This is a genomic window from Fenollaria massiliensis, assembly GCF_000312505.2.
GTDB lineage: Bacteria > Bacillota > Clostridia > Tissierellales > Peptoniphilaceae > Fenollaria > Fenollaria massiliensis.
This window is the reverse complement of the sequence record NZ_HG326229.1, coordinates 1-51,274: the sequence shown is the minus strand read 5'-3', so window position 1 is coordinate 51,274 and position 51,274 is coordinate 1. Positions and strand designations below refer to the sequence as shown.

Below are 51,274 nucleotides of genomic sequence, written 5' to 3'. Positions count from 1 at the left end.
TTTCTCTTAAATATTCCTTAAGAATTCTTAAGGAATATTTAAGCTTTCTTGCTAAAATGCGCCCTTGAGCTCGTTCCTTCCTCAGCAATGCTCACGTACGCTTAGTACGCTGCGCTTGCCTCGTCGGTCCACTTCGCCCAATCATCACATTTTATCTAAGAAAAATGGTGTTAGTGAATAAAAACTTGAATAATATATATAAAAGAGTTTTGACATAAAAATACATTAGTGGTAATATTATTACAAGAGGTGATATATATAATGGAAGGCTTTTATCCAATCTACATGTACACGCCGATGCCCGAGATGCACAATGTGATGGTGCCCGTGACATCTGGCTGTTCCTACCAAAAGTGCCTCTACTGCGATCTGAATTTTAGGCAAAAATTTCACATTTTTAAGCTGGACGAAATCGAGGACTACCTTAGGAATGAAAAAATTAAATACGATAAAATGAAGCGCAGCCCCAAAAAATTTACACTGCTTGAGGGTAATCCTTTATGCGTAAAAACTTCTTACCTTGAAAATGTTTTTTCTCTTATACATAAATACTTTGAAGTCCAGTACATATCGATGTTTGCGCGCGCAAGTGACGTTCTGTGCAAGACTGATGAGGAGCTGCTTAGGCTTAAAGCTATGGGTATGGATAGGCTATGCTTGGGTCTTGAGAGCGGCTCGGATGAAGTTTTGAACTTTCACAAAAAAGGACATAGCGTGAATGATAGCCTAAGGGCCTGCAAAAAGCTTGAAAGGCTTGGTATCAGCTACTCCGTCTACATAATGCTCGGCCTCGGCGGTAAAGAGCTGACTATGCCTCATAGAATTGAAACTGCAAAACTTTTAAACGAGATAAAGCCATTCGAAATAGTTTTCGTAACGACTGTAATATTCAAGCGCGCGCCTCTTAAGGACCTCGTTCGTGCGAAAGAATTTACAAGACTTTCTATAAAAGAAGTTTTAAACGAAGAAATATATATACTTGAAAATCTTGAGATAAATACGGTCATCAAGGCAACGCACAAAACCAATCCCTTGCCACTACTTTCGAAATTCCCTGAGGGCAAAGCGGATTTGATAAGAAAACTAAAGGAGTATAGAGATAATAATACTGAGAAAGAATTACGCAGAAATGAGATGAGAAAATGGCAGGTGTGGTCCAAAGAATAAAATTTTTCGTTCACTTAGCGATCTTGGCTAGTTTCGAATTCTTTTAGTGAGAAAAGTGATTTTCACGAGCGCAGCCTTCGGAATAAATTGCATTAATTTCTTAACGAAGATGTCTGCCCGAAAATTCATCTAGTGGAGCGCAGCGCAACGAATATGAATTTTCAAGACAGCGAGTTTAGAAATTAACAATTTATGTAGACGCAGCAAGCGACGAAAACACTTTTCGATGTACAACGCCAATCTCAGCATAGCGCAAAGGTTCTCGTCCATATGGACGAGAACCTTGATGCTTCGCATAATCAAGAAATTATTCATACTTCTCTTGATTCTCGCGACTTAATCTTCTATAGAAATAATATGCAAATATTAGTGTCACGCCCTCTGACAGTGCTGATGCGAACCATATTAGCGTTGGCTCGAGCATGGTCAAGACGAAAAGCGCCAAATATATGGTCACGAAGCTTCTCAAGATATTGATCGTAACTGAGTACTTTGGCTTTAAGAATGAGACGCAAACCGCTGCTATGAGTACATTGAAGCCTGTTATCATGAAAGATATCGAGAATTTACGAAGCGACTCGACCGAGTAGCTAAGTGTCTCTTTGTCCACGTCCAAAAATATTCTAAATATCCTCTCTGGAAATAGCTGTGATGCCGCCAAGAACACGACTCCCGTTACAAATATCGCCGCCGTTGCTAGACGAAATAGCTTTTTGAGACTATCGTAGTCTTTTTTACCATAGTAATAGCTTAGAAGCGGCTGAGTGCCTTGTGTTATGCCCGCAAAACAAGTGAGGGCAAGGTTATTGACATAGCTTATGACAGAGAATGTCGCAATGGATTTTTCGCCCAAAAATTTGATTATGAATATATTATAAAATAAAACTATCATCGCGATGCCAACCTCTGAAACGAAATCGCCAACACCTAAGGAAAATATGGATTTGAGCGTATCAAAAGAGAATTTTACCTCTACGAACTCAAGATTGGATTTACCAACTGTGAAGTGAATTAAGTAGACCACTGTCGAGATTACTTGCGATATACCCGTTGCAACTGCTGCACCTGCAAGGCCATGACCCATGAGACCAACAAAGACGTAGTCCAAAATTACGTTACTTAAACCGCATGTGATGACCGTTGCGACCGCCAAGCGCGGAAAACCATCGACCTTGACCATAACTTCGAAATTATATGAAATCATTAAGAATGGCACAAAATACACGATGTGACCTAGGTATTCTATGACCAAAGGCCCCAGTTCTTCGGTTGCGCCCAAAAGTCTCGCAATCGTGTCCATATTAAAATAAAAAAGCACTGTCAATATTATTGAAAAAATCGTTACAGTTTTTATGTTGAAGCTAAAAATTTTATTAGCCTTCATGTAATTTTTTCTGCCGATAAAAACGCCGCACATAGTCTGCGAGCCGACTGCAGCGATTATCCCAAGCGCAAAAACGATGTTGATGAAAGGCATTGAAAGATTAACCGCGCTTAGAGCCTCGACGCCGACGTACTTGCTCACGAAAAAGCCATCAACCATTGAATATAGGCTAAAGATGATCATGGCTGAGAGCGACGGAATTATATAGGAGAAAAATTTTTTATTGATTGATACCGTGGTAATAGTAAAACCTCCTTATATATATAAATTATAGCACAATCACAGCCTATTGGCAAGTTCTTTTGCGTTCATTTTGCGATCTTGGCGAGTTTCGAATTCTTTTGTCGCTGCGGAGTGCATTTGCACACCTCACTCCAAAAAATTCTCTACTACGCCAATCTCATCAAAATGCTCTGCAAAATTATAATAAATGAATATTGCTGTTATAGTTTTTTCAAAATTGTGCTATAATATAGATGATAATAAAAAATAAATAATATATATAGAGGAGTTTATATATGATATTCTTTGACCTAGACGACACTATTTTAAATACAAAAACTACAAATCTATTAATTTTTGAGCGTGCTCAAATGGATTTGCACATCGACATGGACGCGGACGAGTTTAGAGGCCGCATAAGAACTGCGCTTCGCTCGCGCATGATTAGGCACATGGACTTTGCCTACAACGAAACCATTGGCATAGACCCACTTGACTACCTACTCATGGAAGAGCCTTACGAGGAAGAAAGGCTTGAACTTTTCAAGAATGGTGTTTATGACGATGTGAAAGACATTTTGGGCGAAACTACAAAAGAAGAATTTTTCACGGCATTTTTGAAAAGGCGTTTCGACTACACAGAAGCAATTGACGGCATGCTAGAACTTATAAAAGACTTAAAATCAGCCGGTCACAAGCTTGGTGTGATTACTGATGGCATCAGCGAAATTCAGCACAGAAAGGCCCAAACACTTGGTCTTGACACGCTTATGGACCACGTATTCGCTTCAGGCGACTTTGGTTATGGTAAACCCGATACAAAGTTTTTCTTCGGCGCTATGAAAATGGCTGGCGTTAGACCAGAAGACTCAATTATGATAGGCAACAACATCGACTCAGATGTTTTCGGCGCACTTGCAAGCGGCATGAGAGCCATCTACTTCGGCGCAAAACCAAAAAATTATGAAGTTTTATACGCACCTGACGCAAAAGCACTTAGAGAAGTTTTAAAGAAAGCGCTTTGCTAATGGGTCTAGGCACATTAATTAACTGTGCAGCCATCATCGCCGCTGGCATCTTGGGAAGGATATTCTCAAAAATACTAAATAAAAAAGTGCAAAAAGCGCTCGTACTATCATCCGGCGTTAGCATATTCTTCATAGGACTTGCAGGCTCAATGCAAGGCATGCTCAGCATCTCAGAGGGTACACTTAAAAGCGGCAGAACCATGCTCCTAGTGATATCACTTGCGATAGGCGCGCTAATCGGCGAAATCATCGGCATAGAAGAGGGCTTCGAGCGTTTCGGTGCCTATCTTAAGAAAAAGACAAAAAGCGATTCAGATCAAGGCTTTATCGCCGCCTTCGTCACAACGTCACTAACCGTCTCAATCGGCGCCATGGCAATAGTCGGATCCATGCAAGAAGGCATCGCAGGCGACTACTCAACTTTGGCTCTAAAAGCAGTTTTGGACTTCATCGTCGTCTTCGTCATGTCCGCGTCAATGGGTAAGGGAGCGACATTTTCCTTCGTTCCAGTCTTCATTTTGCAGATGAGTATCACTTATCTATCTAAACTCATCGCCCCATACATGACAGACCTTGCAATTGACTACCTTTCACTCGTTGGCTCCGTACTAATCGCGTGCATCGGCATCAATTTAGTTTTTGATAAAAGAGTTAGCGTCGCCAACATGCTTCCAGCCCTCATCGTAGCGATGGCTTGGGCATATTTGCCATTATAATAAAAAAATTCATACACATAAAGAAGTTCGAGTACACCTTGAACTTCTTTTTTAGTCAAAAAAGAGAGCCAAACGCCCTCTTACTTATTTAATATTCAATTCCTTCTTCAAGCCTTCAGTCAAGACCTTTGAAAAATTAACGCCATATTCTTTAGCCATCTCATTTAAGTAGCTCGGAATGGTAACCGTCTTTTTAATGGTTTTAGCACTCGTTCTTCTGATGTAGTCATCCATATCGATATCAATCATGGTCTTAAAACTCAAATCCATGTCAGAGAATTCATATTGCAACTTGCTGCAACTTAAATTTTCTATTTTGACTTCATAAAAATCCGTATTTCACTGGGTTTACATCGTAAATCTATCCAAATAATCGCACATATGCAACTTGCTGCAAGTTAAATCAAGCCCAAAAAGGAATATACTTCATATATCTCGGTGCTGTATTTTTATCAACAGGCTTAATAAGTTTTGCTTCCAAAGTATCTTTAATAATTCTCGACGCTTTATACCTATCTTTATCATTTATATCAAATAAATCTCTAAGAGCATTATTTGTTACACACTCTCCATTAACATATAGAAAACAGGCTTGCATATAACAAGTTCTTATTCTATCTTCTTTACTTATCAAATCAAATGGAGCCTTCAGATATAAAGTTACTTTTGTAAATCTATCACTTTGATTTTCAATCTTAGGAGCAAGCATAGAATTTTTACTTGTAGCATATATTACTTTATCAAAGCCACTGCCTCTTTCTTCACAAATCCCACACTTATGCATGAATCCAGCAAGATTTTCATTCCTTGAAATCGGAACCGTATCTACAATACGATCTATTGAAACTAGCGGAGAACCAGCATTTGAAAATTCTATTCTATCCTTAAATAATTCAACCATCGGATTTGTACCTTTTTGTTCTATAGCTTGATGAATCATAATGTTAGCAATCAGCTCACGTATAGCTATCTCTGGATAAGCAAACTTTGTTTTTCTTATAGATTTTTCAATTATTTCTTCCTGTGGAATGATAGTCAACACATATTCTACAATTTTATCATATGCTATTGCATATCCTTCACTAAATACTTTTTCTCTTATCGTGTCAAGTCTATTGTTCTCTTTGTACCAAATTACTCTTATAGACTTGTGCGATAGACCCTCAAAGCTATTCAAGTCTTTAGAAATAAGTAATGCTCCCAAGTTAGTAATATCATAGTTCCCTGCATCATTTTTTCTTATAAATTTTTCATTAGTAAAATCATCCAATATCTTATTTTTATTTTCTGGTAGTGCAAATCCCACCTTGTCATAATATCCTGACACATTAAATAAGTTTAATACTTCATTAAACGAAATATTATCTTTTGCATTTCTTAATTCAAATGGAGTTGCATCAAATGCTTTCCATAAAGCTCTCTCTTTATCAGGAAACTCTTTCAAGTTCTTTTTGTTTGTTCCAATTCTAATATACTCTTCATTAGAAAACTTAATAGGTTGTTTTTCTGCACATGGAATCTCAAGCAAGGTTACATTTTTATCATCAATTTCTGTTTCATAAAATCTGAAATCTATTCTTGGACTTGTCATTCGAGATAGCCATGCTTCTAGTTCTTCTGAACCTTTTTTACTATTCCTATAATCAAATGTAGTTCCTAAAATTTTATGTGTGCTATCATCAACACCCCAAATCAAATAGGCTTTAGGTCTTCCACATAAAGTCGCAGCATTTCCAAGAGCGGAAATATACTCTCCTATCATCTGAGGTTCATAATTATTATGTTTAAATTCAACCCATTCTGTTTCATATGGTAAAGAAATCAACTCTCTGATTAAATTTTTAATATAATCTTGATTTTTTATTGCCATCTTAATTCTCCTAACAATTACAAATAAATTACTTATATTATAACATTTTTAAGGCATTTTTTCCACTCTACAATTACTTTCCTATTACTTACTATATATCAGAACAAGCCCTTTTTTATTTTTTTCAGTCACTTGCATTTCCTACACAATAAAAAAGAGAGCCTCTCAGCTCTCAATTAAATAATTCTTCATTAAATTCTACAGTTTCGCCAGTTTTATACTCATTCAAAACATCGCGTTTTAATTTTTTCACGGCCATTGGCATGCTCTTTTTAATTTCTTTAAACTCATTAAGCAGCTCTTCCCCCTCAAAGCCACTATTTATAAGGTCTTCCAAGATTAAATCATCAAACATTTCATCTACACTTTCATAAGTCTTGCCAATGCTCTTATCCTTCTTCATAGCTTCGACTTCTTTTATAGCCTTGATGGTTTCGGCATTTGGAGCTTCATAATTAGTTTTATCATTTTTATTCATAATGATACACCTCTTTTGAATATCAGAATATTATAATATTGCTAGTCTATTCTATTTAATATTCAATTCCCTTTTTAATCCCTCTTGCAGAATTTGTGAAAAATTCACATTTTCTTTCATACCAAGATCATTTAGCCACTTTGGTATACTCAAAGTCTTTTTTATAGATTTTTTATTCAGCCTTTCCTCAATACCTGCAATAGGCGCTTCAACTAAGAGTACAAATTCACCCTTCTTTAGATTAATACTTTTACCGTCACTTGTCTTTGGAAGAGCAAGACCATTATCAAGCATAGTGAATAAAACTCCATTCAAAACTTCCTTTGTATTAACAAATAATTCTCCAAGACTATCTGCATCAGTGAAACAGGCATCAAAATCGGGAAAATCAGCATAATAAGTATTGTCCTCATATCTAACAACACATGGATAAGCATCTGTCTTTTTCATCTTAATACCTCCTATTATAGAGGTGGGGCTAAAATTTAAGCCCCGTAATCCTCTCAATACTTGTTAAAATTCCAGAAGGAATATCCTTCTTATTGCATTTGACAGGACAGATACGGCCATCCTTATAATAAATCTCATGAGATCCTTCAGTATGGTCTAGACGCCATCCTGCCTTTCGCATTGCTTTAACAACTGTTCTGTAAGGCTTTGTGCGGGCCATAGTATGTCCTCCTCCTTACACTTATATTATACACGTATTATTAGTACGTGTCAATAGTTTTTTATATTTCACGTTGGCAAATTATTTGTTTCATGACAATCCTTTTGCAGAGCACTTGGATGAGATTGGCGTAGTACAGAATTTTTTGGAGCGAATCGTATAAAAATACGTCGCAGCGACAAAATAATTCGAAACTAGCCAAGATCGCCCGTGCGAAGAACCAAGGTTCTCGGGACCCATCCAAAACGTAGTTTTGATGATGGGTGAGGTTCTTCAGTGAATGCGAAAGGCAAAAAAAGACAAAAAAATCCCTTAGTTCCGGCGCACCTCGTATCGTGAGGGTCCTACTCCCAAGGAATATCATACATATATTATATTACAGATTTAAAATTTTTTCAAATCCTAAAGATAAAAAAAGACGAGAGGGAACACTTCTTAATAAAGCATCCCCTCTCGTTGGCTAATAACACTGCCTCTATCAATATTATAATAACAGAATATTATAATTTTGTCAATCTTAATTCTATTGAATATTTAATTCTCTTTTTAGTCCCTCTTGTAATACTTGAGAAAAATTAATGTCCTCTTCCCTCGCCTTTATGTCCAGCCACTGAGGTATACTTAAAGTTTTCTTTATAGACTTATTCATTATCGCCTTTCTAACAAGAGGCATCCATACATCAATCAGTACTGCTCTTTGATTATCTTCAAGCTTTATATCAAGTAAAGAGCTTGCCTTTGGTATATCTTCATTGTCAATTTCAACATTCTCCATCCATAAGCCTAAAACTTCCTTAGCCATCAACAAAGCCTCTTCCTCAGTGTCTCCAAAAGTTAAGCAACCTTGCAAATCTGGGAACTCTACAGATATTCCATCATCAGCATAATCAAATATCGCTGGATAGATATACTTATCCTTATACTCTTTCATAAAGTACCTCCCACATATATTATACGTATTATTATACATATTGTCAATAGTTTTTTAAAATTCTTTCAGTTACTTACAAAATGTAAACATCTCACTTTTAAGTCACGGACAAAATGTCTGCAACTCAAAACCCAAACAAAAATCTCATATCAAATTAATATGCGATATAGTTATGAATTCTGTGTATTGCAACTTGCTGCAACTTAAATTTTCTATTTTGACTTCATAAAAATCCGTATTTCACTGGGTTTACAACGTAAATCTATCCAAATAATCACAGATGTGCAACTTGCTGCAACTTAAATCAAGCCCAAAAAGGAATATACCTCATATATCTTGGTACAATTTCTCCCACAAAAAAAGAGAGCCACATCTCTCGATACAGCTCCCTTCATTACCTATACTATTGAATTATCTTCCTAATAAGAAGTGACACATCATGTCTAGGCACTTAGCATCCATAAGTATGCCCATGTGGTTGCCATTAACAACTTTGAACTTTGATCTAAGCTCTTCTGGCATCTCGTCAAGCTCCATACCCATAGTTGCTGAGTATAGCGGAACTAGGCCATCGCCTTCCTTAGTCATAAGCTTTTTAACCTTGCTAAGACCACTTACGTTTTCTGTGTAGTAGCCGCTAACTTGAGTATCCATGCCCTCTCCAACTATGAACATGGAATTTGGTCTATGAAGCATGTAAACGCTTTCGTCCATGCTGCCCATTGCTCTGTAAGCTTGTGCACGTCTTAAGAACTCAGTGAATCTTTCGTGTCCTAAGTAGGCTTGCATTTGCTCTTGAACGTCATCTGATCCAAGGCTTTTTGATGCAAATGTTAGGTGAAGCTTGTTCACAAGTGAGTCGTATGTCACAAAATTGTTCTTTAAAAGCTCGCTATCAAGCTGCTTTTGGTTCATCACAACTTGGTATGGATACTTATCAAGCATCTTCTTTGTTGGATATAGCTCAAGAAGTCCGTCGTAGTCTTGAACAACCTTGCTGTCTATGTTAAGGAAGTTGTTTAGGAAAAAGTCCGCGATACCTCCTAAGATGTTGCCGTTAGTCATTTCGTTGTAAGCGTGCGGCGCGCCCTCGTATGGTGTACCGAAGGAGATGTATTTATCTACCTTGTCATCGTGCTTAGCTAGGTAGTGGCTTGATACAAGGCCGCCCATGCTGTGCGCGATAAGGTCAACCTTTAATTTTCCACCTTCGTTAATGCTGTCGATGAAGGCATCAAGTTTTTCGCTTGTAATTTCGTTAGACTTTCTCCAATCGTATGAGAATAGATATACCGGTCTATCTGGGAAGTGCTTGATAAGCGCATCTATAAGCAAAGTGTATGATGCCGCAGGTCCAGTGTGTCTTGTTATTAACTTAGCATATCTAAGGTCGCCTTCTTGTAAACCATAAGCATTGTTTTTGATATTAAGAAGCTCACTTAGCTCAGACTTTCCGTATCCAAGTGGGATCCATATTCTCTTGCCGATAAATTCTTTATCAGATGAGATCATGCCAGTTTTGCGTTCTTCATCGCTTACATATTTTTCATCAATTGAGTATAGTTCACTTCCTGAAATACCAGGTATGAAGACTATAGGTTTCTTCTCTTCACTTACTTTGTCTATAGCAGCGCCGCCATGAACATAGTCAAGGATGCCCTTTGCTTCATCGTTAAGATAAGTCTTCTTCGATAAGTCATTATAAAGTTTCTTAGTGAAAGCGTAGTCTTTGTTGTTCAAACGAGCCATGTCAAGAACTGTGATTAAGTCGTAATCACTTCCTAGCTCATCGGCTGTGTTTTTAAGCGCGTTCGCGTTTCTGAAGTAGAAGTGGTCGCGACTTGTGTATGGACCGTCTGCTCTGATTGGGCCAATTGCTGGGTAGCTCGATGTGTAAAGCACAAGGTAGTTTTTATCAGCCTTTTCGATGGCTCTCGCCTTTTCGATGGCTGCGATCGGATTTGAAAAACCTAGTGCAAACTCTGGAGTCTTCGCGTTTTTGATAAGCGCTGCATCCTTTACCTTCTCTACTAGAGTTTCTGCTCTACCGTTGAAGTAGATTAGTGAAACACTTAGATTAGAGTCGCTCTCAATAAGCTTCTCGCTAAGCTCATTGATTTCGTTTTTTATCTCGGCAAGTCTTTCCTTGCCAGTTGCCATGCTTCTGTCAACCATGAAGATGACCTCTTTTGTCTTAGTGCCAAAGTCTATGGATGGGCCAGCTTTTACTACAGCTTGGCCGAAACTCATGAATATACTTAGGCACATGATTAGTGCTAGTATTATAGCTTTCTTATTACTTCTCATGTAATCCTCTCCTTTATAATATACGTTGCTATTATACCACAAAGTCCTAAAGCGTGCAAGATATTTATTAGCTATTCTAAATGTTTTACGCGAAGTATGTTTTTTCACCTAAACCGTTCTTGAAGAACCTCGTCAATGAATTGACGTGAACCTTTGCGCTATGCAGAGCACTTGGTACAGATGACTTTAGTGAGAAAATTGATTTTCACGAGCGCAGCATTCGGAGAAAACTGCCTTAATTTCTTAGCGCAACGAACCGGCCGTGGGCTCATCTAGCTGAGCGAAGCGAACGAATATGAGACCACAGGTGAGTAAGCTTAGAAATTATCAGTTTTCGTAGACGAGCAAGCGAAGGAAAACAATTTTCGATGTGCAAATCGAACGCGAAATAAAAAAGAGAGCCATAGCTCCCTCAATTATGTTTTTAACTATTATTTTTTATTCGGCTTGAGTCTTTTATCCCAAATGCTTTCATTGCTACCTTTCTATAGTATCCTTCATCAACTAATATCGCAGTTTTCATAATTACCTCCTAAAAAACAAAAATCCCTTGGTTCCGGCGCACCTCGTATGGTGAGGGTCCTACTCCCAAGGAATATCATACATCTATATTATACTACAGATTTAAAATTTTTTCAAGCACTAAAGATAAAAAAGACTAGAGGGAACAATTCTTAATAAAACATTCCCCCTAGTTGGCTATTAACACTGCCTCTATCTGTAAGATAATAATAACAGATTTATAGCTCTTTGTCAATCTTAATACTATTTAATATTCAATTCCTTCTTCAAGCCTTCAGTCAAAACCCTTGAAAAATTAATATTCTTATTTTTTGCAAGCGCTTCAAGCCAAGTTGGTAGTGTCACCATCTTGTTCTTGTATACTTCCTTCACCAAAGAGAATTGATATGGCAAATAAACATTGATATATACTGCTAAGTCACCTTCTTCAAGATTAATATCATCCATGTCAATATCATTTGGATACTCAATTTTTTCGTTTTCTTCATCGTATAGACAAAGACCTATAACCTCTTGTGCATTAGCTATGCCCTCTTCAAATGTGTCCGAGCATGTATATGCTCCCTCAATCGCAGGCACGTCAATAGAGTAGCCCCCATCACTTTCTTTGCTAAAAATAGCTAAATAAGTTACACTATCTTGTTTTTTCATTTAAACACTCCTTTAACAAGTGGGGGAGCAAAGGGGATTTACATCCCCAAAGTTTTCAAAATGCTCTTTAAAGTTCCGGCTTTGAACCCATCTCTTGGATGAGGTATATTAAGAATGGCTCCAGTATCATAATTTTTGAAAATATGATGACTACCACTCACTCTAATTAACACAAAGCCTCGCTTCTTAGCCTCTTTGATTAGCTCCCTTGAGTTATAACTCTTCATAAGGAATCCTCCTTACAAGACTATTATAACATATGTTAAACATTTGTCAATAGTTTTTTTATTTTTTTCAGTCGCTTACAAAATTTAAGCAACTCATTGCTTCCTCCGCATCGTTAGTTTGCAGAGCACTTGGATGAGATTGGCGTAGTACAGAATTTTTTGGAGCGAGGTGTGCATAGAAGCACTCCGCAGCGACAAAACAATTCGAAACTAGCCAAGATCGCAAATCGAACGCGAAATAAAAAAGAGAGCCCATATCATCGATATGAACCCCCTTAATTACCTGCACTATTTTATTTTATCGACATGAGTTTTCAATTAAAATAAAACTTCTGTTGAAGTAGTTATTACCTTCGCTCCTTCTAACGCGTTAACTTCACTTCCATCCTTATTCACGATAAGTTTCTTTTCAAGAATAGTATTGAAAGCGTCCTTAACATCCTTAGCAAGGATGCCGTCCTTAGGATTTTGTAGAGACATGTTATATGCCTTACCGTCCTCACATTTGAACTTCATTTGTAATCTTTTCATCATTTCACCCCCTTTCTAAAAACATAGCTTAGACCTATAATTCCTCAACAGAGATCTTAACAGCCCTTTTAACCTCTTTACCTAAAAGCGCAGAAAATGCACCCTTAAAAGCGCCAAGATCATCATTCGAAGCAGTACTATTAACATAGTTAACAGTTCTAGAAAGATTTCTCTTAACACCGTTAAGCTCATTAGTAAAGAAAACCTTTACACTTACCTTACTCACAATATTCACCCCCTTTCATCCAGAGCTTTTCGCCCTACACTTAATATATACAAAAACAGAGTAATATTTCCCGCGCATATAAACACCATAATAATGGAAAGTGCGCGCACAAACGTCCAATTTATATGCGAAATGTCTAAAAATTGCAGAGAGTTCCAATATTTGTGCGAGAGGTAGAGTTTGCCAAACACATGCACAAGTCGCTACAATAATCTTAAGAAAATGAAAAGGAGGACAGAAGATGAAAATTAATTTTGACAAAATCGCTCAAATTTATCAAGAAAATGGAAGCGTAGGCACAGACGCCATAGAAGCACTCAAACCACTCATGCTCGCGCAAATCAGGCGCTACTACCCAAACTACAAAGAAGTGGAAGACCTAATCCAAGAACTCAGAGTCGTCGCCCTCGAAGCACTCAAAGACTTCGACATCAAAAAAGGCGCACACGCACTCGCACACATCAAATCCAGGATGAAATACCATTTGCTAGGTAAATACAAAAAAGGCATAGACACACAGCCACTAGACGACGCCTTCCTCGTAGAAGACGAGACCAGCATGGACGACTTCGAAAAACTATTCTACAACGACACACTAGGAAAAGTTTTTAAACAGCTCACATACGAAGAAGAAAAACTCATCTATTTACGTTATTACACCGAGATGAACTACGAAGACATAGGGCGCGCACTTGGATACTCAAAAAGCACAGCCGCTAAGAAAATAACGGGGCTACTCAAAAAACTCAGAAAATTATACAAAGAACAAGAACATAATACTAAAGTATGAAAATTAGAATAATAGACAAGCATTGACATAAAATAAGAAAAAGCTATTGACAAAAGAAATATAAAAGACTATAATAGACTTATAAATAAGGAGGAAAAATTATGAAAGAAAAGATGTTGGCGGCATTAATCCCAGCTTACGATAGTGAAGGAATAAACACGACAGTCGCCATATACCAAGACATGAGCGCTGAAAACCTACACGTTTCCATAAGGACAGCAATCACCAGGCTATTTAGAGACCACATGGCAGACGAAAAACAGTACAAAAAGTGGGCGAAAAACATCGCCGAGAAAAAAACCGGTCTCGCAATCGTACTTAGAGACACAAGACTAGTAGGCATCAGAGTTAGAGAAGTTCGCTCCAAAGGAGACGGCAGCATGATCTACCTAAACAGATCCCTAATCAGCGACTTCGAAGACGGATACGTAAAGATCCAAGGCCTAACAAAAATACCAGTACTGGCAAAGAAAAGAACAATCAGAGAGAGAATCAAAGACTGCGACAGAATCAGCAAAGCTTATGACGAGAAATTCGGGGATTGAGTACCTAAGTACCCAATCCTTTTTTTATGCCTTGAGATGATGATAATGGTAATGTTAATGTCTTTGCACAAATAAACTTGAGGTATAAAAACTCACCACAAGATAAATTGAAAGAAGAAAAGAAAAATAGCCTTGTTTCAAAAAAAGATGAGTTTCTGAAATAAAAGACGGGGAAATGGATTTTAGTTTCAAAAACAAATACATAAAAATAGATAAATCCCCTAATTAAAAATAAATCGCCTAAAATAGTGTAAAAATTAGGCGAATAGCTTAGACAAAAGAAGACTTTTAACAAAAAAGTCTTCTTGCGATCTAAAATACTTACGTATTTTAAATCTAAAGAAAAGACCCATAGTACATTAAGGGGTACTGTAGGTCCTAATTTAAAAATAAAACGCGTATAATGGGTTTTGAGAGGTGAGTTAATCATCAGTCGTATCATTATCTTCAATTATATGATCAGCGTTTCGTATAGCTTCTTCGTCCAAATTTTTATACTTATTAGACAAATATCTAATTCTATTTTCAAAATCTGGAAACATGTCTTCTTTAGTATAACAATACTCTTTTAATTTATTTTCTAAATCTATATTCAAAGCGATGAATGAGTTTATATCAAATAATTTAGAAAGATATAGTAAATTGAACAATTCTTTTGATTCCGTTTCAAAAATATCATTATCTCTATCTATTAATTGTGTAGTTTTTTCTTTTATATGCTCATGATTAATTTTACCTTTCTTTCTTATAGACTTATACAACTTATCATCAAGCGTTAAGACTAATTTTACATAAGGAATTTTCTCTTTTATTTTCTTATCTAGTACTTTTTCAAAATTTAAAAAAGCACCTTTTTGAGCAATAATACGTTCATTCGTATGGCTTTTTCTGACCTCAGAAAATAAAGAGGATTTGCCAGCAACACCATCATCAATCTTAAAAAAATACAAAGTCGGATTATTTACATTCCATACGTTATCATTTAGCATAAATAACATAGCTATATATGGATTTTTTGTAATATCTAAAAGAGCTGTTTTTAAGCCATAGTGCTGTAAAATAGATAGGTTTGGTTCTCTTTCAACAATCTTTGAAATAGGATTTAGAGAAACATAATCAATAGTATCAGGAAATTCAAGAGCTAGTTTTCGATATATACTTTCAAAGTCATTAATATAGTCTGAGTCCTTTTCATACCTTAAAGCACCAGGTAACAGTGTGTAGTCATGAGACTGACCTCTAAAATAATTAAATTTCAGTCCTTCGTCGCACAAGCCTTGAATGAGATCTTTATAAACATAAAATAATTTACAAGTACCAGTATCAAGTTTACCGTGCTCATATTCAAATTTAGGACTTGATTTAATGTCATTTTTTATGAATTTATCACACTTATTTACTACCTTTAAAATCTTATCTATATTAGCAATGTCATTTGACTCGATAAGTTTTACACCAGTTATAATATATCTTTGTCCTCTATTTTTTATAAAAGATATATTAGGAATGTAATTGATCTGAATAGTACTCTTTATAAAAAATATTTCTTCTTTGTAGTACTCAATAATGTCTGAGTAAGGTTTATCAGTATTAATAGACATAAAATCACCTCTTAATATAATTTTGAAAACTAAATAATATAAATTAAATTTAAACTCATTATACCACAAAACTAATAATTTTATATAAATTGAGACTTAATAAATAAGCCTCTAAAATGTATTAAAGTTAATATTTACCCACTTTTTTACAGGCATCCTTAAGCTTGTTTAGCTTATCTTCATTCTTTTCAAGCCAGTATTCTTTATATGCACAAGATAAAGCGCCAATAGCTGTCATAACAAAAATAGGAAATAGTACTTTATTTATTGCAAGTTCGTTGACTTTATATAAGGCAAGATTTTCTTCTCTAGTCATTGAACCAACATTGATTTTAAGCAATGCTAGCTCTTTTTCAGACCATATAAAAGAATTAGCTTGTAAACTTATTCCTACGAGAACTGCAAGAATCGCATTTGAAAGCGTCCCAATTTTATTTTCACTAAAAGTACTTAAAAAAGTCCAGATTGTAGTAAATATGACTATTAATAGAAAATAAGAGATATTACTTACTTCTAAAAGATAGCACAAAATAAAATATATAAAAATTCCGAAGATAAAAGTTGAAAATAATGCTATTTTTAAAAAATAAGATATACTTGTACACATAGCCTTTATACATGATACAAATCCAGATACTATGTTTATAATACATAATACAATAATTATCAAGTTATTTAAACTAACACTTTCTATTCGTTTCATTAAAAATAATACATAAGCGAAAAATATTAATAAACTAATACCATAAACTTTCCTAAATTTTTTAAGCATAGTAGAATTATTTATTATTTTTTCCCTATACATCTCCTGAAAAATAAAAATGCTGGATATAAGCTTAGACATATTTACCTCCGTATTGTATATAGTTATTTTAACTGAATTTTTTCTCTTTTCTTTTACCCATATATCCTTTTATCTAAACAAATTATTCTATGTACAAAAAAGGAAGGTCATAAGACCCTCCTCTTTTTATTTTAGTTAAGTTTTAACTATTTAACGAATTCGAATACTACTGGATTAGTTCCTGCAGTTCCATCATAATTGAATGTTACATTGTAAAGTTTCTTTGATGCATCCTTAACCATTACGCCAGCAACAGTTATTTTTTCAATTTCTTTCATGCTAGCTATTTCAGGATATTTTTCTTGTAATGTGCCAGCTTTTAGTTCTGCAACTAATCTTTGTTTAACAGCTGCTAATACGTCAGTTGCGTCAACAACGCCGTCTTGTAATTCTACAACTTTTCCACCAACTAAGCTATGAGTATCAGCTATTGGATAGTTAGGTTTTAATTCGTCGATAGCTGCTACTACTTGATTAGCAATGTCTTGAGCTGTTGATTGTTTGTATTCAATCTTGTTTGATTTTCTTGTAGCTTTAGTGCTGTCAGATTTTGTTTTTACTGATTCAACATTAGCTACTACGTTAGCTAGAGCTGGAGCTGCTGCTGTATCTGTAAATGTAACATTTACTAATTTATCTAATTTTGCATCAGCAATTGCTTTTTCAACTAACTTCTTAACATAAGCATTAGCATCAGCAACACCTGTAGGTAAAGTCATAGGAACTTGTACAGGGTTAGGTGTAATTCTGTTTATAACAGAAACTGCATCAGCAACAGTCTTATCTATAGCTTCATCAGATAAATTAGTTGTAGTTTTTGTAATTGTTAATGTTCTTACAAAACCGTCTTTTAATGTGAATGCTACTTCGCTTCCTACGAAAGGAGCAACCTTAGCAAATCCTCTTCTACCAAAGTCAAGGAATGTATTTCCATTGTAGTACATTGTTCTTTCATCTGCTAAATATTTAACTCCGCCAAGAACTAATTCATCAAATGTGCTTTCTACATCTAATGTTGCAATCTTATTGCCTTTTATATCTTTTCTGTAGTTAACAACCTTAACGTATCTTGGATCCTTTGGATCAAGGTAAACTTGTGCGTAATCAGAAAGTGGTTGACCAAATTCTTGAGTCTTGTTATCAAAGAATACTCTGTCGCTTGAAATTACTCTACCATTAGCGTCAAATTTAGTTAATTGATAAGTGTTAGTATCTCTAATCTTTTCTAATTTATCAATAGAAGTTGAACCGTCGATTATAGCTGGTACTGTTACATAACCCTTAAGTTGTGTACCTTCTTTTTCCATAGTAGCTTTATCTATGTGTAGATATACTATGTCATTAATTCTGAAGTCGCCTACCTTATTGTCAGCTAGTGCTACGTCATATTTCTTGCCTTGAGCGTCAACGAATAATGCGCCAGTTAGGTAGTTATCTGTTGCAAGAACTTTTGCGTATATGTGTTCATACTTAGTTCCATCAGCAACTTTATTGAATACAACTACGTTAGCGATGTCATCTGCAGCGCTTAGGAAGTTGTAGTACTTAACGTTTAGACGATCCTTATGGAATTTGTCTTTTAATGCAGCTTCGCTGATAACGAATGCTTCTAGTTCTTTGTTGTCTTTGTTGTTTTCAACGAACTTAGCTAAGTCTCTAACTTGTTCTACATGACCGTTATCAATGTAGTATGCGTTTAATCCGTCAAAGTATCTGTAATCTTTAAGACCAGCTCTGATGTATCTAGGTGTTAACTTAGTTACAGATTGGAATCTTCTCATGTAATCATCAGCTTTAGCGATGATACCCATTCTACCGATTTCTTGTTTATCGTTTCCTGAGTAGTAAACGATATCGTCTTGATCGAATTCTAATAATCTTGAATTGTTTGTTGAACCAAAGATATTGTAGTTAATGTATGAAGTATCTCTAGTTTCTGTAGCCCAGAATGCATCTCCCTTAGGAGGAAGTAATTGAGCTTCTCCGTTTGAACGAATTCTCTTAACAACGTTGATACCATCTTTCCATTCTTTAGATGATTCAACTAATTGTGCGTTTCCGAAAATGTCAACTAATATCTTAACTTTGTCTTTTACGATTGGATCTAAGTATCCTCTGTTTCCTACAACATCGTAGTATTTTGCTTCAATGCTGTATATAGCTCTGAAGTAGTCAGCATTATATAGATAGTATTCACCATCTTTACCTACTGCCCATTCTCCTCTTCTGTCTATATAAGTTTTTACTAATTCAGTATCAACTTTTGCATCTTTTCTAACGATAGCGTTCTTGTAGTTGTTGTAGAAATGAATAACGTCATCTTTAACGATTTCTTTCTTGTCAGCTACTGTATAGCCAGCTTTATCACGGAATATAACTCTGTCTTTTAAATCTGCAGCTTTATATTCTCTAGCTTGTTTCATATCGTCTCTGTAGTAAACTGCTCCGTCTTTAACTTGAGTTACTGGAGCGATGTCGTTGAATCTGTAAGCATCGATGAAGATAACTTTACCGTTCTTAACTGTGATTCTTGCAAAGCTGTAACCATCGTTAGCGTATTTAGCAACAAAATCAAGGTAGCTGTATTCTTTGTTGTCTAGATATGTTCTGAAGATTCTTTCGTCTCTTTCGTTATATCTTTCATCAAATCCTACGCTGTAAGCTACGTCGTCTAAAACTAACTTTCTGTTGTTTAAGTTATCGATGCAGCCTTCTAGATAATCATAAGATTTATCTTCTGTAAGTTCAACGATCTTGTCGTCTTTGTCAACTGTTACGTTAACAACTCTACCAAGTAATTGTTCAGGGTCTAACATTAAATCTTTGTCAAGTGTATAAGTGTGTTGATCACCTTTTTTGTCTCTGCTTGCGTTAGCCCAGTCAGCTTTTTGAACTACGTCAATAACTTCAACAGTGATTTGTCTTTCGCCTAGGTTTTCAACTCTGTCATTTTCAAGAACGATTGCTTTAAGAACTTTTCTTTGAGCAAATTCTTTGCTTGTAATCATGTTGTAAACCATCTTGAAAACGTCTCCTCTAGTAGCCATATCTGTGTAAGCTAGAGGTTTAACGTTGTTGAATAATCCTAATTGTTGAGCTTTTACGATGTAGCCTGCTGGATATACTGTACCAACTTCTGCTTTACCTAGAGCGATAGTTAGCATTGTAGCCATGTCTTGGTAAGAGATTTGTCTGTTTGGTTGGAATGTTCCGTTAGGGTAACCGTTGATGAATCCTTGTTGTTTAGCAACAGCGATGTATCCGTTAGCCCAAAGGTTTGTAGGAACGTCCTTGAATCCAGTTGGAACTGTAGCTAAAGCTTTAGCTGAGTCTTCAAGACCTTTAACTCTAACGATCATAGAAGCAAATTCTGCTCTAGTTACGTTCTTTTCAGCTTTGAAGTCTTCTGAATCTTTTGAATAACCAGAAATGAATCCAGCTTTCTTAAGAACATCGATAGCTCTTACAAGAGCTTCGTCTTTAACTTCTTCCTTCTTTTCTTCTGTTTTTTCTTCGGATTTTTCGTCTTTCTTTTCTTCAGACTTTTCATCCTTCTTTTCTTCAGTCTTAGCTGGTTCTTCTTTCTTTTCTTCAGCTGGTTTTTCTGTCTTAACAGGATCAGCTGGCTTAGCTTCATCAGCTAGAACTGAAGTAAATGAGCCTACTATCATGACTAATGCAAGTAGTAGTGCAAGTAATTTTTTACTCATGTCTAATGACCTCCTTTTAAATTTGTGTAGGATAAGCCTACACTCTTAATGTATTATACCATCTAAAAAAGAATATTGCAAGAATTTTGCGATATATTTAACACAATTGTAACAAACGGTTAAATTATTTAATCTTGAAATAATAGCTTATGTGTTCTTTCTTTAGAAAAATTCATAAGTTACTAAGCCGTTTGTTGCGAGCTTGTCAGCGAGTGCCTTGGGCAAGGCCGCTAAAAGAAACGTTTAAATCACTTATTAATGACTTAATAGAAATTATCTTCTTCCTTTAGCTTTACTTCCTCGAGCTGATTTCGTTTCTTGCGAACAAGTGGGCTTGTTCTTTGGGTTAGTCAGTTCTAAAATCAAACCTGTAACTCGTTTCTTGCTCCAAACAATTTAGTGGTACTTTATTTACAATTACATTATACCACAGAAAATGTGTTTTGTTTGTTAAGAGTGTGTTACAAAACTCGATTTGCATGCGTTTTAATTTTTACTAAACTCGTTTCGTGCGTGTTTCGACTTTTGCAAATCACTATTTGCGTATAATAAAAAATTTTCTTTTGCATATATTTGAATATTTAGTATAAAAAATTTCAATCTTTCACATATACGTGTATTTGTCTATGTTTTACGAAGTGGCAGAGCCATGTGCATGGTATTGAAGCATAAATTTCTTGACTTTATCTTCCTTTTATAATATAATACGCAATGTAGTTTACTTTAGTAGGCTACATGGGAAGCAAGGGGATTCTCCTTCGTAGGTCCGTCTGTGGGCGGGCTACCCAAGTCTCGTATCACGAATTATTTACTTATATCGAGGTCTTAGACGCGGGCTATGTCTAAGCTTGGGTTAAATAAAGAAATCCTCCTTCATTATTGATTTCTTTTACCCCTGGCTTTCCTTTAATATACCATCCCCAAAGGCAGTACGTGTGTACTGCTTTTTTGTTTGGATTATGGCAATGGTTTTGCGTGGGACGTTTTACGAAGTGGCAAGACCATTCTCATAAAAAAAGACGCCTCGTGTGAAGCGTCTATGATCTGTATTATTTAGTTTAAGCGATATTACTCAGATAATCTCTTATAAACTATCGCAAGTGTTTCTTCTTTATACTTTTTGGAAGACTCTAGCATGTCTTGGACTTTCTTTCTTGTTTCTTCTCTGAAGGCTTCGTCTTTAAGTGATTTTAGGTTGATTGTAACGTTTAGTAGTGCGCCTTCAACGCCTGTTTGTAATAGTAGGCAGCCTACGCCAACGTCTGTGATTGCGTTGATGTTGCCGTTTTGCGCGAATATCTTTTGCATTGCCATGGCTTCTAGGCCTAATTCTGCGCATCTGAATGGTATTTCTAGCGCGATTTTGTAGCCTTCTTGTATTTTTTCTGATCTGATTTTCTTTTCTTCGTCTGTTTCTTTTGGCATCTTAAGTGCTTTGATTACATCGTTGAATGCTGTTGAGTCTGTGTCTACGATGTCTTCAAGCTCTGTGCATACTGCTACTAGTTTTTTGGAGTAGTCTTTCATTGTGTTTTGCTCGGACTCTGGTAGTTCCGCGAAGGCTTTTTTGCTCTCTGTAAGCGCCATGACCATGTTTGTAAGGGATGCGCCTAGTGCTGATGAATAGGCTGCAACTGAGCCACCGCCTGGTGCTGGTGAGTCTGATCTAACTTCTTTTAAATAATCTCTTAGTGTTTTTTCGATTAACATAATTTTCCTCCTTGATTTTTTGTTTTTGGAATGGCTGGGCCGTGATTATGGCTGAGCCACTGTGTATGTTTTTTGTTTTTGTAAATTGTTTTCCTTTTAGAATGAAAATAATTTTATTTTCATTCGCAAGAAAATTTACGTAAATAAATTTTCTTTTGTTTTTATTTTTGTATAAAAATTTTTTCCCCATATATATACTCTATATAATAGGAAGATAATATATATCTAAATTTCGCAGAGCAAATTTTTAGTATGGGACGAAGTGGAGATTTTTTTCAAGCGGAATGTACATATGGTACATGAGCATTGAAAAAAATCGAACGAGTTCCAGACGAAATTTGAATGCGAAATCATATATTCAATATGCCGTCTAGCGAGATGCGTGCCATCCCCATAACCGTAATAAACGCTGAATCCTTATCCTCTAAATAGCGCGTTTGTACTCTTGACGGTCTGTTCATGGTCTCGCCTTGTAGCATCTTGGCTTTGAGCTTTGTGGTTAATTTATTTTTTATCAAATAATAGTGCAGCGCCGCATTAGCGTATGCGGAGGAGCTATCTTCTTCGAAGGCAAGGTCTTTTGTGTAATTCCTTACGTAGTAGAAGCCGTCTTCCGCTTGGTAGAAGAGGTGTACGTTTTCGACGCCTATGCTCTTAGCTGCGTCTCTGAATTTGAATTCGTCTATTGTATAACCATAAAGTGCTTGTCTCGTCCTAACTGGTACGATGAGTGTATTCTCCTCTGCTTTCACGACCATTGCTCTGGCATCTTTTGCGCCATCGATACCGATATCTGCTGTTGAAAGGCTCATGGAGCTAAGCATATTCGAAATGTCGGGCGAGGTATTTAATATCTCTGGACGAGAGACTTCTATCTCTAAATTCTCTATCTTGTAGTCTTTGTAATAGATGTAGACTTTTTTCTTTGAATTTCTGTTCACTTCGTAGACGAGCTTGACACCATTCTCAATGGCTTTGATATAGCCAAGGCTTGTAAGCACGTAAAATAGTGCAAGTGAGCCTTGTCCGGAGCCTTCGAGTTCGGTTTTGCTTGTGAAGTATCTAGTTCTGAAAACGTCTTGGTCTACTGGCTCTGCAAATGCTGTGAGGCTTGCTCTGAGCTCGTTTGCGATGATTTGGTACTCTTCTTCTTTAAGGCCTTCTGCGTCGGCAACTACGCCGATGGGTGTTCCGCCGAAGCGGCATGTTGCGAAGGCATCGACGATGTATACGTGTAGATCCATACTAATCCTCCGTGATCAAGTCTGTAAGCCTTGTTAGGTCGTCATCTGTGTAATAATCGATCGTGATGGAGCCGCCGCGTTTTGTGTGCTTGATCGAAACTTTTGTTGATAAAAAGTCTTCAAGTCTTTCGCGGATGTCTTTGATGTAGATATCTTCTGGCTTTGCCTTCTTTGGCTTACGTGTATTTTCTTCTGTCTTTTTAACTGTTAGGCCTGCGTCTTTTATTTTATGAGCAAGTTTTAATCGCTCTTCTTTTGTATCTAGTGACAAGATAAGTTTTGCGTGTGATACTGTAATCTCGCCCTTCTTAAGCATTTCAAGTATCTCATTTTCAAGGGATAATATCCTTGTCATATTTGAAATATATGGACGGGATTTGCCAACTGCTTTGGCGATGTCCTCTTGCTTTAGTCCGTACTTTTCTTTTAATTTTAAATAAGCAATGGCCTCGTCATAAGGGTTTAAGTCCTCTCTTTGAACATTTTCAACGAGTTGAAGCTTATCAACTTCTTCGTCCTTATAGTCTCTGACGATGGCTGGGATGACTTTTCTATCTAGCTTTTTAAAGGCTCTGTAACGTCTTTCGCCGGCTATAATCTGATATTTGCCACTCGCCATTGGTCTAAGTACTATTGGCTGAAGTAAGCCGTTTTTCTCTATGGACTCTGCCAATTCTTTGATTGTATCGTCGTTAAATAGCTGACGCGGCTGTGCCTCTGTTGGCACTACCAATGCCATATCCATATCAACTAGCTCGGTTTTGGACTTTTCTGTGATTTCTGTGATGCTTTCAACGCCTAGGAGGCTGCCTAGGCCCTTGCCAAGTTTTTTCGCCATATAATCACCTTCCTTGCTTTTGTAAAAATTCTTCGGCTAGATTCATGTAATTTTCGGCTCCCTTTGAAGCTTTGTCGTACTCGAAAATGCTCATGGAGTAGCTTGGCGCCTCTGCAAGACGGATGTTGCGGTTAATGACCGCTGTGTAGAGCTTCGTGCCAAAGAAGTTTTGAACTTCGGAGAAGACTTCGGTGTGAAGATTATTTCTCGCGTCAAACATGGTGATCAGAACGCCTTCGATTGTAAGTGCCTGATTATAATTTTCTTTGACTAGCTCTATGGTCTTAATGAGCTTTGAAACGCCTTCAAGTGCGTAGTACTCGGCCTGTATCGGGATGATGACTGAGTTTGCGGCTGCGAGGCTCATGATTGAAAGGATGCCAAGTGACGGCGGCGAGTCTATAAAAATGAAATCGTAATCACTTTTAATCTCGTCCAAACGGCGCTTTAAGATCTCTTTCCAATCGCCTTTTTGTGCAAGCTCGATCTCAAGTCCCGCGATGTCTGTCGATGAATCGATGACATGGAGCTTATCTAGCTTAGTCGGCTTTATTAGTGATCTGATGTCTTTTTTATCGTCTGTAAGAAGCGTGTATGTGGACGAAGCCGCCTCGCTATAGTCTTCAAGAAGACCGCTCGATAGGTTTGACTGAGCATCCATGTCGACGCACAAGACCCTCTGGCCAAGCTTTGCAAGCGCATAGCTTAGGTTGATGGCTGTCGTTGTTTTGCCGACGCCTCCTTTTTGATTAAATATGACAATAGTTTTGGACATGAAATCACCTCTAAGTTAATAATAGCATATTTGTGAATAAATTTCAATAGTGGTTTTTGACAAGCCAATTCTGTAAAAATTTCGCCTAGAACTCGAACGATTGTAATGGCTGTGTCGATAGGCTTGTTTACTGAGTTTTAAGGAATGTTCCACGTGGAACATTTTATGGAAATGGAGTTGTGTCGATAGATGTTCCACGTGGAACATTTTTATTGAGCTGATATAATGAATTTAATTGGTGATGATATTCGAAAAGTGATTAGTTTGATGATAATAACGAAAAGTGTATTACTCGTGACTTAGGCTTCCCAAATTGGAAATTTCTAAAAGCTCGTTCGCTTGAAAATTCATATTCGTTACGCTGCGCTCCACTAGATGTCCTCCTCGGCCAGCTCATCAAATTTGCATTAAATCAAGCCCTTTTGCTAGTTTCGAATTATTTTGTCGCTGCGGAGTGCGATTGCACACCTCACTCCAAAAAATTCTGTACAACGCAAAATCATCTTGATTTCTCTGCAAATTTAAAATTAATTTAATATATTTGATCTTTATTAATGAAAATCACTTTTCTTATTATATAGTGGCGAGCATAAAAAAAGCGACGCTAAATAAATAGCATCGCTAAACAAAAGGTATTCTTATTATATTAAAGGAGAGCTTTTAGCTAAGTTCTTGCCGCGTGGGTATTTCTTTGGCATAGGTTTTATTTTTTTAATAACCACAATCGATCTATCAAATTCGTCAAACAATCTATATTTATGAATGTTAACTATTTCACCGCCAAGAACCTCAATAGCTTTTTTCGCTTCGGCTGCTTCTTCATCTATATCGCCGCTTTTCATCGACAGCATATATCCGCCGACTTTCACGAAGCCGAGCATATACTCTGTAAGTGTGGCTAGGCGAGCGACTGCTCTTGAGATGGCGACGTCGTAGGCCTCTCTATGCGCTGCGACGTGAGCAAGGTCTTCGCTCCTTGCGTGAACTGTCTCTATATCCTTTAAGTCCAAATCCAAGATGACTTCGTCCAAAAATTTTAATCTTTTTAATAAACTATCGTTGAGTAAAATTTCTTTTTCTGGAGCGAGTATTTTCAGAACAACGCCAGGGAAGCCGGCGCCAGTACCTACGTCTATTATTTTCTTCGCATTTTTTAATTCAGGCAGAGTAAGAGGGTAGGCGCTGTCGGTGAAGTGAAGCCTGTCGACCTCGTCTGACTCGGTGATGCCAGTTAGGTTCATGACCTTGTTTTTCTCCACGAGCAAGTCCTTGAAACGTTCTAGCTCAGAGAGCTGCTTATCCGTAGCGTTTATATTAATCTCATTAAAATAATCTTTTAGCATATATATCCTTTCAAATGTTCCACGTGGAACATTATTTTCTTAAGTGTAGTAAAACTATCTCAGGCGGATTGTTTAGCCGCGGCACGAGCTTTAGTCCGCGCGCGAGGCCTCTCGAAACGACTTCGTATCTGCCGTTCGCCTCATATACGCCGCCAGCATACTTTGGAAATATTCCTTGGTTCGGCGCGAAAACTCCGTTATTTATAGGAGGTAGGCGCCATTGACCACCATGTGCGTGGCCTGCGATAATCAAGTCTGCGTTTAAGTCCTTAAACTCATCCTTCGTAAGTGGCTTATGCGAGAGAACTATGCGATAATCATGGCCATCTGTGTCGGAAGCAAGAGTGCGAGCCACATGCGCCGCATAATCTTTCATTCGCCAAGGGTGCCTGTCTCTAAAGCCCCAAATTTCTACATCTTTTTCATCTGCTTTGATAATGGCCTTGCCATCGTCCAAAACTTTGATGCCCATGGACGCGAGCTTATTCATGTGCAGCTCGGCCTTTCCGGAGATGATCTCGTTATTGCCTAAAATGTAGTAGCACTTGTATTTTTTAATGCCTTCTATAAATTCATATCCCTTTTTGTCGTCGATCTTGTCATCAAATATATCACCAGGCATTAGTATCGCGTCAAAGGGAATGCTATCGACTATATCAAGCAGCTCTCTTTGATTTTCTCCGAAGTCCATCGAGTGCAAATCCGATAAAATAAGTAGATCCATATCCACCGGTGCTTTTACTGTGTATTCAGAAACAACTAATTTTTTCTTCCACATGATGAAGAAGGCGAGTACCATTAGCGCGGCGAGTGCTATAATCACATAAATCATTTGCGTTTATTTACTTCCATATATATGATGATGTTGTTGATGTCGGCTGGCGAAACTCCGCTGATTCTCGATGCTTGACCAAGGTTTGACGGTCTAAACTTTTCGAGCTTTTCTTTTGCTTCGGTCTTTAGTCCCTTAACTAAGCTATAATCAAAGTCCTTAAGTGAACGCTCTTCCATCTTCAAAAAGTTCTCTATCTCTTTATTTTGCTTCTTGATGTAGCCATCGTACTTGACGATTGTCTCGAGCTCAAGTATTTCGTCCGGCTTATCTAGTGCGAGCTCCATAAACTTAGCGAGATTATTATAATGAATTTCTGGTCGGCGAAGCAGTTCTTCAAGTGTTACAGCCGTCTTAAGCGCTGTCGTTCCAAGGCTTTCAAGGTAAGCATTTGTCTCTTCCTTTGGGCCAATGGATTTCGATTTCAATTTTTCAAGCTCGTCATCGATGCGTTTCTTTTTAGCAAGCATGCGATTGTAACGCTCTTCGCTCGCAAGACCTATCTTATAAGCGTACTCTGTAAGACGCATGTCAGCGTTGTCCTGTCTTAGACTTAGTCTATATTCACAGCGGCTCGTCATCATACGATACGGCTCGTTTGTGCCTTTCGTAACGAGGTCGTCGATTAGAACGCCTATGTAGCCCTCGCTACGCTTGATAATAAAGGGATCCTTGCCCTCAAGCTTTAAGTAGCAGTTGATGCCTGCCATGATGCCTTGGGCGGCGGCCTCTTCATAGCCCGATGAACCATTGATTTGGCCCGCGAAAAATAGATTATCATGACTTTTGGACTCAAGATTAAGCTTTAGGGAAGTTGGGTCGATTGAGTCATATTCAATAGCGTAGGCGCTTCTCATAATCTCGGAGTGCTCAAGCCCCTCTATCATCCTATACATCTCGACTTGCATCTCCTCAGGAAGGGCAGTCGAAACGCCTTGGATGTACATTTCATCAGTATCCGTGCCCTCTGGCTCGATGAAAACTTGGTGCTGATCCTTGTCCTTAAAACGAAGAACCTTATCCTCTATACTTGGGCAATAGCGTGGTCCTTCGCCAGTTATGTCGCCAAGCGTCCTCGCCGAGCGATCCATGTGCGCCAAAATGTATTCGTGCATTGGCTTAGTAGTGTATGTTAGGTAGCAAACTGCTTGATCCTTGCGGATGGCGTCCGCCTCATTCATAAATGAGAAGGGGACTATGGTCTTGTCGCCCTCTTGTATAGCCATCTTTGACGTGTCGATGCTGCGCCTATGGACTCTAGCTGGTGTTCCAGTCTTCATTCTACGTAAATCAATGCCATTCTCATTTAAAGACGCTGATAGATAGCGAGCAGGGAAGCGGCCATCGGGCCCCGACTCGTAATTTAGCTCGCCCTCAAATATTCTTCCTTTAAGGTAGGTGCCTGTCGCCAAAATTACAGCCTTCGCCTCAAGTACAGCGCCTGTAGTCATGCGAACGCCAGTCGCTGTGCCATTATCAAAAAGAACTTCGTCCACTTCACCTTGGATTATGGTAAGGTTTGGCTCGTTTTCAAGCGTCTTTTTCATCGCGCGGTGGTAGGCCTGCTTATCTGCCTGAACGCGCAAAGAGTGCACGGCTGGGCCTTTTGAGGTGTTTAGCATACGCGACTGAGTGTAAGTTTTGTCGATGTTTTTCGCCATCTCGCCGCCAAGCGCGTCAATCTCACGAACGAGATGACCCTTGCCAGTGCCGCCAATGTTAGGATTGCAGCTCATCGCAGCGATTGCATCGAGGCTGATGGTGATGACCGCGGTTTTTTTGCCAAGGCGGGCAAGTGCAAGCGCCGCCTCGCAGCCAGCGTGTCCAGCGCCGACTACGACTGCATCAAACGTGCCTCTAATATATGTTTTTTCTCTTCTTTGCATAAAATCACTTCCTTTAGTCTATTTGCCGATGCAAAAGTTTTGAAAAATCTTATCAAGTATCTCGCTGTCGAGCTTCTCGCCAAGTATTTCAAGAAGGCTATCGAGCGCGCCTCTGATGTTGACTATGAGTAGATCGTAGACTTGTTTGTGCTCAGCATCATTTAATGCCTCGCTTATGGCTGAGTGCGCCTTATTTAAGAGATCCATCTCTCTGATATTGGCGTAAACTAGGTCATCTTGAGTAATTTCGCCACCTAAGAACATTTCTTTAATCATGTCCTTAAGCGCTTCGAAGCCTTCGCCAGTCTTTAGGCTCGTTAAAATGTATTTTGCATTTTGCTCGAAATGGTCTAGATACTCGCCGTTCTCGCCTTCGTCTACCTTATTTAATATATATATGTGTTTTTTTCCTTGAACCATGTCAATGATCTCTTTATCGCCGTCTGTCATAGGCTTTGAGTAATCAAAAACTGCTAGAACTAAGTCTGCGTCCTTGATTGCCTTCTTCGATATGGCGACACCCATGCGCTCAATTTCGTCCGATGCCTCACGAATGCCAGCCGTATCCATAAGTTTAAGGCTGATGCCCTCAAGGTCGATGTACTCGGTGATCATGTCACGTGTAGTGCCCTCGATATTTGAGACTATGGCAGTTTCTTCGCGGGTAAATGTGTTTAGAAGCGAGGATTTACCTACGTTTGGCACGCCGACTATGGACGTTTTGATGCCGTCCTTAATTAGAGTCGATGTAGATGCACGCTTGATGTGCTCTGCTAAGCTATTTTTAACGCTTTCCAAGGTATTAGTGATGCGCTCATAGCTAATTTCCTCTATGTCTTCTTCTGGATAATCGATAGCGACCTCGATGTTTGCAATGAGCATCTTAAGGCTATCTGCAAGGCCATTAATAAAGTCACGAACTGAGCCATCAAAAGCTTTTAAAGACAAATTATAGCTCATGTCGGTCTTGGCGTTGATCATATCAGCGACAGCCTCAGCCTGTGTGATATCGATTCTGCCGCCAATAAAGGCCTTCTTCGTAAATTCGCCGCGCTCAGCAAGTTCTGCGCCATTTTTTAGTAAGAGATTAAGTATCCTTCTTTGACTAATTACACTACCGTGCGAATAAATTTCGACCATATCCTCTGTAGTGTAGGTATTTGGCGCCTTCATAAACGTGATTAGAACTTCGTCCACGAATTCGTCCCCGTCGTAGATCCTGCCGAAATACATGTATTTATTTTTAAAATCATCTTTGCCGCTTGCCGAGCGAAAAATTTTATTCGCAATAGCAAAACTACCCGACCCGCTCATCCTGATGATGGCAATGGCGCCCGGCTGCATAGCAGTTGATATTGCACAAATCGTTCTCATTTCTTCTCCTTTTTTATTCTTTTTGTCTTCTTTTATCATATTAGTGCGTGATGCGTACACGCTATGTATTTTTTAATATAGATTTTAAATATCATTATTTAAAATAGCAAGAAAATTTATCAAAGTAAATTTTCTTTTTTATTCATCGTGGCAAATCCATTCACATAAACATTGTCATTAAGATAAATAAAAAAGAGGCTATATAAGCCTCCTAATTACTTCGCTATGATACAAACTCTTCTGTGAGGCTCGTTGCCCTCAGAAAATGTTTTTACGCCTTCAATACCTGCTAAGGTTTCGTGAACGATACGTCTGTCATAGCTAGTCATGTACTCTAATGAAACCTTAGTACCATACTTTCTAGCCCTTTCACAACCTTGTATAGCAAGCTCTCTAACTTTTTCTTGTCTTTTTTTTCTGTAATCTCCGATGTCGATGTAAAGCCTCTTAAACTCAGTCAAACTCTTGTTTAGCTGGATTTGCGCTATCGTGTTCATAGAGTCCAGTACAGAACCCTTTTTGCCGATAAGTTTCGATGTATCATCAGATGTTTCGCCATCGATAAAAACGCTTATCATCTCGTCAGACTCATTAATCTTGTACGAAGCCTTTACCTCAAATAGTCTTAAGAACTCGTCCAAGAAATTTTTTAATATCTTTATGTGCTCTTCATCAGCACTCACATGATTATCTTCATGGTGCTCATGATTTTCATCTTCTTCATGATTATGGTAGTGGTCATGTCCATGTTCATGCTCATGTCCATCTCCATGTTCATGGTCATGGCATCCGCAGTGAGATTCACTCACTTCTTCGTAAATAACCTCAATCACAGCGTCCTTTGCGCCGATACCTAAAAAGCCCTTAGTATCCTCATTTATAACATCAACAGTGAAATGCTCTCTACTCATACCAAGCTGAGTTTCAGCCTTCTTTATAGCGTCTTCAACAGTCTTTGCTTCAAATCTACTTTTCACTTACAATTACCTCCTCTTTCTTAATGATCCTATTTTGTACAAATTGTTGAATTGCAGCAAATAGGCTTGACACAGCCCAGTATAAAGCTAGGCCAGCAGGATATTTAATTGTAAAGAAAAATGTCATTAGTGGCATAAAATACTGCATTATGTTCATGGACTTCGCTTGCTGCTGGTCAGTCATGCCGACCTTTGGAGTAGTCACACTCATTAACAGAGTTACAAGCGTTGCAATTAGTGGAAGACCGTACCAATACGGATCAACTAAAGATAAATCCTTGATCCAGAAGAAAGTCTTTTGCATCGCAGCATACTTTGCTTCGCCAAACGCGTTAACAGCAGGATTTTGGCACACTTGGAAGAACGCAATCAAGATAGGGAACTGAACAAGTAGTGGAAGACAACCGCCAGTTATTGACGCGCCCTCTTTTCTGTAAAGCTCCATAACCTTTTGAGAAGCGATCTGTTGATCATATCCATATTTCTCTTGAATCTCCTTAACCTTAGGCTGCAAATCCGCAGTCTTCTTCATCTTCTTAGTAGAAGAAATTTGTAAGGGTAGAACCAATAATTTCACGACAACAGTCGAGATTATGATAGTCATCGCTAAAAACGAGAAGTTTGCAGGCTCCGCGCCCATGCTAGCAAGCTGATCATATATGAAATTAAAAAGGTAACCTAAAATTTTACCTAACATATAAATCCTCCTAACGATAAATAAAGCCTAAAGGAAAACTATACAAGCGGGTCATAGCCGCCCTTCGACCATGGATTGCATCTTAAAACCCTTTTTACAGACAAATACAAGCCTTTGAAAAAACCATATTTTTCAAAAGCTTCCATCGCATACTCAGAGCAAGTTGGAGTGAAAATACAGCTGGGCCTCTTGTGAAAAATCTTATGTGCCACAAAGCGGTAAAATTTCACCAATAAAACCATAATCCTACTCATAAGCTTTATCCTTTAAAACATTTATTTTTCTTAACAAAGAAAGAAATCTTTTTCTAATCTTGTAGAAATCGTAGTCACAAACAGAGGGTTTAACCGAAATAACGATGTCATAAGACTTTTCAAAATCATTTTGATTAGCTTCGATAATCGCCTTTAGCCTTCTTTTTAATAAATTCCTCTTATTCGCCTTGCCGTACTTTTTACTTATAGCAAAACAAAACCTAGGGTGATCTAGATTGTTATTGCGGTAATATATTGTAAACGACTCGTTAAAGGCCTTCTTTTTAGACAAGAAAACCCTGTTAATATCTACTTTCTTTCTTAAACTCAAATATCTTTGCATAGCTAATTATGCAGATAATTTCTTTCTTCCTTTTAATCTTCTTCTTCTTAAGACATTTCTACCAGACTTAGTTGCCATTCTTTTTCTAAAACCATGTTCAACTTTTCTTTGTCTTTTCTTAGGTTGATAAGTTCTCTTCATTTATATACACCTCCTATAGTACATAAACTCCTATAGTAATTATAATTAATTAGATGCGCTTTGTCAAGAGAAAATTTTGAAAATATTAATATAATAGATAAATTATGCGTATGGCAGAGCCATTTTATAAAAAAAAGAAGCCTTAAAAAAGACTTCTATGTAAACTAATTCTTTAATGATGCTTTATAAATTGCGTCGAAAATTTGAGAAATAGTTAGAATTGAAAATATTAAAGACGCAGCCTTGCAGTAAATAACAGCATCAGGCATGACATTTTCTTCAAGGCAAAAAACACCCGGATTAAAATACAATAGCAAGAATAGTCCCGCAACGATCAGCTTGAGTATGGTGTACTCAAAAAAAGTAATTTTCTTGTTCATGATAAACCTCCCTTGATTATAACTTTATTATAACACAGTATGGGACGTGGTGCAAGATGATTTTAAAGGGGATTATGGTAGGGCGCTTTTAGTTGATCGAGTAACTTTATAAAATTTTCCGCTTAGTATGATCAAAATATTGATTACACTTAAAATTTTTACATCGAGCAAATTTAGAAAAGTGATTTTTATTTTCTATGTACATTTAAGATCAAAATTTTCTTTTCACAATTAAATAAAAGAAAAGTGCTTTTACAGAGCGAAGCCTTCGGAGAAAACTGCCCTAATTTCTTAGCGAAACGAACCGCCCGTGGGCTCATCTAGTGAAACGAATATGAGACCACAGGTGAGTAAGCTTAGAAATTATCAGTTTTCGTAGACGTAGCGAGCTATGAAAAGCCGTAAGTTTAATCAAATCGACGTTCGCTATGCTCCGTCTCTTTGTAAACTCTGGCATAAGGCATGCATAGCCAATCGAACATCGCTAACACTCGTTCTCTTGGTGCATGGACTTAACGCTTTTCGTTAGCAATTGCAATTTTAATCACTTTTCTATATAAAAAGAAATTTTCAATGCAAATTTTATATTTCATCCAAAAACTGAGTATAATACACCGGCAAATACTCTATATCTCCCTCTTTAAGATAATCTTTTGTGTATATAACAAAACTTTTTCCTATCCTTGACCTATATTTATCTATAAATACATCCAAGGATTTATGCGCCTTGTAGCCTGATGACTTCACTTCTATAGGGTAGATTTTATTGCCACTTGAGATAAGAAAGTCTAGTTCATAAGTCTTTTTAATATCTTCGTCGTAGCAAGTATTGAAGTAAAGCTCGTAGCCTAGAGACTTAAGCGACGTCGCAACTGCATTTTCATAGAGCATGCCAAGATTAACCTCTGATTTATTAGATAGCAATTTTTTATATATTTCATTCTTTGTAAATGGCTTATCCATAAACATTAGCGTAACAAAAAGGCCAGTGTCTGAAAGATAAAGTTTGAACTTGTTTATGTCTTTAGTCAAGGCAAGCGATGCGCTTGGATCGGTGCTATTGTATGAGGCGAGTACTGTTTTTGACTCGATAAGCTCTCTAATCTCGTCTTGAACCGTGCTTGGTCTTTCATTTTTTAAGACAGATGAAATTTTATATGAGCTTGTGTGCCTTGATAATTCTGAAGGGATGTTTTTGTATAGATCAGATGTAAAACCCCTGCCGTCAAGTTTATAAAAATCGTCTAGGTACAAGGTGATTATATTTCTCTTCACCATATCAACTTCTTCAAGATTATTGCTTTCAATATACTTAAGAACAGCTTGAGGCATACCTCCAACTAGCATATAAAGCCTAAATTTTAAAAGCATCTTGCGGCTTGCAGCTTCACCTAGACTAGTTCCATTCAAAAAGCACTCTCTTAAAATGTCATTACTAGCTGTATCGCCTGTAGCCCAAAGAAATTCTTCAAAGTCCATAGGATACATGCTTAATTTTTCTTCCTCGCTCGGTATTAAAATATTCTCAACATTCTTTCTGATTGATATAAGCGAGCCCGTCTCGATGTAGTCGTATTTACCGTCTTCAACCAAGAGTTTTATAGCTTGCCTAGCCTTTGGACAAAATTGCACTTCGTCAAATATAATCAAAGAATTTCTCTCAAAAAGCTTAGTATTGAACAATAGTTGCAGCTGCATGAATAGATAATCAGTACTACTTAAGTCATCAAATAAACTTTTCAAGTCTTTACCAGCTCGTGAAAAATCTATAAGAATATAGCTTTCATATTCATTCTTTGCAAATTCTTCTACTATAGTTGATTTACCGATACGTCTTGCACCCTCAATAAGTAGAGCAGTGCTGCCTTTGGACCTTATTTTCCACTCAAGCATCTTAGCATAAATTTTTCTTTTAAACATAGTTTCACCTCAAACCCGACAATTCTTTTTGGCGTTTTTACCACAAACCCGACAATTCTTTTTCGCACTTTTTCTGCAAACCCGACAATTGTTTTTCTTAATTATACCACAAACCCGACAATTGTTCAAGAAATTTTATCGTGGATTATAGTTTAGCGGGGATAATAGTGGGGTAGGTCTTTTTATTTAATTTTACTTAAATTAAAAATGCCAGACAATGTCTGGCAAATTGCTAATGGTTTTCTTCTTATATAGAAAAGTGATTTAGTTTTGCGATTAATTCTCGAAAAGTGTATTGCACATCGAAAAGTGTTTTCCTTCGCTTGCTACGTCTACATAAATTGTTAATTTCTAAACTCGATGTCTTGCGAATCCATATCCGTTCGCTTCGCTCAGCTAGATGGATTCGCGGGCAGACATCTTCGTTAAGAAATTAATGCAATTTATTCCGAAGGCTGCGCTCGTGAAAATCACTTTTCTCACTAATTGCAATTTGCTCAGATGCGTCACTTCGTCAATTACACTTTTCTTTTAATAGATAGTGAATACAAAATATTGATCTAAAATAAAAACCATTTATAATAAATCACTTTTCTTATGTTGATCTAAATATTTATTTTACTACAATTATTTTTTTTCATCCTAAGAGGTATTATTTTATTATTAGCCTTGAAAGATATGACAAAATAAAAATTCATAAGCATTTTGGAGTATCTTCCAAGGAGCTTTTGTAAGTAATTTTACTTGAGATAGAAATTTTGCTTTTGAAAATGATTTTGCTAGTGCTAAGAAAAAATTATTATAAAATGAATCTATTTTAACAAACACGCGTCAAATGATTAATAGAAATATCAATCTAAGTGTAAAACAGAACTATAAAAATCGATCTACGTGCAAAACGACTTTTGAGAAATGAGTAGAAGCGCAAAACCATTATCGTGGCAAATCCATTCACAACTTATTCACAATTAAAAAAAATAAATGTTGATAATTTTTTTATTTGTTGATATAATATAAAAGACATAGAAAATAGCGAAGATATTATCATGTATCTTGTTAATAATCTGTGGATATCCTGTGGAAATGTGTATAAAAATAAAACTTATCCACAGAAAACATATATTTTTTTATGCACAATGGGTTTTTAGTAAAAATACATATACAGACAGATTCCTGTGGATAAATTATCCACATTGGACGGAGGTAAGAAATATGAACAACGCAAAGTCTCTATTTGCAACGTGCTTGGAGGCGCTTAAGGAGGACATTGCTCTAAATAACATAGATCTGTGGATTAGTGTTTTGGAACCGCTTGCTCTTGAAGATGGTGTTTTGGTACTTTTGGCTCCAAATATTTTCATAAAGAGTATAGTTGAGTTCAATTACAAGGACATTATTAAACGCAGGCTTGTATCGATGAATGTAGGTGTGAGTGATGTCAAGGTTTTTGAGCCTTCTCAAGGATACGATTATAAGCAAAGTGTTGAGGAAACATCGCAAAAAACTGGGGATATAATTCCGAATTTGAATCCATATTTCACGTTTAACAGGTTTATTCCAGGCGATGCGAACCTTTATGTTTTTGAAAATTCTAAGAGAATAGCGGAAAATCCTGGTCTTTTATACAATCCTTTTTTCCTTTTTGGTAAAACTGGTCTAGGAAAGACTCATCTTATCAATGCAATAGGCAATAAGATGCTAAAGGATCATAAGGATTTTAGGCTTTTATATATTACGAGTGAAGACTTCACGAATGAGCTTATTGCCTCTTTACAGAACAAAACTATGCGCGAATTTAAGGAAAAGTATCGCTCTTTGGACTGCTTGATTATTGACGATATTCAGTTTTTGTCGTACAAGGATCAAACGCAAGAGGAGTTTTTCCACACTTTTAACGCGCTATACACTATGAATAAGCAGATAATTATCGCATCGGATAGGTCTCCTAGTGATATTAAAAATATTCAAGATAGGATTATCAGCCGATTTGAGAGTGGTTTGACTATTGAGGTTAAGCAGCCGCCTCTTGAGACGCGTATCGCGATTTTGAGGGCGAAGGCGGATGAGGAACACTTAAATGTCTCTGATGATGTGCTTGAATATATTGCAAAACGTGCTAAACAGAACATTCGTCAGCTTGAGGGCGCTCTTCTTGCTGTTAAGGCTGCTTCTGAACAGGAGGACGGCAGAAAGCTTGATATCAGTGTAGATTTGGCGAAGGACGCTCTTGATTTTATGAGTCAAAGTGAAGAAAAAGAGATCACCATCGACTCGATTAAGGATGCGGTTGCTAAATATTTTAACATCACTGTTGATGATATAAATTCTAAGAGAAAGAACTCTGATATAGCAATTCCAAGGCAGATAGCGATGTATTTTGCACGTGTAAATACTGATTTATCTTATCCAAAGATTGGGGAAGCTTTTGGCGGACGCGATCACTCTACTGTGATATATGCTTATGAAAAAATATTGAAGGAAAAGAAAACTAAGCAGGGTATGAGGGACGCAGTTGAGGCTTTGGAAAAAATCATCTGTGGATAAGTCCTTTTATATGAACATTTTATTCAGAAGACCTGTGGATAAATATTGATGATAAATGCAAATTTGATTAACTTATCCACAATTATACAGGACCTACTACTATTACTCTTTATTAATATTATTGTTATAGAAAAATGGGTTTTGTAAAAAATAGCTCTAAGAAAAAATGTTTATTGAATAAAAAGCTTTTATAAATAAAATTTAAGTGAATAAATTTTCTAATATATAAAGAAGAAAAAATAAAATTTTAATAAATCAAAATATAATATATATATAGAATGGAAAAAATATATTAATGTGGAAAAATTTTGATCATTTAGTATATATTAATTGAAGGGAAAAAGAAATATAACTACTACGGAATTATTTGATAGTATCAAAATAAGTATTAATATTTAATTTCGTAGGAAAAATGCGTAAATTTAACGAAGTTGATAATTTTTTGGAGTGAGTCGTATAAAAATATGTCGCAACGACGAAAAATTTGAAACGAGTTAAAGAACACATTTGAAGAACCTCGTCCACAAATGGACGAGAACCTTGGTGCTAAGCACGAACAAGAAAGTGAATATTGAGGTGATTAGATGAAGTTTATTATTGACAAAGACCAATTTTTAAAACATATCACAATCGCTCAAAGGGCTATCTCTCAAAGAAGTCCTCTTGAAATTCTTGAAGCGATTAAAATTACTGCAGCAAATGAAAGAATTAGACTAGTTTCGACTGACACTGAATTAACTATCATAAGTGAGTGTCCATGCACAGTAGTCGAAGACGGTACTTGCTGCTTTTCTAACAAGCTTCTTTCTGACATTGTTAGAAAGGTGCCATCTGGCGATATCAGCTTTACATCGAACGGTGACGACGTTGAGATCAAGGCCAAATTCTCGAAATTCGAGCTAAAGAGCATGCCTCACGACGATTATCCAGAGATTGACACGCACTACAGTTTGGACAAGTCTGTGAAATTAACTATGAAAGAGCTAAATAAAATTATCAAGAAAACATTATTCTCAACTAGTCAAGACCAAGCGAGACCAACGCTTTGCGGTGTTTATTTTAAATTTGAAGATGGCGTATTGAGCGCGGCAAGTCTCGATGGTTACAGGATTAGCTCCTTAAAATTTAATGTAGATGTCAAGGAGAATAGCTCATTTATCGTTCCTTACAGAACTTTAGCTGAAATTCAAAAGATGCTTGACGATACTGACGATATCGTGGAAATAACTTACGCAAGAGACAAGGCTGTCTTTAAAATAGACAGAGCACTACTATATACAAGGCTTATTGAAGGCGACTTTTTCAACTACGAAGAAGTATTTGCAAGTGAGGATTACACTACTGTTGAGATAAATAGGATGGATCTTATCAATGCCATCGAAAGAGTTTCTTTAATCGGTTTTGAGGACAGAATCAGTCTTATTGTCATGGATTTTAAGGACAATAATTTAAACATCGCTGCATCGAACGAAATCGGCAGCGCGACTGACGACATCATGGTGGAAAAAACTGGTGACGATATCAAGATTGGCTTTAACGGCCGCTATGTGCTTGAAGGTCTAAAGGCGATGAGCGCGGATAAGCTTACACTTAAGCTATCTGAAAGCATCAGGCCTATGAAGATTTACGAGGGCGAGGAGTATCGCTACCTTGTTTTACCTGTAAAAATGCAAGCATAATTTAGTATTTATAATTATAGATGAGAATAGGTGAGAATTATGAAGTTTAAGCTAGAAGATGAATATATTCAGTTGCAAAATGTTTTGAAGGTTTGCGCAATTGTTGATAGCGGCGCCATGGCGAAAAATATTATCCAAGATGGCTTGGTTAAGGTCAATGGCGAGGTCGAAACGCGCAGAGGAAAAAAGATCAGAGTAGGTGACGTGGTCACAGTATTTGACGAAAGTATCGAGATATGTTAAAGAGTTTAAAGCTTGTAAATTACAGAAGTTTCTCGAAATTGTACTTAAAGTTTCATCCTAAAAAGAACATAATTTTGGCTAACAATGCAAAGGGCAAATCGAATGTGATTGAGGCGATATACATGCTCAGCTTTTTGAAGAGTTTCAGAACTGAGCGAAATGCGGAGCTTATAAAGTTTGGAAATGCGTCGAGCTATGCATCTTTTGAGTATCTGGCAAATGATATTTTAAATAGAATCGAGATTACTATTGAGCCCAAGGGCAAGCTCGTTAAGCAAAATGACAAGATGATCAAGAATGCAAAGGAGTACAATCAAAGGTTTGAAGCGGTTCTTTTTGAGCCTTTTGATTTAAATATACTAAAAGGCGCTCCAGGACTTCGCAGAAAGTACATCGACAGCATCTTGACGAGGCTTTCGCCATCGTATCGCGATGAACTCTTGAGCTACAATAAAGTCCTTATGAATAGAAATAAGGCTTTAAAAATGTACAAGGATAAAAATTCTTTAAAGGCTATACTAAAGTCCTACGATACGCAGCTTATCACGCTTGGTGCGGCTCTGGTAGAAAAGAGAAAAACTTTTACTGAGAATTTCAACACCATTTGCAAGGATATACACAAGGAATTAAGCGGAACAGATGAGCTAAATATCGAGTACAAGAGCAATATTGACATAGAAAAGGATATTAAAAAGGCTTACGAAGAGGCATTTAATGCCAATATTGACAAGGATATCGATAGAAAATCGACTGCCTTGGGCCCTCACAGGGACGACTATGCCATAAGTATAAATGAAAATGAGGCGAGAAAATTTGCCTCTCAAGGTCAGCTAAGGACTGCGATGCTATCTATGAAGATCGCTGAACTTAAGATGATTAGAAGCTTTAACAAGGATGTAACGCTTCTTTTGGACGATGTTTTTTCTGAGCTTGACAAAAAAAGAAAGAAATATCTGCTTGATGCTGTGGGTGATATGCAAGTAATATTCACACTTCAAGACATGGATGACATAAAAGATTTAATTGACGACGATTATTTAATTATAAAATTAGAAACGAATGAAATGATTTACGGAGGAAGAAATGGAAGATAAGAATTATAATGCGGGTAGTATTCAGGTCCTTGAAGGACTTGAACCCGTTAGAAAAAGACCGGGTATGTATATCGGTTCAACTGGCACAAAGGGACTTCACCACTGCGTCATGGAGGTTATGGATAACTCCATCGACGAAGTTTTGGCTGGTAGAGCAGATACTGTCAAGGTAGTTATATACAAGGACGGAAGCATATCTATAGAGGACAACGGCTCGGGTATACCAGTTGAAGTCCATCCAAAGACTGGCAAATCGACTTTGGAGACAGTACTGACTGTTTTGCATGCGGGCGGTAAATTTAACAACGACGCATACAAGGTATCAGGCGGTCTTCACGGTGTTGGTGTTTCATGCGTTAACGCTCTTAGCGAATGGCTGATAGCGACTGTAAAGCGCTCTGGCCACATATATGAACAACACTTTGCTAGAGGTAAGGCACAAGGCGACATACAAGTAGTTGGCGACACAAAAGAATCAGGTACAACAATACAATTCATGCCGGATTCTGAAATTTTTGACACAACTGAATTTTCTAAAGAAGTTCTAGTAACTAAGTTTAGAGAAGTTGCCTTCCTTAATAAAGGCGTTAGAATTACTTTAATAGACGAGAGAGAAGAAGAGCCACAAGAGGAAGTATTTCACTACGAAGGCGGTATCAAGAGCTTTGTTGAGTACATCAACCGCAGCAAAAACGCCATCAGCGATGATATCATCTATTTCGATAAGTCCATGGAGGACTGCGAGCTAGAAATTGCAATGCAATATACTGATGGTTATTCGGAAAACGTTTTAACCTTCGCAAATAACATACACACAACAGAAGGCGGCTACCATTTGACAGGTTTTAGAAACGCTTTAACAAGAGCGCTTAATGATTATGGTAGAAAAGCCAACATTATCAAGGAAAAAGAAGATAATCTTTCTGGCGATGACGCGAGAGAGGGTTTAACAGCCATTGTCTCGGTTAAGCTTAAAGAGCCACAATTTGAGGGACAAACTAAGTCAAAGCTTGGTAATAGCGAGGTTCAAGGTATTGTAAATACTACATGTTATCAAGAACTTATTGACTATTTCGAGCTTCATCCGCAAGAAGGAAAGAAGATTATAGAAAAGGCAATATCTGCGCAAAGGGCTCGTGAAGCGGCTAGAAAGGCGCGTGACCTATCCAGAGGTAAAAGAAGTGTCTTGGATAACACGACTCTACCGGGCAAATTGGCGGATTGCCAATCAAATGACAACCATGAGACTGAGATATTCATAGTCGAAGGGGACTCAGCCGGCGGATCAGCTAAGCAAGGCAGAGACAGAAAATTCCAAGCAATACTTCCTTTAAGAGGTAAAATTCTTAACGTAGAAAAGGCAAGACTAGATAGGATACTTGCTTATGAAGAGATAAAGGCGATGATAACTGCCTTTGGTACAGGTATTGACACAGAATTTAACATAGAAAAGCTTAGATATGGCAAGATCATCATCATGACCGATGCCGACGTCGACGGCGCTCACATCAGAACACTTTTACTAACATTCTTCTTTAGACACATGAGAGAGCTTGTTGACGATGGACACATCTACATCGCTCAGCCACCACTATATATGGTTAGCAAAAACAGAAAAGAGTACTACGTATATGACGATGACGAGCTTGAAGCGCTATTAAAAGAGATAGGCAGAGACAACTACACTATTCAGCGTTACAAAGGTCTTGGTGAGATGAACCCTGAACAGCTTTGGGAGACTACCATGGACCCAGAACACAGAATTTTATTAAGAGTTAATGTTGATGACGCTGTTAATGCCGACGAGATATTCTCCATGCTAATGGGTGACAAGGTAGAACCGAGAAGAGAATTTATTGAAAAGAACGCAAAATACGCGTCTAACTTAGATATATAATGAGGTAATAAGATGACAGATGAAGTAATTTTAAAAGATAAACAATTTAAGGACGTCAATGTCGAGCACGAGATGAAGAATAGCTACTTGAGCTATGCGATGAGCGTTATCGTTTCAAGAGCGCTTCCTGACGTAAGAGACGGTCTAAAACCGGTTCACAGAAGGATACTTTACTCGATGAACGAACTTGGCATCACACCGCAAGGCCAGTACAGAAAATCCGCCAGAGTAGTCGGCGACGTACTTGGTAAGTACCACCCACACGGTGATACAGCGGTTTACGACGCTATGGTTAGACTTGCACAAGACTTCAACACAAGATATTTACTAGTTGATGGCCACGGTAACTTCGGCTCAGTCGATGGCGATGGCGCTGCTGCGATGCGTTACACTGAAGTAAAGATGACAAAGATCGCAATGGAGATGCTTCGTGACATAAACAAAGACACAGTCGATTACATGCTAAACTTCGACGAGACAACTAAGGAGCCAGTTGTGCTTCCATCACGCTTCCCGAACCTTCTTGTCAACGGTTCATCAGGTATAGCCGTTGGTATGGCAACAAACATGGCGCCACATAATCTAAAAGAAGTTATAGACGCTTGTATTGCCTACATCGAAGACAAGGACATAGATGCCCTAGGACTTATGAAGTACATCAAGGGACCGGACTTTCCTACAGGCGCTCTTATTATGGGTAAAGACGGCATAAAAGAAGCCTACAGCACAGGCAGGGGCCGTATTTTACAAAGAGCACTTTGTGAGATAGAAGAGAAAAAGGGCAGAGAAAAGATCATAGTTAGAGAGCTGCCTTATCAAGTAAATAAAGCAAAACTTATACAAAAGATAGCCGAACTTGTTAGAGATAAGAAAATTGAAGGCATATCAGACATCAGAGACGAGTCCGATAGAGATGGCTTAAGAGTAGTTATAGACATAAAGCGTGATCAAAGCGCAAACATTGTACTAAACAATTTATATAAGCTAACACAAATGCAAAATACCTTCGGTATAATCAATCTAGCACTTGTTAATGGCGAGCCAAAGGTACTTACACTAAAAGAACTTATCGAGTACTACATCATGCACCAATACGAGATCATCACTCGCAGAACACGCTATGACCTTGCAAAAGCAGAGGCTAGAGCGCACATCGTAGAGGGACTTCGTATTGCACTTGACCATATCGATGAAATAATCAAGGTAATCAGAGGTTCTAAAGACGATAAAACAGCTGTTAATGAGCTGATGACTAGATTTAAGCTATCTGAAATACAAGCCAATGCCATCTTGGAGATGAGACTTAAGAGATTAACAGGACTTGAAAGAGACAAGCTTGAAGAAGAATACCTTGAACTAATAAAATTAATTAATCAATATAAGGAAATACTTGGCTCAGAAAGACTTATCTACGGAATTATCAAAGATGAGCTTATAGAGATAAGAGACAAGTACCAAGATTTAAGAAGAACAAGAATCATGCCAGACCCAGGCGAGATCGATACCATAGACATGATAGAGGATGAAGACGTTGTAATCACTCTAACACACTTTGGTTACATCAAACGTATGCCAGAGGGCGCATACAAGATGCAAAAGAGAGGCGGTAGAGGCGTTCAAGGCATGCAAAGACGTGAAGAGGACTTCGTTGAGGACATCTACGTAGTATCAACACATGACGATTTACTTTTCTTCACAGACAAGGGCAGAATTTATTCACTAAAAGCCTACGAGATACCAGAAAGTTCGCGTCAAGCAAGAGGACTTGCCATAGTAAACCTTGTTCAGCTTGAAAAAGATGAGAAGATCTCAGCCATCATCCCACTTAAGAAAGATGAGGAAGGCGGCTACTTATCAATGCTTACAGAAAAAGGTATATACAAGAGAACTAGCCTTGACGAGTTCAAAAACATCAGCAAGAGAGGACTTAAGGCGATAAATCTTAAGGACGATGACAAGGTTATAGGCGTTAGAAGAACTTCAGGCGATGAGAAGATTGCCTGCGTTACAAAACAAGGTAAGATACTTATCTTCGACGAAAAAACTACTAGAGCCATGTCAAGAACAGCGATGGGCGTTATTGCGATGAAGCTAAATAAAGATGATAGCATAGTCTCAATCGAAGTCGCTAGAAAGGACACATCCCTACTTATGATCACTGAACACGGCTACGGAAAGAAGACAGCCTTTGAGGAATTTAAGGTACAAGCTAGAAATGGTAAGGGTATGATCTGCTACAAAGTCACTCAAAAGACAGGACCTATAGTTGTTGCAAAATCTGTGGAAGAAGAAGATGAGATCATGATTATCTCACTTAAAGGCGTTATTATCAGGATAGACAGTGACAGTATAAGTGAATTAGGAAGAAACACACAAGGAGTTATACTTATGAAGCAAGCGGACGATAAAGTTGCCAGCGCATCAAAGTTTGTCTCCTCAGTTGAAGAATAGAATATTAGAATGATAGGAGGTTTATATGTTTGATTTAAACTTAATCTATGAAGGAGATCACTACCTAATCGAGCTAATAGGCGACCTAGACATATATAACAACAAAAAATTCAAAGAAAAATTAGCCGACATCTACGAAGACCTTGATAAGGACATAGTTGTCGACTGCTCAAAGCTTGAATACATCGACTCAACAGGCCTTGGTAGCTTTATAAGTCTATTAAAATTAACAAGAGACGAAGAAAAAGAAATTACAGTGAAAAATCTAAAGAAAAACATCAAAAAAGTATTCAAAATTACCGATTTAGATAAATTATTTAACATAGGAGACGAAGAATGATATTTACACTCGATATAGAAAACCAGGAAAATTATCTTTCTATGTTTAGGCTCCTTGTCAGCAAGGTCATGGCAGAGGAAAATTACAAATTTGACGAGATAGAAGACACAAAAGTAGCCGTTGGCGAGATGGCTCTTATTGCTCACGCCATCAACAAAGACAGGCTAAAGATGGATATCAAACTCAAAGAAAAGTCGATGATCATCACCATCTATCTAGATAAGTATCCAGAGGACGAGGCCTTCGAGATGAACTTTGACATCATAAATGCTTTATCAGAGGCCATGCTTAAACAGGACGATAGAATTGAGATCATAAGGACAAGACCATGACAAAGGCGAAGAAGAAAGACGACATTCAAGAGCTTTTTGAAGAGTACGCAAAGACGCACGATCAGGCGCTGAGAGATAAACTCATCGAAAAAAATCTATATATAGCCGAGATACTCGCAAAGAAATTTATAGGTAAGGGCATAGATTATGACGACATCTTTCAGATAGCCTCGCTTGGACTGATACTCGCAGTCGAAAGATACGAGCCAAGCCGCGGATTTAAGTTCTCTAGCTTCGCTACGCCTACAATTCTAGGCGAGATCAAAAGATATTTCAGAGACAAAGGCTGGACAATCAAGGTGCCACGCCGCGTTCAAGAGAATACGAAAAAAGTTAAAGATGCCTATCATCATTTATCAGTGGTCAATGGTGAAGTGCCTACAGTTAAGGAAATAGCGGATTTCTTAGGCATTGACACGGACGAAGTTTTGCTTGCGATGGATGCGGGCAAAGTTTATACACCGCAGTCGATTGATTACGAGATAGGTACAGATGACAAAAAGACAGCACTTTCAGACATTATAGGTGACGACGACCAAAGCTTTAAAGACTTTGAAGATAGAGAGCAGCTCGATAGTTTGATGAAAAATCTTTCAAATACCGAAAAAGAGATAGTTAGAAAGAGATTCTTCGAGCAAAAAACACAGCTAGAGATAGCAAACGAGCTAGGCCTATCACAAATGAGCGTTTCGCGTATAGAGAAAAAAGCGCTTAAAGAGATCAAAAAACATGCTAAAAGGGAGGACTTTTATTGATATTCATAGACAACCAATCCCGAGATGGCGCGTATAATCACGCACTCGAAGAGTATTTAATCAAAAATTTAAAAAGAGAGCTGTTCATGATTTGGCAAAATGACAACACAGTTTTGCTAGGCAGAAATCAAAATCCATACAAAGAAGTAAACTGGGATTATATGAAAGAGATCGGCGCAAAGCTAGTTAGAAGGCCATCAGGAGGCGGCTGCATCTATACAGATAAAAACATCGTGCAGTACACCATAATCACGAAAAAAGAAGAAGACTCACTAAGGAAATTCACCGAGCCAGTTGTAAATTATCTAAACGAAAAAGGCGTAAAAGCAGAATTCACCGGCAGAAACGACATCATCGTAGATGGCAGAAAAATTTCAGGCAACGCACAGTACAAAGACAGAGAGCTCATGATACACCACGGAAGCATCATTTATCAGGATAGCTCCATTGACATAGGAAAACTACTTACACCAGCAAAGCTAAAACTTGCGAAAAAGTCATTAACAAGCGTAAAGAGCCGCATCACAAGCCTTAAATCCATGATGAATATGGATATTGCCATGTTTATAGAAGAGCTAAAAAATTATATCAAAAACTATTATCATATAGATGAAAATTATGTTTTGAGCGCAGACGAGCTAGAAAAAGTAGAAGAAATCAGAAAAAATAAATATGCGTGCGATGAGTGGACATACGGCCGCTACGGCAAATTCGATAAAGTGCACTCATTTATGAACGACGCTTGCGTGATGGATATCTATTTGAAAGAAAAAAATAATGTAATAGAAGACATCCGCATAGACGGCGACTATTTTGGCGAAAAAGCAAAAGAAGATTTGGAAAATATTTTTGTGGGCGTAAAATTAGAAAAAGATGATTTAATCGGGGCACTCTCGGGTATTGATATGAGTGAATACATCGAGGGCATCACAAAAGATGAACTTGCAGAAAATATTTTAAAAACGAAATCAGGTGATTAAATGCAAGAGAGAAATTATATAAGAAAGCCAGATTGGCTAAGAATAAAGGTTACAGGCGACAAGAACAACGACGAGATCGAGCACATGCTAAAGGATCTGAAGCTAAACACCGTTTGTAAAGAGGCAAATTGCCCGAACAAGATGGAGTGCTACAAATCGAGAACAGCGACATTCATGATACTTGGCGAGAATTGTACCCGCAATTGCAGATATTGCAACGTCACTACGAAAAAGCCAGAAGAAGTCGATCCGCATGAACCAGAAAATTTGGCGAAAGCAGTCAAGATACTTGGACTAAGGCACGCAGTTATTACCTCAGTTACAAGAGATGACCTTCCCGATGAAGGCGCATCGCAGTTTAGAGACGTAATCAGATGGGTTAGAAAATTAAATCCCGAAACAACAGTCGAAGTTTTGATACCAGATATGCACGCGAAAAAAGACTTACTTGACATAGTTATGGACGAAAAGCCAGATATACTAAACCACAATATCGAGACCATAGAGAGACTATTCCCAGAAGTGCGTAAAGAAGGAAACTTCAAAGAATCCATCGAAGTCATTAAATACGCTAAAGAGAAAGGACTTAAGACAAAGTCGGGATTTATGGTAGGACTAGGCGAGACAAAAGAAGAAGTTTTGGATTTAATCAAAGAGCTTTACGAAGCAGGCTGCGATTATATTACCATAGGACAATACTTAAGACCAAGTTTGAAACATTATGAGGTAAAGAGATACGTGCATCCAGATGAATTCTTCGAGTATGAAGATTACGCAAAGAGCATAGGAATTAAGAAGATAGCTGCGGGACCGTTTGTAAGAAGCTCATATAAAGCAGCCGACATGGTCGAATAATTTCTGTTCTTTCTTGTTCAATTTGCACCTAAGGCTCATTCCTTTTTTGGCAATGCTCAACTTATTTCGCATTAAGTTGAGCCCTTTTGCTAGTTTCGAATTTTTTGTCGCTGCGGAGTGCGCATTTGCACACCTCGTTCCAAAAAATTCTGTACAACGCATAGCGTAAAGGTTCTCGGCCATTTATGGTCGAGGTTCTTCAATCATCTCAACTTCTCTGCGAACTAAGCGTTTGAGTGACTTTGTATAGTATTATTAAAAATTCACTTCTCCGCATCCATCACTTTGCTCTGCAAAATAACTAGAAATTAAAGACAAAAAATTGACAAAATTTCTATTTCGAAATCATCACTTTTTATCTAAGAAAGAAGTAATATGTATTTTGCAAAAGAAAAGAATAAAATAGCAAAAAAAGAAAATTTATTCACATAAATTTTCTTGCGCTTCAAAATGCTTGCGCATTTTAAATATAAAAAATAATGGATATAGATTAATTTCTATATCCATTTTTGTATATTTAGTAAAATTACTATCATAAGCAAAATTTCTTAATTAACGAAAAGCGCAAATCCATTTACCCCGAGCAAATTTCGCAAAATAAGAAACCCACTAAAAACTTGTACCCTCCTTACTGGTTTGTCCAGTAAAGAGGGTACTATTTTATCTAAAGTTTTGCGCGATATTCAAAAATACGGTTATAGAAATCGAGTTGATTATGTCGATTGCGAAGGCTCCAACCATTGGCAAGACAAAGTATGCCTTTGGTGATGGGCCAAATCTTTCAGTGATTGAGTCCATGTTGGCGATGCCGTTGTATGTTGCACCCATACCGAAGCCGCAAAGGCCGCCGGACAAAACAGCCGCGTCGTAGTTTTTACCCATAACCCAGTAGTTGATAAAGTACGCGTACACAGCCATAAGCACAGTTTGCGCAAGTAAAATTACGAGCATAGTGCCGGCAACGTCCTTTAAGTCAAGAAGGTTTATGTCGATCAGAGCCATTACCAAGAAAATGTTTAAGCCGACGTCACCGCAGATGGAGTTGGCTCTTTCATCAACAGCGAACTTCGAGCCTTTCTTGCCGATGGTGTTGACGAAGATGCCTGCAAGAATCATCGCTGTTACATAACTAGGTAGGCTCAATGGATTACCAAGTATGCTTACATTGTTTTTGATGAGAACTTGTAGTATCGAACCGAGACCTACAGATACGAAGATGAGACCTAATACCTTGATAAAGTCAAAGGCGTTTAGTGGAACAAGCTCTTTATAGCTAGATCCAGCGTTAACCTTTTCGAGACTCTCCAAAACATTATTCTCAGAGCTGTTATTGTATGTAGGCTTAGCCAAGTGATTTTTTCTAATAAGCATAGAACCGATAGGTCCACCTATAACAGAGCCCATAATTACACCGAAAGTTGCCGCCGCCATACAGAAAGTTGACGCATTAAATAGGCCGTGCTCCTCAAAAGTGCTTCCCCAAGCGCCAGCAGAGCCGTGACCACCAACCATAGTAACCGAACCGCAAATAAGGCCAAGCAGCGAATCTACCCCTATAACTTTGCACATGAAAATGCCAAGGACATCTTGAAAAATAACTAAAAACGTTGCTACAAGTAAGAAATAAACAAAACCCTTGCCGCCCTTCTTAAGCGTGTCGAGATCGGCTCCAACGCCGATAGATGTGAAGAAGACCATCATGAAAGGATCTTTAAGAGTGTTGTCAAAAACAAAAGTACATAGCCCCGTAAGAGCTAAGACAAACCTAATGATAGCGAATAAAAAACCGCCAATAACAGGTGCAGGGACACAAAAAGTCTGGAAAAATTTAACCTTCGTTCTGATAAATTTCCCCACCAAAAAAACCAAGATAGCAAAGCCAACCGTTTGCATTACATTAAATGAAAGAATCATTTAATAAACCTCCTTATTAAAGATTGCCTCTCCTATCTACAAGAATAATTATAACATAAAAATTGTAAAATGCAAGAGTAATTATAAATAAAAGTATTACAAATATGTAATTTTTGTATATTGAGTGAAGGTGACAGAGTATAAAAAAGACTACACAGATAAAATGTGTAGTCATTATTTATAGTTTAATTGAGCTTGTACATCGAAAAGCATATTCTCTCGCTTGCTGCGTTTATGGAGGATGTCTTAGTCATCGAAAAGTGTATTACTCGTGACTTAGGCTTCTCAAATTGGAAATTTCTAAAAGCTCGTTCGCTTGAAAATCCATATTCGTTCGCTACGCTCAGCTAGATGGATTCAACGGCCGTCATTGCGCTAAATTTGCATTAAATCAAGCCCTTTTGCTAGTTTCGAATTATTTTGTCGCTGCGGAGTGCGATTGCACACCTTACTCCAAAAAATTCTGTACAACGCAAAATCATCTTGATTTTTTTGCAAATTACGAAATTAAAACAGTTTTCTCCGAAGGCTGCGCTCGTGAAAATCAATTTTCTAATTATTAGATCTAAGTCTAGTAATTCTCTTATAATAAATAGACTACACGGATAAAATGTGTAGTCATTATTTATCTCATCAAAAAATCTATCATAAGCAAATTTTTTAAAATAAGTAACGTGTCAAAATTTATACTTCGCATCAATTTTGCAAAATAGCTTGATGATTGGGACGAAGTGGACTTTCGCGCAAAATTTCTATTCTTTCTCGTTCAAACTGCGTCTGAAGCTCGTTCGTTTTGTTGACAATGCTCGAGTACATTTGTACACTGCGCTTGTCAAAAAACTCCACTTCGCCTCATCCATCACTTTGCTCCGAGAAATAATTAGAAATTTTAAATAAACATATTTAGTTTAATTAAAAAGTTTATCGAGAAGCGAACGAGTTCCAGGCGCAAGCTAGGTGCGAAATTTTTCTTCCTTTATATATATACTATAGATAGTACTAAATAAATACACATTACACAATTGTAAAAATATTTTTAAAAAATTTTAAAAAAGT

At 37.5% G+C, this 51,274-nt stretch carries 47 protein-coding genes; 16 read left to right on the top strand and 31 right to left on the bottom strand.

The genetic code is table 11. From position 1 onward, the window contains the following. The first annotated feature begins 261 nt into the window (after window positions 1-261). A complete protein-coding gene (locus tag BN30_RS08215; RefSeq protein WP_019215031.1) occupies window positions 262-1,167 on the top strand; it encodes a radical SAM protein in 906 nt (301 codons plus the stop codon). A 307-nt stretch (window positions 1,168-1,474) separates the two neighbouring features. Here BN30_RS08215 and BN30_RS08210 read toward each other — a convergent pair whose 3' ends face one another. Next, window positions 1,475-2,752, bottom strand: coding sequence for an MATE family efflux transporter (locus BN30_RS08210; protein ID WP_278244164.1), 1,278 nt, complete (start codon window positions 2,750-2,752; stop codon window positions 1,475-1,477). Window positions 2,753-3,069: 317 nt separating this feature from the next. On the opposite strand from BN30_RS08210, the gene BN30_RS10120 reads away from it, so the two are divergent. Further along, complete coding sequence (locus BN30_RS10120) at window positions 3,070-3,801, top strand: HAD family hydrolase (protein WP_019215029.1); 732 nt, start codon at window positions 3,070-3,072, stop codon at window positions 3,799-3,801. Further along, the gene (locus BN30_RS08195) at window positions 3,801-4,517 is read left to right on the top strand and encodes a DUF554 domain-containing protein (protein ID WP_019215028.1); all 717 of its coding nucleotides are present in this window, start codon (window positions 3,801-3,803) and stop codon (window positions 4,515-4,517) included. Before BN30_RS10120 ends, BN30_RS08195 begins: the two co-directional genes overlap by 1 nt. 84 nt (window positions 4,518-4,601) lie before the next feature. Here the strand turns inward: BN30_RS08195 and BN30_RS09470 are convergent, their stop codons facing one another. The 11 genes from BN30_RS09470 to BN30_RS08130 all read right to left on the bottom strand — a co-directional run bounded on the left by BN30_RS09470 (window position 4,602) and on the right by BN30_RS08130 (window position 12,930). After that, on the bottom strand, window positions 4,602-4,787 hold the full coding sequence (locus BN30_RS09470) for a type II toxin-antitoxin system CcdA family antitoxin (RefSeq protein ID WP_154648855.1): 186 nt from the start codon (window positions 4,785-4,787) through the stop codon (window positions 4,602-4,604). Between the two features lie 133 nt (window positions 4,788-4,920). Next, a complete protein-coding gene (locus tag BN30_RS08185; RefSeq protein ID WP_019215026.1) occupies window positions 4,921-6,387 on the bottom strand; it encodes an RNA-binding domain-containing protein in 1,467 nt (488 codons plus the stop codon). A 172-nt stretch (window positions 6,388-6,559) separates the two neighbouring features. Next, a complete protein-coding gene (locus BN30_RS09465) occupies window positions 6,560-6,865 on the bottom strand; it encodes a hypothetical protein (RefSeq protein WP_019215025.1) in 306 nt (101 codons plus the stop codon). Between the two features lie 51 nt (window positions 6,866-6,916). Next, window positions 6,917-7,315: a type II toxin-antitoxin system HicB family antitoxin gene (locus BN30_RS08175; protein WP_019215024.1), complete on the bottom strand. Its 399-nt coding sequence runs from the start codon at window positions 7,313-7,315 to the stop codon at window positions 6,917-6,919. A 28-nt stretch (window positions 7,316-7,343) separates the two neighbouring features. Next, window positions 7,344-7,535, bottom strand: a complete 192-nt coding sequence (locus tag BN30_RS08170) for a type II toxin-antitoxin system HicA family toxin (RefSeq protein WP_019215023.1) — start codon at window positions 7,533-7,535, stop codon at window positions 7,344-7,346. A 523-nt stretch (window positions 7,536-8,058) separates the two neighbouring features. Further along, window positions 8,059-8,466, bottom strand: a complete 408-nt coding sequence (locus tag BN30_RS08165; RefSeq protein WP_019215022.1) for a type II toxin-antitoxin system HicB family antitoxin — start codon at window positions 8,464-8,466, stop codon at window positions 8,059-8,061. A 411-nt stretch (window positions 8,467-8,877) separates the two neighbouring features. Beyond that, a complete protein-coding gene (locus BN30_RS08160) occupies window positions 8,878-10,773 on the bottom strand; it encodes an alpha/beta fold hydrolase (protein ID WP_019215021.1) in 1,896 nt (631 codons plus the stop codon). Window positions 10,774-11,538: 765 nt separating this feature from the next. Beyond that, entirely contained in the window at window positions 11,539-11,946 is a 408-nt protein-coding gene (locus BN30_RS08150) for a type II toxin-antitoxin system HicB family antitoxin (RefSeq protein ID WP_019215019.1), read from the bottom strand. Window positions 11,947-11,984: 38 nt separating this feature from the next. Beyond that, entirely contained in the window at window positions 11,985-12,173 is a 189-nt protein-coding gene (locus BN30_RS08145) for a type II toxin-antitoxin system HicA family toxin (protein WP_019215018.1), read from the bottom strand. Window positions 12,174-12,491: 318 nt separating this feature from the next. Next, window positions 12,492-12,707, bottom strand: a complete 216-nt coding sequence (locus BN30_RS08135; RefSeq protein ID WP_084691410.1) for a DUF2922 domain-containing protein — start codon at window positions 12,705-12,707, stop codon at window positions 12,492-12,494. Window positions 12,708-12,738: 31 nt separating this feature from the next. Beyond that, window positions 12,739-12,930 carry a DUF1659 domain-containing protein gene (locus BN30_RS08130; RefSeq protein WP_019215015.1) on the bottom strand — a complete coding sequence of 64 codons (192 nt, stop codon included), beginning with the start codon at window positions 12,928-12,930 and terminating at the stop codon, window positions 12,739-12,741. A gap of 241 nt (window positions 12,931-13,171) precedes the next feature. On the opposite strand from BN30_RS08130, the gene BN30_RS08125 reads away from it, so the two are divergent. Next, window positions 13,172-13,720 (top strand): sigma-70 family RNA polymerase sigma factor, encoded by a 549-nt coding sequence (locus tag BN30_RS08125; RefSeq protein WP_019215014.1) that lies wholly within the window; start codon window positions 13,172-13,174, stop codon window positions 13,718-13,720. Window positions 13,721-13,821: 101 nt separating this feature from the next. Beyond that, the gene (locus tag BN30_RS08120) at window positions 13,822-14,265 is read left to right on the top strand and encodes a hypothetical protein (protein ID WP_019215013.1); all 444 of its coding nucleotides are present in this window, start codon (window positions 13,822-13,824) and stop codon (window positions 14,263-14,265) included. A 422-nt stretch (window positions 14,266-14,687) separates the two neighbouring features. Here the strand turns inward: BN30_RS08120 and BN30_RS09460 are convergent, their stop codons facing one another. From BN30_RS09460 to BN30_RS08025, 18 genes are all read right to left on the bottom strand, one after another. Continuing rightward, window positions 14,688-15,866 carry an FRG domain-containing protein gene (locus BN30_RS09460; RefSeq protein WP_019215012.1) on the bottom strand — a complete coding sequence of 393 codons (1,179 nt, stop codon included), beginning with the start codon at window positions 15,864-15,866 and terminating at the stop codon, window positions 14,688-14,690. Between the two features lie 127 nt (window positions 15,867-15,993). Next, window positions 15,994-16,710, bottom strand: coding sequence for a hypothetical protein (locus BN30_RS08110; protein WP_019215011.1), 717 nt, complete (start codon window positions 16,708-16,710; stop codon window positions 15,994-15,996). A gap of 146 nt (window positions 16,711-16,856) precedes the next feature. Further along, complete coding sequence (locus BN30_RS09725; protein ID WP_019215010.1) at window positions 16,857-20,420, bottom strand: S-layer homology domain-containing protein; 3,564 nt, start codon at window positions 20,418-20,420, stop codon at window positions 16,857-16,859. Between the two features lie 1,068 nt (window positions 20,421-21,488). Beyond that, window positions 21,489-22,130, bottom strand: coding sequence for a cyclodeaminase/cyclohydrolase family protein (locus BN30_RS08100; protein ID WP_019215009.1), 642 nt, complete (start codon window positions 22,128-22,130; stop codon window positions 21,489-21,491). Window positions 22,131-22,480: 350 nt separating this feature from the next. Then, window positions 22,481-23,374 carry a PhzF family phenazine biosynthesis protein gene (locus BN30_RS08090; protein WP_019215007.1) on the bottom strand — a complete coding sequence of 298 codons (894 nt, stop codon included), beginning with the start codon at window positions 23,372-23,374 and terminating at the stop codon, window positions 22,481-22,483. Between the two features lies 1 nt (window position 23,375). After that, entirely contained in the window at window positions 23,376-24,212 is an 837-nt protein-coding gene (locus tag BN30_RS08085; RefSeq protein ID WP_019215006.1) for a ParB/RepB/Spo0J family partition protein, read from the bottom strand. 4 nt (window positions 24,213-24,216) lie between these two features. Then, complete coding sequence (locus BN30_RS08080; RefSeq protein ID WP_019215005.1) at window positions 24,217-24,987, bottom strand: ParA family protein; 771 nt, start codon at window positions 24,985-24,987, stop codon at window positions 24,217-24,219. 641 nt (window positions 24,988-25,628) lie between these two features. Beyond that, a complete protein-coding gene (rsmG, locus tag BN30_RS09450) occupies window positions 25,629-26,330 on the bottom strand; it encodes a 16S rRNA (guanine(527)-N(7))-methyltransferase RsmG (RefSeq protein ID WP_019215004.1) in 702 nt (233 codons plus the stop codon). Window positions 26,331-26,361: 31 nt separating this feature from the next. Beyond that, window positions 26,362-27,162 carry a metallophosphoesterase gene (locus tag BN30_RS08070; RefSeq protein WP_019215003.1) on the bottom strand — a complete coding sequence of 267 codons (801 nt, stop codon included), beginning with the start codon at window positions 27,160-27,162 and terminating at the stop codon, window positions 26,362-26,364. Next, the gene (mnmG, locus tag BN30_RS08065) at window positions 27,159-29,048 is read right to left on the bottom strand and encodes a tRNA uridine-5-carboxymethylaminomethyl(34) synthesis enzyme MnmG (RefSeq protein ID WP_019215002.1); all 1,890 of its coding nucleotides are present in this window, start codon (window positions 29,046-29,048) and stop codon (window positions 27,159-27,161) included. The genes BN30_RS08070 and mnmG overlap by 4 nt, the downstream gene beginning before the upstream one ends. A gap of 18 nt (window positions 29,049-29,066) precedes the next feature. Then, window positions 29,067-30,422: a tRNA uridine-5-carboxymethylaminomethyl(34) synthesis GTPase MnmE gene (mnmE, locus tag BN30_RS08060; protein WP_019215001.1), complete on the bottom strand. Its 1,356-nt coding sequence runs from the start codon at window positions 30,420-30,422 to the stop codon at window positions 29,067-29,069. A 215-nt stretch (window positions 30,423-30,637) separates the two neighbouring features. Beyond that, window positions 30,638-31,399 carry an RNA-binding cell elongation regulator Jag/EloR gene (gene jag, locus BN30_RS08055; RefSeq protein ID WP_019215000.1) on the bottom strand — a complete coding sequence of 254 codons (762 nt, stop codon included), beginning with the start codon at window positions 31,397-31,399 and terminating at the stop codon, window positions 30,638-30,640. Beyond that, on the bottom strand, window positions 31,389-32,096 hold the full coding sequence (locus tag BN30_RS08050; protein ID WP_019214999.1) for a YidC/Oxa1 family membrane protein insertase: 708 nt from the start codon (window positions 32,094-32,096) through the stop codon (window positions 31,389-31,391). Before BN30_RS08050 ends, jag begins: the two co-directional genes overlap by 11 nt. A 38-nt stretch (window positions 32,097-32,134) precedes the next feature. After that, window positions 32,135-32,350 (bottom strand): membrane protein insertion efficiency factor YidD, encoded by a 216-nt coding sequence (gene yidD / locus BN30_RS08045; RefSeq protein WP_019214998.1) that lies wholly within the window; start codon window positions 32,348-32,350, stop codon window positions 32,135-32,137. Then, window positions 32,343-32,693: a ribonuclease P protein component gene (rnpA, locus tag BN30_RS08040; RefSeq protein WP_019214997.1), complete on the bottom strand. Its 351-nt coding sequence runs from the start codon at window positions 32,691-32,693 to the stop codon at window positions 32,343-32,345. Before rnpA ends, yidD begins: the two co-directional genes overlap by 8 nt. A 6-nt stretch (window positions 32,694-32,699) precedes the next feature. Continuing rightward, window positions 32,700-32,834, bottom strand: a complete 135-nt coding sequence (rpmH, locus tag BN30_RS08035; protein WP_019214996.1) for a 50S ribosomal protein L34 — start codon at window positions 32,832-32,834, stop codon at window positions 32,700-32,702. Between the two features lie 164 nt (window positions 32,835-32,998). After that, window positions 32,999-33,214 (bottom strand): hypothetical protein, encoded by a 216-nt coding sequence (locus tag BN30_RS08030; protein WP_019214995.1) that lies wholly within the window; start codon window positions 33,212-33,214, stop codon window positions 32,999-33,001. A gap of 582 nt (window positions 33,215-33,796) precedes the next feature. After that, entirely contained in the window at window positions 33,797-35,134 is a 1,338-nt protein-coding gene (locus BN30_RS08025; protein WP_019214994.1) for an ATP-binding protein, read from the bottom strand. A 1,212-nt stretch (window positions 35,135-36,346) separates the two neighbouring features. On the opposite strand from BN30_RS08025, the gene dnaA reads away from it, so the two are divergent. From dnaA to lipA, 11 genes are all read left to right on the top strand, one after another. Continuing rightward, window positions 36,347-37,678 carry a chromosomal replication initiator protein DnaA gene (dnaA, locus tag BN30_RS08020; protein ID WP_019214993.1) on the top strand — a complete coding sequence of 444 codons (1,332 nt, stop codon included), beginning with the start codon at window positions 36,347-36,349 and terminating at the stop codon, window positions 37,676-37,678. A gap of 584 nt (window positions 37,679-38,262) precedes the next feature. Then, the gene (dnaN, locus tag BN30_RS08015) at window positions 38,263-39,357 is read left to right on the top strand and encodes a DNA polymerase III subunit beta (RefSeq protein WP_019214992.1); all 1,095 of its coding nucleotides are present in this window, start codon (window positions 38,263-38,265) and stop codon (window positions 39,355-39,357) included. 39 nt (window positions 39,358-39,396) lie between these two features. After that, window positions 39,397-39,600 carry an RNA-binding S4 domain-containing protein gene (locus BN30_RS08010; protein ID WP_019214991.1) on the top strand — a complete coding sequence of 68 codons (204 nt, stop codon included), beginning with the start codon at window positions 39,397-39,399 and terminating at the stop codon, window positions 39,598-39,600. Continuing rightward, window positions 39,594-40,694, top strand: a complete 1,101-nt coding sequence (gene recF / locus BN30_RS08005) for a DNA replication/repair protein RecF (protein WP_019214990.1) — start codon at window positions 39,594-39,596, stop codon at window positions 40,692-40,694. The genes BN30_RS08010 and recF overlap by 7 nt, the downstream gene beginning before the upstream one ends. Next, window positions 40,684-42,591 (top strand): DNA topoisomerase (ATP-hydrolyzing) subunit B, encoded by a 1,908-nt coding sequence (gene gyrB / locus BN30_RS08000; protein ID WP_019214989.1) that lies wholly within the window; start codon window positions 40,684-40,686, stop codon window positions 42,589-42,591. The genes recF and gyrB overlap by 11 nt, the downstream gene beginning before the upstream one ends. Window positions 42,592-42,603: 12 nt before the next feature. Continuing rightward, entirely contained in the window at window positions 42,604-45,042 is a 2,439-nt protein-coding gene (gene gyrA, locus BN30_RS07995) for a DNA gyrase subunit A (protein ID WP_019214988.1), read from the top strand. Window positions 45,043-45,067: 25 nt separating this feature from the next. After that, window positions 45,068-45,382 carry an STAS domain-containing protein gene (locus BN30_RS07990; protein WP_019214987.1) on the top strand — a complete coding sequence of 105 codons (315 nt, stop codon included), beginning with the start codon at window positions 45,068-45,070 and terminating at the stop codon, window positions 45,380-45,382. Beyond that, window positions 45,379-45,714 carry a hypothetical protein gene (locus BN30_RS07985; RefSeq protein WP_019214986.1) on the top strand — a complete coding sequence of 112 codons (336 nt, stop codon included), beginning with the start codon at window positions 45,379-45,381 and terminating at the stop codon, window positions 45,712-45,714. The genes BN30_RS07990 and BN30_RS07985 overlap by 4 nt, the downstream gene beginning before the upstream one ends. Further along, window positions 45,711-46,469: a SigB/SigF/SigG family RNA polymerase sigma factor gene (locus BN30_RS07980; RefSeq protein WP_019214985.1), complete on the top strand. Its 759-nt coding sequence runs from the start codon at window positions 45,711-45,713 to the stop codon at window positions 46,467-46,469. The genes BN30_RS07985 and BN30_RS07980 overlap by 4 nt, the downstream gene beginning before the upstream one ends. Next, window positions 46,466-47,449, top strand: coding sequence for a lipoate--protein ligase (gene lplA / locus BN30_RS07975; protein ID WP_019214984.1), 984 nt, complete (start codon window positions 46,466-46,468; stop codon window positions 47,447-47,449). Before BN30_RS07980 ends, lplA begins: the two co-directional genes overlap by 4 nt. Continuing rightward, window positions 47,450-48,304, top strand: coding sequence for a lipoyl synthase (gene lipA, locus BN30_RS07970; RefSeq protein ID WP_019214983.1), 855 nt, complete (start codon window positions 47,450-47,452; stop codon window positions 48,302-48,304). A 660-nt stretch (window positions 48,305-48,964) separates the two neighbouring features. On the opposite strand, the gene gltS is transcribed toward lipA, so the two are convergent. Beyond that, complete coding sequence (gene gltS, locus BN30_RS07965; RefSeq protein ID WP_019214982.1) at window positions 48,965-50,218, bottom strand: sodium/glutamate symporter; 1,254 nt, start codon at window positions 50,216-50,218, stop codon at window positions 48,965-48,967. Window positions 50,219-51,274 lie beyond the last annotated feature (1,056 nt).

What these genes read in the sequence shown, in the direction of transcription:
- BN30_RS10120 (WP_019215029.1), top strand. Translation starts at nt 3,070, where the DNA reads ATGATATTCTTTGACCTAGACGACACTATTTTAAATACAAAAACTACA.
- BN30_RS08160 (WP_019215021.1), bottom strand. Translation starts at nt 10,773, where the DNA reads ATGAGAAGTAATAAGAAAGCTATAATACTAGCACTAATCATGTGCCTA.
- BN30_RS08085 (WP_019215006.1), bottom strand. Translation starts at nt 24,212, where the DNA reads ATGGCGAAAAAACTTGGCAAGGGCCTAGGCAGCCTCCTAGGCGTTGAA.
- lipA (WP_019214983.1), top strand. Translation starts at nt 47,450, where the DNA reads ATGCAAGAGAGAAATTATATAAGAAAGCCAGATTGGCTAAGAATAAAG.
- dnaA (WP_019214993.1), top strand. Translation starts at nt 36,347, where the DNA reads ATGAACAACGCAAAGTCTCTATTTGCAACGTGCTTGGAGGCGCTTAAG.
- BN30_RS09725 (WP_019215010.1), bottom strand. Translation starts at nt 20,420, where the DNA reads ATGAGTAAAAAATTACTTGCACTACTACTTGCATTAGTCATGATAGTA.
- BN30_RS07980 (WP_019214985.1), top strand. Translation starts at nt 45,711, where the DNA reads ATGACAAAGGCGAAGAAGAAAGACGACATTCAAGAGCTTTTTGAAGAG.
- BN30_RS08070 (WP_019215003.1), bottom strand. Translation starts at nt 27,162, where the DNA reads ATGATTTATGTGATTATAGCACTCGCCGCGCTAATGGTACTCGCCTTC.
- BN30_RS08090 (WP_019215007.1), bottom strand. Translation starts at nt 23,374, where the DNA reads ATGGATCTACACGTATACATCGTCGATGCCTTCGCAACATGCCGCTTC.
- BN30_RS08170 (WP_019215023.1), bottom strand. Translation starts at nt 7,535, where the DNA reads ATGGCCCGCACAAAGCCTTACAGAACAGTTGTTAAAGCAATGCGAAAG.
- BN30_RS09465 (WP_019215025.1), bottom strand. Translation starts at nt 6,865, where the DNA reads ATGAATAAAAATGATAAAACTAATTATGAAGCTCCAAATGCCGAAACC.
- gltS (WP_019214982.1), bottom strand. Translation starts at nt 50,218, where the DNA reads ATGATTCTTTCATTTAATGTAATGCAAACGGTTGGCTTTGCTATCTTG.
- BN30_RS08120 (WP_019215013.1), top strand. Translation starts at nt 13,822, where the DNA reads ATGAAAGAAAAGATGTTGGCGGCATTAATCCCAGCTTACGATAGTGAA.
- BN30_RS08150 (WP_019215019.1), bottom strand. Translation starts at nt 11,946, where the DNA reads ATGAAAAAACAAGATAGTGTAACTTATTTAGCTATTTTTAGCAAAGAA.
- BN30_RS09460 (WP_019215012.1), bottom strand. Translation starts at nt 15,866, where the DNA reads ATGTCTATTAATACTGATAAACCTTACTCAGACATTATTGAGTACTAC.
- mnmG (WP_019215002.1), bottom strand. Translation starts at nt 29,048, where the DNA reads ATGCAAAGAAGAGAAAAAACATATATTAGAGGCACGTTTGATGCAGTC.
- BN30_RS08125 (WP_019215014.1), top strand. Translation starts at nt 13,172, where the DNA reads ATGAAAATTAATTTTGACAAAATCGCTCAAATTTATCAAGAAAATGGA.
- BN30_RS08030 (WP_019214995.1), bottom strand. Translation starts at nt 33,214, where the DNA reads ATGAACAAGAAAATTACTTTTTTTGAGTACACCATACTCAAGCTGATC.
- dnaN (WP_019214992.1), top strand. Translation starts at nt 38,263, where the DNA reads ATGAAGTTTATTATTGACAAAGACCAATTTTTAAAACATATCACAATC.
- BN30_RS08100 (WP_019215009.1), bottom strand. Translation starts at nt 22,130, where the DNA reads ATGTTAATCGAAAAAACACTAAGAGATTATTTAAAAGAAGTTAGATCA.
- yidD (WP_019214998.1), bottom strand. Translation starts at nt 32,350, where the DNA reads ATGAGTAGGATTATGGTTTTATTGGTGAAATTTTACCGCTTTGTGGCA.
- BN30_RS08195 (WP_019215028.1), top strand. Translation starts at nt 3,801, where the DNA reads ATGGGTCTAGGCACATTAATTAACTGTGCAGCCATCATCGCCGCTGGC.
- BN30_RS08185 (WP_019215026.1), bottom strand. Translation starts at nt 6,387, where the DNA reads ATGGCAATAAAAAATCAAGATTATATTAAAAATTTAATCAGAGAGTTG.
- rnpA (WP_019214997.1), bottom strand. Translation starts at nt 32,693, where the DNA reads ATGCAAAGATATTTGAGTTTAAGAAAGAAAGTAGATATTAACAGGGTT.
- rsmG (WP_019215004.1), bottom strand. Translation starts at nt 26,330, where the DNA reads ATGCTAAAAGATTATTTTAATGAGATTAATATAAACGCTACGGATAAG.
- mnmE (WP_019215001.1), bottom strand. Translation starts at nt 30,422, where the DNA reads ATGAGAACGATTTGTGCAATATCAACTGCTATGCAGCCGGGCGCCATT.
- BN30_RS08110 (WP_019215011.1), bottom strand. Translation starts at nt 16,710, where the DNA reads ATGTCTAAGCTTATATCCAGCATTTTTATTTTTCAGGAGATGTATAGG.
- BN30_RS08025 (WP_019214994.1), bottom strand. Translation starts at nt 35,134, where the DNA reads ATGTTTAAAAGAAAAATTTATGCTAAGATGCTTGAGTGGAAAATAAGG.
- BN30_RS07990 (WP_019214987.1), top strand. Translation starts at nt 45,068, where the DNA reads ATGTTTGATTTAAACTTAATCTATGAAGGAGATCACTACCTAATCGAG.
- BN30_RS08145 (WP_019215018.1), bottom strand. Translation starts at nt 12,173, where the DNA reads ATGAAGAGTTATAACTCAAGGGAGCTAATCAAAGAGGCTAAGAAGCGA.
- rpmH (WP_019214996.1), bottom strand. Translation starts at nt 32,834, where the DNA reads ATGAAGAGAACTTATCAACCTAAGAAAAGACAAAGAAAAGTTGAACAT.
- BN30_RS08135 (WP_084691410.1), bottom strand. Translation starts at nt 12,707, where the DNA reads ATGATGAAAAGATTACAAATGAAGTTCAAATGTGAGGACGGTAAGGCA.
- BN30_RS09470 (WP_154648855.1), bottom strand. Translation starts at nt 4,787, where the DNA reads ATGGATTTGAGTTTTAAGACCATGATTGATATCGATATGGATGACTAC.
- BN30_RS08010 (WP_019214991.1), top strand. Translation starts at nt 39,397, where the DNA reads ATGAAGTTTAAGCTAGAAGATGAATATATTCAGTTGCAAAATGTTTTG.
- BN30_RS08050 (WP_019214999.1), bottom strand. Translation starts at nt 32,096, where the DNA reads ATGTTAGGTAAAATTTTAGGTTACCTTTTTAATTTCATATATGATCAG.
- BN30_RS07985 (WP_019214986.1), top strand. Translation starts at nt 45,379, where the DNA reads ATGATATTTACACTCGATATAGAAAACCAGGAAAATTATCTTTCTATG.
- recF (WP_019214990.1), top strand. Translation starts at nt 39,594, where the DNA reads ATGTTAAAGAGTTTAAAGCTTGTAAATTACAGAAGTTTCTCGAAATTG.
- BN30_RS08215 (WP_019215031.1), top strand. Translation starts at nt 262, where the DNA reads ATGGAAGGCTTTTATCCAATCTACATGTACACGCCGATGCCCGAGATG.
- gyrB (WP_019214989.1), top strand. Translation starts at nt 40,684, where the DNA reads ATGGAAGATAAGAATTATAATGCGGGTAGTATTCAGGTCCTTGAAGGA.
- BN30_RS08165 (WP_019215022.1), bottom strand. Translation starts at nt 8,466, where the DNA reads ATGAAAGAGTATAAGGATAAGTATATCTATCCAGCGATATTTGATTAT.
- BN30_RS08080 (WP_019215005.1), bottom strand. Translation starts at nt 24,987, where the DNA reads ATGTCCAAAACTATTGTCATATTTAATCAAAAAGGAGGCGTCGGCAAA.
- BN30_RS08175 (WP_019215024.1), bottom strand. Translation starts at nt 7,315, where the DNA reads ATGAAAAAGACAGATGCTTATCCATGTGTTGTTAGATATGAGGACAAT.
- gyrA (WP_019214988.1), top strand. Translation starts at nt 42,604, where the DNA reads ATGACAGATGAAGTAATTTTAAAAGATAAACAATTTAAGGACGTCAAT.